Annotated in this window: 53 protein-coding genes (1 of these 53 only partly in view); 33 read left to right on the forward strand and 20 right to left on the reverse strand. The window is 62.4% G+C overall.

Features of this window, described 5'->3' with window-relative positions; all coding sequences use genetic code 11:
- Positions 1-941: the 5' portion of an NAD(P)-dependent alcohol dehydrogenase gene (locus AB4Y31_RS23380; RefSeq protein WP_368676046.1), read on the reverse strand. 70 nt of this gene lie to the left of the window's left edge; the window shows 941 of its 1011 coding nt (coding positions 1-941); the start codon lies at positions 939-941; the stop codon falls past the left edge of the window.
- Between the two features lie 136 nt (positions 942-1077).
- Here AB4Y31_RS23380 and AB4Y31_RS23385 point away from each other — a divergent pair, with 136 nt between their 5' ends.
- The 15 genes from AB4Y31_RS23385 to AB4Y31_RS23455 all read left to right on the forward strand — a co-directional run bounded on the left by AB4Y31_RS23385 (position 1078) and on the right by AB4Y31_RS23455 (position 16537).
- Positions 1078-1827 carry an electron transfer flavoprotein subunit beta/FixA family protein gene (locus AB4Y31_RS23385; RefSeq protein WP_368676047.1) on the forward strand — a complete coding sequence of 250 codons (750 nt, stop codon included), beginning with the start codon at positions 1078-1080 and terminating at the stop codon, positions 1825-1827.
- Positions 1828-1829: 2 nt separating this feature from the next.
- Positions 1830-2762 carry an electron transfer flavoprotein subunit alpha/FixB family protein gene (locus AB4Y31_RS23390; RefSeq protein ID WP_368676048.1) on the forward strand — a complete coding sequence of 311 codons (933 nt, stop codon included), beginning with the start codon at positions 1830-1832 and terminating at the stop codon, positions 2760-2762.
- 156 nt (positions 2763-2918) lie between these two features.
- On the forward strand, positions 2919-4277 hold the full coding sequence (locus tag AB4Y31_RS23395; protein ID WP_102606967.1) for an SRPBCC family protein: 1359 nt from the start codon (positions 2919-2921) through the stop codon (positions 4275-4277).
- Positions 4277-5986 carry an FAD-dependent oxidoreductase gene (locus AB4Y31_RS23400; protein WP_368676049.1) on the forward strand — a complete coding sequence of 570 codons (1710 nt, stop codon included), beginning with the start codon at positions 4277-4279 and terminating at the stop codon, positions 5984-5986. Before AB4Y31_RS23395 ends, AB4Y31_RS23400 begins: the two co-directional genes overlap by 1 nt.
- 16 nt (positions 5987-6002) lie before the next feature.
- The gene (locus tag AB4Y31_RS23405; protein ID WP_368676050.1) at positions 6003-6989 is read left to right on the forward strand and encodes a thiamine pyrophosphate-dependent dehydrogenase E1 component subunit alpha; all 987 of its coding nucleotides are present in this window, start codon (positions 6003-6005) and stop codon (positions 6987-6989) included.
- Positions 6986-7978, forward strand: coding sequence for an alpha-ketoacid dehydrogenase subunit beta (locus tag AB4Y31_RS23410; protein ID WP_368676051.1), 993 nt, complete (start codon positions 6986-6988; stop codon positions 7976-7978). The genes AB4Y31_RS23405 and AB4Y31_RS23410 overlap by 4 nt, the downstream gene beginning before the upstream one ends.
- Before the next feature lie 44 nt (positions 7979-8022).
- Entirely contained in the window at positions 8023-8253 is a 231-nt protein-coding gene (locus AB4Y31_RS23415; protein WP_102606963.1) for a biotin/lipoyl-containing protein, read from the forward strand.
- Positions 8254-8304: 51 nt separating this feature from the next.
- Positions 8305-9120, forward strand: a complete 816-nt coding sequence (locus AB4Y31_RS23420) for a 2-oxo acid dehydrogenase subunit E2 (RefSeq protein WP_368676052.1) — start codon at positions 8305-8307, stop codon at positions 9118-9120.
- 293 nt (positions 9121-9413) lie between these two features.
- Complete coding sequence (locus AB4Y31_RS23425; protein ID WP_368676053.1) at positions 9414-10949, forward strand: class I adenylate-forming enzyme family protein; 1536 nt, start codon at positions 9414-9416, stop codon at positions 10947-10949.
- A gap of 44 nt (positions 10950-10993) precedes the next feature.
- On the forward strand, positions 10994-11887 hold the full coding sequence (locus AB4Y31_RS23430; protein ID WP_368676054.1) for a crotonase/enoyl-CoA hydratase family protein: 894 nt from the start codon (positions 10994-10996) through the stop codon (positions 11885-11887).
- A 48-nt stretch (positions 11888-11935) separates the two neighbouring features.
- On the forward strand, positions 11936-12715 hold the full coding sequence (locus AB4Y31_RS23435; RefSeq protein WP_368676055.1) for an enoyl-CoA hydratase/isomerase family protein: 780 nt from the start codon (positions 11936-11938) through the stop codon (positions 12713-12715).
- A 43-nt stretch (positions 12716-12758) separates the two neighbouring features.
- Positions 12759-13964, forward strand: coding sequence for an acyl-CoA dehydrogenase family protein (locus tag AB4Y31_RS23440; protein ID WP_368676056.1), 1206 nt, complete (start codon positions 12759-12761; stop codon positions 13962-13964).
- Positions 13965-13966: 2 nt separating this feature from the next.
- Positions 13967-15100, forward strand: coding sequence for an acyl-CoA dehydrogenase family protein (locus tag AB4Y31_RS23445; RefSeq protein WP_368676057.1), 1134 nt, complete (start codon positions 13967-13969; stop codon positions 15098-15100).
- Positions 15101-15125: 25 nt separating this feature from the next.
- A complete protein-coding gene (locus AB4Y31_RS23450; protein WP_368676058.1) occupies positions 15126-15962 on the forward strand; it encodes an SDR family oxidoreductase in 837 nt (278 codons plus the stop codon).
- The gene (locus tag AB4Y31_RS23455) at positions 15959-16537 is read left to right on the forward strand and encodes a nuclear transport factor 2 family protein (RefSeq protein WP_368676059.1); all 579 of its coding nucleotides are present in this window, start codon (positions 15959-15961) and stop codon (positions 16535-16537) included. Before AB4Y31_RS23450 ends, AB4Y31_RS23455 begins: the two co-directional genes overlap by 4 nt.
- A gap of 107 nt (positions 16538-16644) precedes the next feature.
- Here AB4Y31_RS23455 and AB4Y31_RS23460 read toward each other — a convergent pair whose 3' ends face one another.
- From AB4Y31_RS23460 to AB4Y31_RS23470, 3 genes are all read right to left on the reverse strand, one after another.
- Positions 16645-16965, reverse strand: coding sequence for a 2Fe-2S iron-sulfur cluster-binding protein (locus AB4Y31_RS23460; protein ID WP_368676060.1), 321 nt, complete (start codon positions 16963-16965; stop codon positions 16645-16647).
- Positions 16966-16985: 20 nt separating this feature from the next.
- Positions 16986-18248, reverse strand: a complete 1263-nt coding sequence (locus AB4Y31_RS23465; protein ID WP_368676061.1) for an NAD(P)/FAD-dependent oxidoreductase — start codon at positions 18246-18248, stop codon at positions 16986-16988.
- Positions 18249-18355: 107 nt separating this feature from the next.
- Complete coding sequence (locus AB4Y31_RS23470; RefSeq protein ID WP_368676062.1) at positions 18356-19009, reverse strand: TetR/AcrR family transcriptional regulator; 654 nt, start codon at positions 19007-19009, stop codon at positions 18356-18358.
- A 242-nt stretch (positions 19010-19251) separates the two neighbouring features.
- Here AB4Y31_RS23470 and AB4Y31_RS23475 point away from each other — a divergent pair, with 242 nt between their 5' ends.
- Genes AB4Y31_RS23475 through AB4Y31_RS23495 form a run of 5 tightly spaced genes read left to right on the forward strand, consistent with a single transcriptional unit; the run spans position 19252 to position 25052 of the window.
- Positions 19252-20496 carry a cytochrome P450 gene (locus AB4Y31_RS23475; protein ID WP_368676579.1) on the forward strand — a complete coding sequence of 415 codons (1245 nt, stop codon included), beginning with the start codon at positions 19252-19254 and terminating at the stop codon, positions 20494-20496.
- Between the two features lie 58 nt (positions 20497-20554).
- Complete coding sequence (locus tag AB4Y31_RS23480) at positions 20555-22156, forward strand: GMC family oxidoreductase (protein WP_368676063.1); 1602 nt, start codon at positions 20555-20557, stop codon at positions 22154-22156.
- Between the two features lie 20 nt (positions 22157-22176).
- Positions 22177-23343 carry a serine hydrolase domain-containing protein gene (locus AB4Y31_RS23485; RefSeq protein ID WP_368676064.1) on the forward strand — a complete coding sequence of 389 codons (1167 nt, stop codon included), beginning with the start codon at positions 22177-22179 and terminating at the stop codon, positions 23341-23343.
- A gap of 14 nt (positions 23344-23357) precedes the next feature.
- Entirely contained in the window at positions 23358-24209 is an 852-nt protein-coding gene (locus AB4Y31_RS23490; RefSeq protein ID WP_368676065.1) for a MaoC family dehydratase N-terminal domain-containing protein, read from the forward strand.
- Between the two features lie 21 nt (positions 24210-24230).
- Positions 24231-25052: a CoA ester lyase gene (locus AB4Y31_RS23495; RefSeq protein WP_368676066.1), complete on the forward strand. Its 822-nt coding sequence runs from the start codon at positions 24231-24233 to the stop codon at positions 25050-25052.
- Between the two features lie 110 nt (positions 25053-25162).
- On the opposite strand, the gene AB4Y31_RS23500 is transcribed toward AB4Y31_RS23495, so the two are convergent.
- Complete coding sequence (locus tag AB4Y31_RS23500) at positions 25163-26068, reverse strand: SDR family NAD(P)-dependent oxidoreductase (RefSeq protein WP_368676067.1); 906 nt, start codon at positions 26066-26068, stop codon at positions 25163-25165.
- A gap of 191 nt (positions 26069-26259) precedes the next feature.
- On the opposite strand from AB4Y31_RS23500, the gene AB4Y31_RS23505 reads away from it, so the two are divergent.
- On the forward strand, positions 26260-27462 hold the full coding sequence (locus AB4Y31_RS23505) for a cytochrome P450 (RefSeq protein ID WP_368676068.1): 1203 nt from the start codon (positions 26260-26262) through the stop codon (positions 27460-27462).
- A gap of 33 nt (positions 27463-27495) precedes the next feature.
- Positions 27496-27666 carry a rubredoxin gene (locus AB4Y31_RS23510; RefSeq protein WP_107152470.1) on the forward strand — a complete coding sequence of 57 codons (171 nt, stop codon included), beginning with the start codon at positions 27496-27498 and terminating at the stop codon, positions 27664-27666.
- A 74-nt stretch (positions 27667-27740) separates the two neighbouring features.
- Here AB4Y31_RS23510 and AB4Y31_RS23515 read toward each other — a convergent pair whose 3' ends face one another.
- The 5 genes from AB4Y31_RS23515 to AB4Y31_RS23535 are packed head-to-tail and all read right to left on the reverse strand — an operon-like array spanning position 27741 to position 33241.
- On the reverse strand, positions 27741-28937 hold the full coding sequence (locus AB4Y31_RS23515) for an acetyl-CoA C-acetyltransferase (RefSeq protein WP_368676069.1): 1197 nt from the start codon (positions 28935-28937) through the stop codon (positions 27741-27743).
- Positions 28938-28968: 31 nt separating this feature from the next.
- A complete protein-coding gene (locus AB4Y31_RS23520) occupies positions 28969-30237 on the reverse strand; it encodes an acetyl-CoA hydrolase/transferase family protein (protein ID WP_368676070.1) in 1269 nt (422 codons plus the stop codon).
- Between the two features lie 13 nt (positions 30238-30250).
- Positions 30251-31438, reverse strand: a complete 1188-nt coding sequence (locus AB4Y31_RS23525; RefSeq protein WP_368676071.1) for a CaiB/BaiF CoA transferase family protein — start codon at positions 31436-31438, stop codon at positions 30251-30253.
- Complete coding sequence (locus AB4Y31_RS23530) at positions 31435-32421, reverse strand: NAD(P)H-dependent flavin oxidoreductase (RefSeq protein WP_368676072.1); 987 nt, start codon at positions 32419-32421, stop codon at positions 31435-31437. The genes AB4Y31_RS23525 and AB4Y31_RS23530 overlap by 4 nt, the downstream gene beginning before the upstream one ends.
- A 43-nt stretch (positions 32422-32464) precedes the next feature.
- The gene (locus AB4Y31_RS23535; RefSeq protein WP_368676073.1) at positions 32465-33241 is read right to left on the reverse strand and encodes an enoyl-CoA hydratase; all 777 of its coding nucleotides are present in this window, start codon (positions 33239-33241) and stop codon (positions 32465-32467) included.
- A 217-nt stretch (positions 33242-33458) separates the two neighbouring features.
- Here AB4Y31_RS23535 and AB4Y31_RS23540 point away from each other — a divergent pair, with 217 nt between their 5' ends.
- The 3 genes from AB4Y31_RS23540 (at position 33459) to AB4Y31_RS23550 (ending at position 35817) form a co-directional block, all read left to right on the forward strand.
- Positions 33459-34253, forward strand: a complete 795-nt coding sequence (locus AB4Y31_RS23540; RefSeq protein WP_368676074.1) for a crotonase/enoyl-CoA hydratase family protein — start codon at positions 33459-33461, stop codon at positions 34251-34253.
- A gap of 46 nt (positions 34254-34299) precedes the next feature.
- Positions 34300-35541 (forward strand): CaiB/BaiF CoA transferase family protein, encoded by a 1242-nt coding sequence (locus AB4Y31_RS23545; RefSeq protein WP_368676075.1) that lies wholly within the window; start codon positions 34300-34302, stop codon positions 35539-35541.
- Positions 35542-35616: 75 nt separating this feature from the next.
- On the forward strand, positions 35617-35817 hold the full coding sequence (locus AB4Y31_RS23550) for a hypothetical protein (RefSeq protein ID WP_368676076.1): 201 nt from the start codon (positions 35617-35619) through the stop codon (positions 35815-35817).
- Positions 35818-35989: 172 nt separating this feature from the next.
- Here AB4Y31_RS23550 and AB4Y31_RS23555 read toward each other — a convergent pair whose 3' ends face one another.
- Positions 35990-36754, reverse strand: a complete 765-nt coding sequence (locus tag AB4Y31_RS23555; protein ID WP_368676077.1) for an SDR family NAD(P)-dependent oxidoreductase — start codon at positions 36752-36754, stop codon at positions 35990-35992.
- A 247-nt stretch (positions 36755-37001) separates the two neighbouring features.
- Between AB4Y31_RS23555 and AB4Y31_RS23560 the strand changes: the two genes are divergently transcribed.
- On the forward strand, positions 37002-37796 hold the full coding sequence (locus AB4Y31_RS23560) for an IclR family transcriptional regulator (RefSeq protein ID WP_102607102.1): 795 nt from the start codon (positions 37002-37004) through the stop codon (positions 37794-37796).
- Positions 37797-37907: 111 nt separating this feature from the next.
- Here AB4Y31_RS23560 and AB4Y31_RS23565 read toward each other — a convergent pair whose 3' ends face one another.
- On the reverse strand, positions 37908-39329 hold the full coding sequence (locus tag AB4Y31_RS23565; protein ID WP_368676078.1) for an MFS transporter: 1422 nt from the start codon (positions 39327-39329) through the stop codon (positions 37908-37910).
- Between the two features lie 237 nt (positions 39330-39566).
- Between AB4Y31_RS23565 and AB4Y31_RS23570 the strand changes: the two genes are divergently transcribed.
- From AB4Y31_RS23570 to AB4Y31_RS23580, 3 genes are read left to right on the forward strand one after another with little or no spacing between them, the layout of a single operon-like run.
- On the forward strand, positions 39567-40763 hold the full coding sequence (locus AB4Y31_RS23570) for an amidohydrolase family protein (RefSeq protein WP_368676079.1): 1197 nt from the start codon (positions 39567-39569) through the stop codon (positions 40761-40763).
- 5 nt (positions 40764-40768) lie between these two features.
- Complete coding sequence (locus AB4Y31_RS23575) at positions 40769-41563, forward strand: enoyl-CoA hydratase/isomerase family protein (protein ID WP_368676080.1); 795 nt, start codon at positions 40769-40771, stop codon at positions 41561-41563.
- Positions 41564-41620: 57 nt separating this feature from the next.
- Positions 41621-42316 (forward strand): SDR family NAD(P)-dependent oxidoreductase, encoded by a 696-nt coding sequence (locus tag AB4Y31_RS23580; RefSeq protein ID WP_368676081.1) that lies wholly within the window; start codon positions 41621-41623, stop codon positions 42314-42316.
- Between the two features lie 67 nt (positions 42317-42383).
- Here the strand turns inward: AB4Y31_RS23580 and AB4Y31_RS23585 are convergent, their stop codons facing one another.
- On the reverse strand, positions 42384-43535 hold the full coding sequence (locus tag AB4Y31_RS23585; protein WP_368676082.1) for an NADH:flavin oxidoreductase: 1152 nt from the start codon (positions 43533-43535) through the stop codon (positions 42384-42386).
- 113 nt (positions 43536-43648) lie between these two features.
- Between AB4Y31_RS23585 and AB4Y31_RS23590 the strand changes: the two genes are divergently transcribed.
- The gene (locus AB4Y31_RS23590; RefSeq protein WP_368676083.1) at positions 43649-44113 is read left to right on the forward strand and encodes a PaaI family thioesterase; all 465 of its coding nucleotides are present in this window, start codon (positions 43649-43651) and stop codon (positions 44111-44113) included.
- A 36-nt stretch (positions 44114-44149) separates the two neighbouring features.
- Here AB4Y31_RS23590 and AB4Y31_RS23595 read toward each other — a convergent pair whose 3' ends face one another.
- The 6 genes from AB4Y31_RS23595 to AB4Y31_RS23620 all read right to left on the reverse strand — a co-directional run bounded on the left by AB4Y31_RS23595 (position 44150) and on the right by AB4Y31_RS23620 (position 50693).
- Entirely contained in the window at positions 44150-44851 is a 702-nt protein-coding gene (locus AB4Y31_RS23595) for a TetR/AcrR family transcriptional regulator (RefSeq protein ID WP_368676084.1), read from the reverse strand.
- 129 nt (positions 44852-44980) lie between these two features.
- The gene (locus AB4Y31_RS23600; protein WP_368676085.1) at positions 44981-46345 is read right to left on the reverse strand and encodes a hypothetical protein; all 1365 of its coding nucleotides are present in this window, start codon (positions 46343-46345) and stop codon (positions 44981-44983) included.
- 37 nt (positions 46346-46382) lie between these two features.
- Positions 46383-47243 (reverse strand): oxidoreductase, encoded by an 861-nt coding sequence (locus AB4Y31_RS23605; RefSeq protein WP_368676086.1) that lies wholly within the window; start codon positions 47241-47243, stop codon positions 46383-46385.
- A gap of 28 nt (positions 47244-47271) precedes the next feature.
- Positions 47272-48660: a hypothetical protein gene (locus AB4Y31_RS23610; protein ID WP_368676087.1), complete on the reverse strand. Its 1389-nt coding sequence runs from the start codon at positions 48658-48660 to the stop codon at positions 47272-47274.
- Positions 48657-50117, reverse strand: coding sequence for an acyl-CoA reductase (locus tag AB4Y31_RS23615; protein ID WP_368676088.1), 1461 nt, complete (start codon positions 50115-50117; stop codon positions 48657-48659). The genes AB4Y31_RS23610 and AB4Y31_RS23615 overlap by 4 nt, the downstream gene beginning before the upstream one ends.
- A 78-nt stretch (positions 50118-50195) precedes the next feature.
- Positions 50196-50693, reverse strand: coding sequence for a MarR family winged helix-turn-helix transcriptional regulator (locus AB4Y31_RS23620; protein ID WP_368676089.1), 498 nt, complete (start codon positions 50691-50693; stop codon positions 50196-50198).
- Between the two features lie 271 nt (positions 50694-50964).
- Here AB4Y31_RS23620 and AB4Y31_RS23625 point away from each other — a divergent pair, with 271 nt between their 5' ends.
- Both AB4Y31_RS23625 and AB4Y31_RS23630 read left to right on the forward strand, forming a co-directional pair.
- Positions 50965-51783: an SDR family NAD(P)-dependent oxidoreductase gene (locus tag AB4Y31_RS23625; RefSeq protein ID WP_368676090.1), complete on the forward strand. Its 819-nt coding sequence runs from the start codon at positions 50965-50967 to the stop codon at positions 51781-51783.
- Between the two features lie 244 nt (positions 51784-52027).
- Positions 52028-53698, forward strand: a complete 1671-nt coding sequence (locus AB4Y31_RS23630; protein WP_368676091.1) for an electron transfer flavoprotein-ubiquinone oxidoreductase — start codon at positions 52028-52030, stop codon at positions 53696-53698.
- Between the two features lie 121 nt (positions 53699-53819).
- On the opposite strand, the gene AB4Y31_RS23635 is transcribed toward AB4Y31_RS23630, so the two are convergent.
- The gene (locus AB4Y31_RS23635; RefSeq protein WP_368676092.1) at positions 53820-55214 is read right to left on the reverse strand and encodes a dihydrolipoyl dehydrogenase; all 1395 of its coding nucleotides are present in this window, start codon (positions 55212-55214) and stop codon (positions 53820-53822) included.
- A gap of 394 nt (positions 55215-55608) precedes the next feature.
- On the opposite strand from AB4Y31_RS23635, the gene AB4Y31_RS23640 reads away from it, so the two are divergent.
- Entirely contained in the window at positions 55609-56304 is a 696-nt protein-coding gene (locus AB4Y31_RS23640; RefSeq protein ID WP_368676093.1) for a glutathione S-transferase N-terminal domain-containing protein, read from the forward strand.
- Positions 56305-56386: the final 82 nt, after the last annotated feature.

Consider the following 56386-nt stretch of genomic DNA (forward strand, 5'->3'; position numbering starts at 1 on the left):
TCGGCAAAGCCGTAGACGGAGTCGATGACTGGCCTGAGTTTGTGCAGGCCGATGGCGCGGTTCATGATCTCGAAGTCCTGGCGCGAGCCAACGCGAATTGTTGCAATGGACAATCCGCGCATGAAGAATCCGTCGCCGGGCGAGGGGGCGCCGCTCAGCATGCCCACCACGCTGATCCGCCCGCTGTCCCGCGCTGCAGCGACGGATTGCGCAAACGTCGCGGCGCCGCCCACCTCCACGACGAGGTCAACCCCCTGGCCTGCGGTGAGCGCGAGCACGGCTTCGTCCCATCGCGGCGTCTCGCGATAGTTGATCGTGGCGTCGGCGCCGAGTTCGACGAGGCGCTTCAACTTGGCATCACTCGACGATATGGCGATTACGCGCGCGCCAAAGAGACGCGCGAGTTGCAACGCGAAGATCGATACGCCACCCGTACCTTGTACGAGCACGGTCTGGCCGGGCAGCAACGGCGCATGCTGGCAAAGCGCATTCCACGCGGTGAGCGCCGCGCAAGGCAGGGTAGCGGCCTCCTCGTCGGAGAGATGGTCCGGCACGGCGACCAGTTCTTCCTCGCTCAGCACGACCTTCTCTCGAAGCATGCCTTCGACGATGGCGCCGCGGCCCAATGTGTCTGCATGCCGCGGACGCGCGCCGCCGTGCCAGTTCTCGGCAAAGTTGGCCATGACGCGGTCCCCTGGCCGGAAGCGCCGCACGTGTTCGCCAATGGCAAGCACGACGCCCGCGCCATCTGATGCCGGGATGAAGTTCGGCGCCATCCAGTCGCGGAACGCGCCGTTCATCAGCAGCAGCTCGCGGAAATTCAGCGAACTGGCATTCACCTGAACCAGCACCTGATGACCGCCGGGCGGCGGGGGATCGGGCTCCTCGCATAACGCGAGACCCGCAATGCCTGCGAACCGCTCGCATCGATAAAGCTTCACTGTTGCCTCCTTGGTGTTGACCGAGGGCGTCGAATCCTCTGGCGCGCGACACCTTCCTCTTTCTTGTCGTTGACAGCGGCAAAAAGATGAGTTCAGAATATCGAACATTGTTCAGTAAATCGTTCGGAGCGTCAAATTGAAGATACTGGTCGCGGTGAAGCGCGTCATTGACTACAACGTGAAACCTCGGGTGAAGTCCGACGGTTCGGGCGTCGATCTGGCCAACGTCAAAATGGCCATGAATCCCTTCGACGAGATTGCCGTGGAAGAGGCGGTGCGCTTGAAGGAAGCGGGGATGGCGAGTGAGGTCGTCGTGGTCTCCGCGGGAACGGCGCAATCGCAGGAAGTCTTGCGCACGGCACTCGCCATGGGGGCGGATCGCGCCGTGCTGGTGCAAAGCGAGGCAGAACTACAGCCGCTCGCCGTCGCCAAGCTGCTGGCCGCCGTGGCCGCGCGCGAAAACCCCCAACTGGTGCTGCTCGGCAAGCAGGCCATCGACAACGATGCCGGCCAGACCGGCCAGAAACTCGCCGCGCTGCTCGGCTGGCCCCAAGCGACATTTGCGTTCAAGGTGGCAGTGGACGGTCAGCAACTGGCCGTCACGCGTGAAATCGACGGCGGACTCGAGCGCGTCGCACTCGATCTGCCGGCCGTTGTCACGACGGATCTGCGCCTGAACAGTCCGCGCTATGTGACGCTGCCCAACATCATGAAAGCAAAGAAAAAGCCGATGGAGACGCTGAGCCCCGAGGCACTGGCTGTCGACGTCGCGCCTCGTCTGAAGGTTCTGGAAGTGACCGAACCGCCGGCGCGCAAGGGCGGCATGATGGTTCCGGACGTTGCAGCACTGATTGAAAAGCTTCGAAACGAAGCGAAGGTGATCTGATCATGACTATTCTCGTTATCGCGGAACACGACCAGGCAAGCCTCAGCCGCGCCACGTTGAGCGCGATTACGGCCGCGGACGCAGTGGGCGGCGACATTCACGTGCTGATAGCCGGCCACGGCGTATCGGCGGTGGTGGCGCAAGCCGCGAACATCGCCGGCGTCGCAGAGGTGCTCGTCGCGGATGCGCCCCACTATGCGCACGCGCTCCCGGAAAACCTGGCCTCGCTCGTCGTTTCGCTGGCCAGCGGCTATACGCACGTCATCGCCGCGTCCACGGCTGTGGGCAAGAACTTCATGCCGCGTGTGGCGGCGCTGCTCGATAGCGCGCAGATCTCCGATGTCGTCGCGATCAAAGCGGCCGATGTCTTCGTGCGGCCCATCTACGCCGGCAACGCGCTCGCGACGGTTCAATCCGCCGACGTAATCAAGGTCGTCACGATTCGCCCGACCGCTTTCGAGGCGGCGGCCACGGGCGCCGCGGCTGCGCCGTCACGGGCGGTTGCGCCCGCGCCGGCCTTCGATAGGGCCCGCTTCATCGGCCAGGAACTGACGAAGTCGAGCCGTCCGGAACTCTCGGCAGCCAGCATCGTGGTTTCGGGCGGCCGGGGAATGGGCAACGGCGAGAACTTCAAGCTGCTCGACGCGCTCGCGGACAAGCTCGGCGCTGCGGTCGGCGCGTCACGCGCGGCGGTGGACGCCGGCTTCGTGCCGAACGATTATCAGGTGGGTCAAACCGGCAAGATCGTCGCGCCGCAGTTGTATATCGCGGTGGGCATCTCCGGGGCCATTCAGCACCTCGCCGGCATGAAGGATTCGAAGGTCATTGTCGCGATCAACAAGGACAGCGAGGCGCCGATCTTTCAGGTAGCCGACTACGGACTCGCGGCCGACCTTTTCGAAGCCGTGCCGGCGCTGACCGCGGCGCTCGATTGACGTTCGCACGGATTGACATCGCTCCGAGGGGAAGCCTAGCATCTGAACGCCGTTCATGCAAATTGGACCGATAGTTGCATATTGGCCTCGATCGCGGTCAGCACATTACAAGTCGGAACTGGCGCCTACGCCGGCCATATCACGAAGGAGATATCAATGGGTAACAGAAGTCCCAACCCGGGGGAACATACGGTCCGCGTCGATTTTGTGCCGAAGGACAGTTACCTGTCGAAGTCTTTCCTCGAGCGGGAGAACGCGCGCCTGTGGCCGCGTGTGTGGCAAGTCGCCTGCCGTCTCGAGGAAATTCCGAACAACGGAGACTACGTCACCTTCGATGTGGCCGGCGAGTCGATCATCGTGGTACGCACGGCGGCGGATGAAATCAAGGCTTATTTCAACGTCTGCCAACATCGCGGTCGCCGTTTGACGAACGGCTGCGGCAAGGCCGCAAAGTTCCACTGCGCCTATCACGGCTGGCAGTGGAATCTCGACGGCAGCGTGGCGCGCGTGCTCGACCGCGACGACTGGGCCGGTTGCCCCGAGATGACCGATGGCGACTTGCGTCTCACGCCCGTCCTTGTGGACACATGGGGTGGCTTCGTGTTCATCAATATGGACCCCGGCGCCGAGCCGCTCGCGAAGTTTCTCGACCCGGTGCCCGAAATCACGAACTGCTTCGAGTTCGAGAAGATGCGTTACCGCTGGTACAAGTCGATTCGCCTGCCCTGCAACTGGAAGGTCGCGCTCGAAGCGTTCAATGAGGGCTATCACGTCGCGGCAACGCATCCGCAACTGCTCGACGTGGCGGGCGACGACGTGACGCGAAGCTTCGCCTATGGCCGCCATGGGATGTTCGGCTATTCGACGGCCACGCGCATGATCGGCGCGCCGTCGCCCCGGACGGGCAAGCCCATGCCGGAAGATGTGCGCCAGGGGCTCGTCAATTTTTTCCGGGTCATGGAGGAGACGCTGAAGGCCATCAACACTGCGCGTGACTACGAAGCGGCGAAGCGGTTGATGCACGAGATGTCGCCGTCGGGCAACCAGTTCGAAGTGCTGGCGAAAGCAATGGAATTCCAGCGTGAAGCGGCCATCGCCGAGGGCGCGGGCTGGCCCGAGATCTCTTTCGAGCAACTGGGCCGCGCGGGCGCGGACTGGCACGTCTTCCCGAACCTTGTCTTTCTCCCATACCCGGACGGTGCGCTCTTTTATCGCGCGCGGCCGGATGGCGACAATCCCGATTCATGCATCTACGACATATGGTCGCTGCAGCGCTTCGCGCCGGGCGCGGAGCCCCCGCTCGCGCGTGAGTTCTACTACGGCGTGGACGACTGGAAACAAAACGCGCTCGAAAACTTCGGGCTGATTCTGTGGCAGGACTTCCAGAACATGACGAACGTGCAGCAGGGTATGAAGTCGCGCGGCTTCAAGGGATCGCGCACGAATCCGCTGCAGGAAACGTCGGTGTCGAACTTCCATCGCGCGCTGCGCGAATTCATCGCGCAGGAGGAGTGATGTCGGCGACCTGGGACGCAACCTACGATTTCGTGGTGGTCGGCAGCGGCGGCGGTTCGATGTGTGCGGCGCTCGCCTGCAAGTCGGCCGGAAAAGAAGCGCTCATCATCGAGAAGCAGGCAAAGGTGGGCGGCTCGACCGGTTATTCCGGGGGTGTCTGGTGGCTGCCGAACAATCACGTAATGAAGCGGCACGGCGTGAGCGATTCGTATGAGCGCGCGCGTCAGTACTTCGATGCCGCGGTGACGTATCGAGGTCCGGGCACCTCCGAAGCGCGGCGTGAAGCATATTTGCGCACCGGCCCAATCATGGCCGAGTTTCTCGAACAGCACGGCATGCAGTTCGAATACGCCGATGGCTGGTCGGACTACTACGACACGCTGCCGGGCGGCGAACCGCGTGGCCGTTCTTTGCTGGCGAAGCTCTTCGACCTGAAAGAGCTGGGCGAGTGGGGGCCGCGCCTGTCGCGCTACAAAGGCCCGGCAATGCCGGCCAACTCGAACGAGTACCCGCAGCTCTTTCTCATGAAGCGCACCTGGGGGGGCAAGCGCAAGGCGATGCAACTGGGCGGGCGCATGCTCTATCAGAAGCTCACCGGCAAGGAGCTCGTCTCGAACGGCGCCGCGATTCAGGGGCGCATGCTGCAGATGGCGCTGCGCGCGAACGTGCCGATCTGGACAGACACGCCCGTACGCGAGCTCATCGTCGAGAACGGGCGAGTGACCGGCGTCATTGCCGTCCGCAGCGGCCGCGAATTGCGTGTGCGCGCGCGTGAGGGCGTGCTCCTCAACACGGGCGGCTTTTCGCGCAACGCAGAAATGCGGCGTAAATATCAGCCGCAACCGTCGTCGGCGGACTGGACGAATGCGAATCCCGGCGACACCGGCGAAATCCTGGAAGCCGCGATCGCTCTTGGCGGGGCGGTGGATTGCATGGAGGAAGCGTGGTGGGTCGTGACGTCGCTCGGATCCAACGAGGAGCTGCCGGAAGGCGCACGCGCGCCCGATGGCTCTCCGCTGCCGTTCATGCATCACCTCGATCTCTCGCTGCCGTTTTCGATCATGGTCGACCAAGACGGCAAGCGCTTTTGCGACGAAGCGGGCGCCTATATGGAAATCGGTCAACGCATGTACCAGCGCCACAAGGAGACGGGCAAGGCGGTGCCGGCGTGGGTCGTCATGGACAGCCGCCAGCGCAAGTACTACCCGTGGGGCACGGCGATGCCGGGCCAGGTTCCGCAGCAATGGCTCGACAGCGGCTACATGATCAAGGCCGACACCCTCGATGAACTCGCGGCGAAATGCAATATCGATCGTGCCGGTCTGCTTCAAACGGTCGATCGCTTCAACGGTTTCTGCAAGACCGGCGTTGATGAAGACTACGGCCGCGGCTCGCGAGCCTTCGACCGCTGTCATGGCGATCCGACGATCAAGCCGAACCCTAACCTCGGGCCGATCGAGGAGGGCCCCTTCTACGCCGTACGCATGTACCCCGGCGACGTCGGGACGGCAGGCGGCCTTGTGACCGACGAATTCGCGCGCGTGCTGAAAGAGGATGGTTCGCACATTCCGGGGTTGTACGCCACCGGTAACTGCACGGCGTCCGTGGTCGGACGGTGCTACCCCGGTGCCGGCAGCAGCATCGGCGCGTCGTTCGTGTTCGGTTACATCGCGGCGCTCCATGCGAGCGGCGCGCCCAAGATCTGGTGACACAGGAGAGTGACGAATGAATGCCTATCAGCCGCCCAGCAGCGAAGTCCTGGTCGACATTTACCGGCGGATGGCACTCATCAAGCAGAACGATGAGCGCTTTCGTGCCGTCATCAAGTCCGGCAAGCTCGTGATGCCGTATTACTCGCCGCGGGGTCAGGAAGTGATCCCTTCGGCGATGTCCGTGTGCCTCACCGACGACGACTACATTTGCACGATTTACCGCGGTGTTCACGACATGATCGCCAAAGGTGTGCCGCTCAAGCAACTCTGGGCCGAGCTCGGAGGGCGCGTGACGGGCACCTGCAAGGGCAAGGGCGGACCGATGCACGTGACCCATCCCGCCTCCGGCGTGATGGTTACCACCGGCATCGTGGGCAGTTCGATGCCGATTGCGAACGGTCTTGCGCTCGCGGCGCAAATTCGCGGCGAGCCGCGCGTGGCCGTGGCCTATTTCGGCGACGGTGCGTCGAATATCGGCGCCTTCCACGAATCGCTGAACATGGCCTCGATCTGGAAGCTGCCGGTGATTTTCGTGTGCCAGAACAACGGCTATGCCGAGCACACCAAATACGCCTACGGCACCGCCGTCTCCAATATCGGGCAGCGCGCCGTCGCATACCAGATGCCCGGCGTGACGGTGAACGGCAACGATCCGATCGCGATGCACAAGGCGGCGCGCGATGCAGTCGAGCGCGCGCGCAACGGTGGCGGTCCGACGCTCATCGAAGCGAACACGTTCCGCTTTCACGGCCACGTGTTCGGCGATGCAGACGCGTATATGGATAAGCACGAGAAGGCGGCCTGGATTGCCAAGGATCCCGTGCCGCTTTTCCGGCAGTGGCTCATTGACGCAGAGCACGCGACCGAAGCGCAACTGGCGGCGATCGAAGCGGATCACGAAGCGCAGATCGACGCCGCAGTCGAATTCACGCTGTCGAGCGAATATCCCGATGTTGCGGAGCTTCGGCGCGATATCTTCAAGGACGAGGTGCTCGCATGACCCAGATGCCCACCAACATCAACACCATCCAGGCCGTCAACTACGCGCTCGACGACGCCATGGCCGCGGACGCCAACGTCATCGTGCTCGGTGAAGACATCGCCGATGGCCAGGAAGGCGGCATCGTCGGCGTGACGAAGGGACTGTCGACAAAGTATGGGACGTCGCGCGTGCGTTCGACACCGATCTCGGAGCAGGCCATTATCGGTGCGGCGATCGGCGCGTCGATGGTCGGCATGCGTCCCGTGGCCGAAATCATGTTGATGAATTTTACGACCGTCGCGATGGACATGATCGTGAATCATGCCGCGAAACTGCGCTTCATGTCGGGCGGCCAGACGAACGTACCCATCGTCATTCGCACGATGACGGGCGCAGGTTTCGGCACTGGGGGGCAGCACGCGGATTACCTCGAGGCCTGGTTCGCGCATGTCGCCGGCATCAAGGTTGTCGCGCCGTCGAACCCGGCCGACGCCTATGGCCTGATGCTGTCGTGCATCCGGGACGACGATCCGTGTCTCTTCATCGAGAACATGCCGACCTACTGGAACCCGGGCAATGCGCCGGAGCGCGGCGTCGCGATTCCGCTCGGCAAGGCTAACGTGGTGCGCGCGGGCACGGACGTGACGGTGATCAGCTACAGCCGCCGCGTGCAGGAAGTCATGGCGACCGCCGAGGCGCTTGCGAACGAAGGCATCGCCTGCGAAGTGATCGATTTGCGCACCATCGCTCCTTTGGACACCGAAACGATCCTGACGTCGGTCGCGAAGACAGGGCGCGCCGTTGTCGTGCACGAGGCAGTCAAGCCGTTCGGTGTCGGTGCGGAAATCGCCTCGCGCATCTACGAAGCCCTTTTCCGCGAACTGAAGGCCCCCGTGCAGCGCGTGGGCGCACAGTTCTGCCCGGTGCCGTTCTCCAAGCCGCTCGAAGACGCCTTCGTTCCGGCCGTGGCGGACATCGAGGCGGCCGTGCGCGCCACGCTGAAATGAGCGCGGCATGCAGCCAACGTTTTCATCCTCAATAGGGCAAAGTCATGACCACACAAGTTCTGCTTCCGAAACTAGGCTTTTCGATGAACGAAGGAACGCTGGCTGAATGGCTGGCCGAAGACGGCGCAACCGTCAGCGAAGGGCAGATTCTCTATGCGCTCGAAAGCGATAAATCGATTCAGGAAGTCGAATCGCCGGCGTCGGGCACCCTGCGCATCGTTGCTCAGGTTGGCGAAGTGTATCCCGTCGGAACGCTGCTGGCGGAAATCGTCTGATTGGCCACGGGCCGTCATGCTAGTCAACCGTTGTTCGAAGGGACATCCGCGATGAGTGTCGATTCCATTGCCAACCGCCAGCAGGCCGATGCGAATGCCGGACCCGGTGAACCCGCACCTCCTGCAATCGGCGCGAATTTGCCCCCATGGCCGCAGGTCGATTTCGCCGAATATGGCGAGATCGAGGTCAAGCCAGTGTCGCGCATTCAAAAGCTGACCGGGGCTTTCCTGTCGCGCAACTGGCTGACGATTCCGCATGTCACCCACCACGACGACGCGGATATCACGGCGCTCGAAAGCTATCGCAAAGCGCGCAACGAGGCGAACGCGGCCGTGAAGCTTACGCCGCTCGTTTTCCTCATCAAGGCCGTCGTGCGCGCGTTGCGGGAGTTTCCGCAATTCAACGCGTCGCTCGACGGCAACGGCAAAAACCTCGTGCTGAAGAAGTACTTTCATATCGGCGTGGCGGTGGATACGCGCTTTGGATTGCTCGTGCCGGTCCTGCGCGATTGCGACAAGAAGCGTGTCGAAGAACTCGCGGCCGAACTCGCGGCGATTTCGCTGAAGGCGCGCGAAAAGGGGCTGTCGATGGCGGAAATGTCGGGCGGCTGCTTTTCGATCAGTTCGCTGGGGGGCTTCGGCGGTACCGGCTTTACGCCTATCGTCAATGCGCCGGAAGTGGCGATTCTCGGTGTGACCAAGACGCGGCTCGCGGCCGCGCCGGCGGAAGACGGCGGCGTCAGTTGGCGCAAGATGCTTCCTCTTTCGCTCAGCTATGACCATCGGGTCATCAACGGCGCGGACGCGGCGCGTTTCACCGCATTCATTGGAACCGCGCTGGCGGACCCGCAAGCGCTCGCAGGCTGAGGCGGTCCAACGCGCGGTGTGAAAAACACAACCACGAGATTGAGATGAAACGACCCCCACGCTCACTTTGTTCGCTGCCCCCCGAGGGGGCGCTCAGCCTCCTTGGGGCGGCGCGGCGGAGGCTGAGATGAAACGACCCCCACGCTCACTTTGTTCGCTGCCCCCCGAGGGGGCGCTCAGCCTCCTTGGGGCGGCCCGGCGGAGGCTGAGATGAAACGACCCCCACGCTCACTTTGTTCGCTGCCCCCCGAGGGGGCGCTCAGCCTCCTTGGGGCGGCCCGGCGGAGGCTGAGATGAGAACCCTTGGCGAGATGATCGAGCGAAACGCTCGCTTGCATACCGATCATACGGCGCTCGTGTACGGCGAGCGCCGTTTGACTCACGGTCAGCTGGCGGAACGGGCGCGCCGTTTTTCGGGGGCGCTCTACGGGCGTGGTCTGCGGCGCCAGGACCGGGTCGCGATCCTCGCGATGAATTGCGCGGAGTATTACGAGGCTTATCGCGCCTGCGAGTGGGCCGGCTTCATTCTTGCAACCGTCAATTTTCGGCTCGCGCCGGCGGAGATTCTTTACATCCTGAAGGATGCGGCGCCTAAAGCGATCGTCTTCGAGGCACAGTATGTCGATGTCGTGGACGGGCTGCGTTCGCAGCTTCCCGATATCGAGCAGTACATCTGCATCGGCGATGCCCCCCCGGATTGGGCCGTGGCGTTCGAGGCGGTGATGCAAGACGGCCCGGCGGAAGGGCCACCGATCCGCTCGAATCCGGAAGACTACGCATACCTCATGTACACGAGCGGGACCACTGGGCGTCCCAAGGGCGTCGTTCGTACGCACCATGCCATGTGCGTCACCGCGGAAAGCTGCGCGCTCGTAACCGAGTTCTCGGGCAAATCCCGCGTGCTGCAAACGACGCCCGCATTCCATGTTGGGGGCATCGGATTCGTCAACGCGGTGGCATGGATGGGCGGCACCACGGTCGTACATCGAGGCTTCGAGCCGAAGCAGATGCTCGAAACCATCGCGCAAGAGCGCATTACGTTCACTTTCATGGTCGCCGCCATGCTGCAGGCGGTGCTCGACGTGCCGGAGCTGTCGAGCTACGACGTATCGAGCGTCGAGAACATCGTGACGGCGGCGGCGCCCGTGCCGCCGCCGCTGCTTGCGCGCGGCATCGAGGTGCTCGGCCCCGTGTTTTCCGTGCAGTACGGCATGACCGAAAGCAACGCGTGCTGGCTGCCCGCACACGAGGTCAAGCCGCACGGCTCTCCGGACGAGGTGCGCCGCCTCGCTTCGGTGGGTCGGCCTTGTCCCGGCATCGAACTGCGCATCGTCGACGACCATGGCAACGATCTGCCGCAAGGCCAGACCGGCGAAGTCTGGCTGCGCTCGCAAACGCAGTTGAGCGGCTACTGGAACAACAGTGTCGCCACGGTGGAAGCGCTGCGCGACGGCTGGTACCGCTCGGGTGACATGGGCTACCAGGACAAAGACGGTTATATCTTCCTCGTCGACCGCAAGAAGGACATGATCATTTCCGGTGGCGAGAACATTTACAGCCGTGAAGTCGAGGATGCGCTGGGGCAGCACCCCGCGGTCGTCGACGTGGCCGTGATCGGCGTGCCGCACGAAAAGTGGGGCGAGTGCGTCAAGGCGGTCGTGGTGCTGCGCCGCGGCGAGCATGCGACTGAAGGCGAGCTGATCGAGTTCTGCCGCGAGCGCATTGCCAGCTACAAATGCCCGAAAACCATCGCTTTCGTCGATGAACTGCCGAGGCTGCCGACCGGCAAGATCAGCAAGGTGATGCTGCGCAAGCAGTTTGCCCAGTGAAGCGGCAATGCAATTGCCCTGGCGTTATTGAGAGAGAATCGATCATGGCCAAATGGCTCAAGAGTGCGGAGTGTGTGCAGTTCGAAGTGGCGGAGCGTATCGCGCGCATCACGCTGAATCGCCCCGACAAGCGCAACGCAATCAACAATCCGCTTCTGCAGGAACTCAAGGCGGCATTGCTCGAAGCCGACGATCTGAAGTCGGTCAACGTGATCGTGCTGTCGGGAGCGGGGCGAGACTTCTGCGCGGGCTACGATCTCGTGACGACGTATACGGATCGGGCGGCGGAAGCCGTCGATCCGGGTGACTATCGCGGCACGAGTCGCAGCTTCGACGACGACTGCTGGTCAATGGAGCGCCAAGCCGAAACGGTCAATCTGATGGCCGAAATTCACAAGCCGATCATCGCGCAGGTCCATGGCAATTGTCTTGCCGGCGGCACCGATCTCGCGCTCGCGTGCGATATGGTGATCGCCGCCGACGACGCGAGAATCGGCTTTCCCGCCACGCGCGCGAACGGGTCGCCGCCCGCGCAGATGTGGTTCTATCACGTCGGTCCGCAATGGGCGAAGCGTCTGCTGCTATCCGGTGACTCGCTCACGGGCCGCGATGCGGCGAAGATCGGTCTCGTCATGGACGCCGTGCCCGCCGAGCAACTGGAAGCGGAAGTGGGCGAGCTGGCGCGCCGGCTATCGTTTGTCGATGCCGACCTGCTGGCGGCGAACAAGCGCATCGTCAACCTCGGGCTCGAGCTGGCCGGTTCGCGCACGCTTCAGCGGCTTGCCGTGGAGAACGACGCGCGGGCGCACCAAAGTCAGGGGCCGCGCCGCGCGCAGTTCAAGGCCGATATGGAAGCGATGGGCCTCAAGGAAGCGCTCAAGCGCCGCGACGAGCCGTTCGGCGATGGCATGATCCGCCTGCACGCTCGCGGCAGCTGACCCGTCCGTCGATGCGACGAATCAAACCCCAATGTAGATCGGAACATCATGGACGTTGAACTCACGTTGAACGGCGCGGTCGCGACGCTGTGCCTGAACCGGCCCGAGAAGCTCAATGCACTGACGCCGGAGATGCTCGAGCTGATTCTCGGCCACCTTGATCGCATCGACCGTGATCCCGAGATTCGCGCGGTGATTCTCACCGGTGCGGGCCGCGCTTTTTGCGCCGGCGCCGACATCAAAGGCAGCGGGGCCGCGCCGCCGCCGATGAGCGTGACGCATGCGCGCGCTTCGATGGCCGTGTATCAGAAGATCGCGCTTCGGCTTTATAACCTCGACAAGCCGATGGTTGCGGCAGTGCGCGGCGTTGCTGTGGGAATCGCATGGAGCTTCGCGCTGTGCGCGGACCAGCTGATCGTTTCCGATACGGCGCAGTTCATTCCCGCATTCCTGATGCGCGCCACGTTGCCCGAAGGGGGCATGGTGCATCTGCTCGCGCGTCATTGCGGCGAATTCCGCGCCAAGGAAATCATGTATCTGAATCGCAAGCTGACCGGAAAGGAAGCGCTCGATATGGGCCTCGCAAGCCACCTTGTCGAAGACGAAAACCTCGATGTCGCTGCGCGAAAGCTGGCCGGCGAGCTCGCGGCGGGGCCGACCTTTTCGCTTGGCTTGACGAAGCAGCTGTTTCGGTTGAACACCGGCAATATGGAAAATTTTCTCGCACAAGAGCTGAACGCAGTCGCACTCGCCGTGAATTCGGAGGACGCGGCGGAAGGCAGGCTGGCTGCGAGAGAGAAGCGCGCACCGGCTTTCAAAGGTCGATGATAAGGCGGGTGCACCCGCGTGAAAAAGCTTCAGGAGCCAAGCCGTGCATTTTGAATTCAGTCAGGAAGACGAAGCGTTCCGTCAGGAAGTCAGACAGTTCTTCAAGGAACATGCGCCTGCCGACATTTCCCACCGGTGGCGTGTCGGCGTGCATCCCCCGGCGCGTGAGGATATCCGTCGGTGGCAACGCATTCTGTACGAACACGGCTGGGGCGCGCCGCATTGGCCGCTCGAGCATGGCGGCACCGGCTGGAGCGCGCTTCGCAAGCACATTTTCATGGAAGAGCTGTATAACGCCGACGCCATGGATTACGGCTGGCAGTCGACGCAGATGGTCGCGCCCGTCATCATCGCGTTTGGCTCGGATTGGCAGAAGCAGCGTTTTCTGCAGCCGATTTTGCGCGGCGACGAGTTCTGGTGCCAGGGCTTTTCCGAGCCGAACGCAGGCTCGGATCTGGCCGGCTTGAGGACCACGGCCGTCCTCGACGAAGAGGAGTACGTCGTCAACGGTCAGAAGATCTGGACCAGCGACGCCACGATCGCCGATTGGGGCTTCTTTCTCGTCAAGACCGATACGACAGTCAAGCCGCAGCGGGGCATTTCGTTTCTCCTCGTCAAGATGGACACGCCCGGCATCACCGTGCGCCCGATCGTCTCGATCGAGGGGGGCCGGGGCTTGAACGAGGTGTTCCTCGAGAACGTGCGTGTGCCGAAGTCCCATCTCGTCGGCGAGGCCGGCATGGGCTGGACGTATGCGAAGTACCTGCTCGAAAAGGAGCGCACGACCAGCGCATTCCTGTACTTCAACAAGCGCGAGCTGCAGCGCGCGAAGGATATCGCGGCCCAGGAAACGGTGGACGGTGTCCCGCTCATCGATACGCCTGAATTCGCGCGCAAGATCGCAGAGGTCGAGGCCGACCTGATGGCGCTCGAATGGTCCGTGCTACGTATCCTCGCCGAGGAAAAGAGCGAGCGCAATCTCGATGCCGTCGTCTCCGCGCTGAAGGTTTGCGGTTCCGAGATGCAACAGCGGGTGACGCAACTGCAAATCGACGCGCTCGGGCCGCGCGCCATGCGCTTTGACGATCACGGTGACGACGACGGCGGAGGCTTGCCTGTCGATCCCAACTGGCCGGACTACGTGGGCGGCCGAGCGTCGGGTTACCTCATCGCGCGCGCGTCCACGGTCTATGGCGGTACGCGCGAAGTGCAGAAGAACATCATTGCGAAGCTGGCATTCGGACTCTAGCCATGGACTTCAATTTCTCCGAAGAACAATCGATGCTGAAGGATGGCGTGGGTCGCTACCTCCAGCAGGAGTATGGATTCGAAGCGCGACGGCGGATCGCTGCGAGCGAAGAAGGTTTCAGCCGCGAGCGTTGGCGCGACTATGCCGAGCTTGGCTGGCTCGGGCTCACCTTGCCGGAAGACGTCGGCGGCCTCGGCTGCTCGTTTGTGGAAATGGCGATCCTGATGGAGGCGTTCGGGCGCGCGATGGTGCTCGAGCCGGTCGCGCAAACGGCACTGCTATGCGCCACGATTCTCGAGCGCGGCGATGCGAAGGAAAAGCGGGAGGCGCTGCTACCCGCGGTGATCAAAGGAAAATCGCTGCTTTCTCTCGCGGATAGTGAAGCGGGCAGCCGTTACAAGGTGGGCTGCCATGCGCAGACGCACGCACGCAAGACGGGCTCCGGTTATCTGATCAACGGGGCGAAGACGCTGGTTGTCGCCGGCGCCTCGGCCGACTATCTGCTCGTTACCGCGCAAATCGAAGGCATGCCACAAGGCGCGGGGGTCTTCCTCATCGAGCGTCGCGCCGCGGGGGTGACGTGCCGGCCGTACCGTCTGCTCGACGGATCGCGCGCGGCCGATATCGACCTGCGCAATGTCGAACTGGGCGACGATGCGCTGATCGTCGGCCCCGAGCGCGCGCTCGATGTGCTCACGCAGGCGACGCAGTTAGCCATCCTCGCGAGCGTTGCCGAGAGCCTCGGCATGATGGAAGCCGTAATGGCCATCACGTCCGACTACATCAAGGGGCGTTCGCAGTTTGGACAACCGATCGGCAAGTTTCAGGCATTGCAGCACCGCATGGCGGAGATGTTCGTGGCGACGCAGGAAGCGCGCTCGATGCTCTATTGCGGCATTGCTCATCTCGACCGGCCGGCGGATGAACGCGGCCGTGTCGTCTCCGCGGCCAAGGCGGTTGCCGGACGCGCGAACCGTTTCGTCTGCGCGCAAGGAATCCAGTTGCACGGCGGCATGGGGCTCACCGAGGAATATCCCGTTGGCCACTATTTCCGCAAGATGACGATGATGGAAAAGATGTTCGGTGACATCGACTTCCATCTGGGCCGGTTGGCGGCAAGCAGCCGGACTCGATAACGATCTGATACGGAGCAAAACGGACGTGGAGCGTGTCAAGGACAAAATAGCGATCGTGACCGGGGCCGCGTCCGGCATCGGCGCCGCATGTGCCGCGATGCTTGCGGACGAGGGCGCACTGCTGGTGGTCGCCGATCTCAATCTGGAAGGCGCGCAGGCACAGGCCGGCCGCATCAGGGACGCGGGGGGAAAAGCGGTGGCCGCGCAAGTCGACATCGGCGACGAAAACTCGATCGAGGCACTGTTCGATCTCACGCTGAGGACCTGGGGCGGGCTCGACATCCTGCACAACAATGCCGCCGCTACGTCGCTCTCCACTACCGTCGATGCGGCGGTCGAAGCTGTGGACGTCGGGGTGTGGGACGACACGATGCGGATCAACCTGCGCGGCACGATGCTCGCGGCGCGCCATGCGTTGCCGCTCATGCGCGCTCGCGGCGGCGGATCGATCATCAACACGTCGTCAGGCGCGGCCCAAGCTGGCGCGCTCGGATACAGCGCCTACGGCGTCTGCAAGGCCGGCATCGAGGCGCTGACGCGCTACATCGCCACGCAACACGGCAAGGAGGGCATACGCTGCAACGCGATCGCGCCGGGCCTGATCGTGACGCCGGTCACCCGTGCGTACTTTGCGGGGGAAACCGGCGAGATGATGCTGAGCCACCATCTCACGCCGCGCCTGGGACAGCCCGAAGACATCGCCCATGCGGTGGTCTATCTCGCGTCGGACGAGGCGGCATTCGTCACGGGCCAAGTGTTCAACGTCGATGGCGGACTGCTTTCGCACCAGCCCTACTATGCGGACGAAATCCGTGCGCGTTCAGCCGCGGCCGCCGTTAGCAACACGGAGGGGCGCACATGACGACCGATCCCGGACTGATTGCCCGGATCGAGCGCATCGAGGCGCAGCTCGCGATTCAACAACTGCCGATGCGATACGCGCTCGCCGTCGATTCGCGGGACGTCGACAGCCTCGTGCAGTTGTTTACCGAGGACGTCAATTGCGGCCGATGGGGCGTCGGACGCGCGGCGCTTAAGGCCTTCTATAGTTCCGAACACATCCTGCGCAGCTTCTATCGCAGCATCCATCAGATCTGCGGTCATGCGATCGACTTCATCGATGCCGACCGCGCCACCGGCAGCGTCTATTGCCGGGCGGAGCATGAGGACAACGGCGCCTGGGTGGTGATGGCGATCTGCTACTTCGATCACTATGTGCGCCGCGATGGGCAGTGGTACTTCGAGCGGCGCGACGAGCAGCACTGGTATTCGACCGACTGGCTGGCTCGTCCCGGCGCGCCGCGCTTCCAAAACTGGCCGGGCAAGTATGAGGGCGAGCGCTACCAGCCGCGTCTTCCGCACCGCTTTCCGACGTGGACGACCTTCTGGAGCGCGAGCGAGCAGCGCGCGATCGATGCATTGACGAGCACGCCGTAGCGGGTTTATTCGCTCGTCAACGACGCTGTCCGATCCGCCTTCGATCGGCAACGGCGTTGACAGCCCAGCCGCGCTGAAGCCTTCGGAACGGCGCGCGCCGCCCGCCGCTATGCGGTCGAACCGGGAAGACGCACCACTAGCCCATCCAGTTCCGGCGTCACGAAGACCTGGCACGTCAGGCGGCTATTCTCACGCACGTCCATCGCGCAAGTGAGCATATCGACCTCATAGGGTTCGGCCGCCGGCATATGACCGGCCCACGCCTCGTCGACATAGGCGTGACAGGTCGCGCAACTGCAACTGCCGCCGCAATCGCCGAGAATGCCGGGGATCTGGTTATTCACGGCGGTTTGCATGACTGAATCGCCGACGTTGGCGGTCACGCTGGCTTCGTTCCCGTCCGGCTGTATGAATCGAATGAGCGGCATGGCTTGTGACTCTTTGGAAGTTAGTTGGACTGGGGCAGCAGACTCTTCAACGGAATCGATTCGTCGGCGAGATCGGCCGCGCGGACCGGAATTTTCTCGGCGACGAACCGCTTGGCCAGCATGAATTCCGGCGCGCGGCTCACGGTATCGGCGGCCAGCATCACGCCGTCCTTGAGATAAAACGCCGAGAAAGAGCGGGTTTCGGGACTGCCGCGCAAGACGAATTCGTCATAGCCCTGGGACAAGCCGACCATCTTGAGCTTGAGATCGTATTGATCGGACCAGAACCACGGCACGGTGTTGTAAACACGCTCCTTGCCGCACAACGCCGCCGCCGCGGTGCGTGCCTGCTCCAGCGCATTGGGCACCGATTCGAGACGCAAACGGCGGCCGAGCGACGGGTTGGGGTGATTCGTGCAGTCTCCGACGGCGAAGATATCCGGATCGGAGGTGCGCGTGTGTTCGTCGATCACAATGCCGTTGTCGACGGCGAGACCCGCTTGCTGCGCGAGCTCGGTGGCGGGTTCCAGTCCCACGCCGACGATCACGAGATCCGCGGCGACGCGCGTGCCGTCCGCGCAGCGCACCGCGGCCACCGCGTCGCCGGACGCGTCGAGTTCGAATCCGCTCACGATCGCATTCGTGCGGATGTCGACACCCGCCTCGCGGTGCACCTTCTCGTAGAAAGCGGAAAGCTCGGGCGCCGTCACGCGCGCGAGCACGCGCGGCAATGCTTCGAGCACGGTGACCTGAAGGCCGCGCTTCACGGCGACGGCGGCCACTTCCAGGCCGATGTATCCGCCGCCGATGATCACCAGGCGTGAGCCGGCATGGAACTGGGTCCGAATGCGGGAGACGTGATCGAGCGTACGAAGGTAGTGAAAGTTTTGCAGCTTCTCGATGGCTTCGATATCCGGCAAGGCCAGCCGCCGTGCCCGGCCGCCCGTCGCGAGCACGAGCTTCGTGTAGCCGATTTCGCTGCCGTTGGAGAGCGTCACCCGCTTGGCGACACGGTCTATGCACTGCGCGCGCGTGTTAGGGATGAACTCGACCCGCGCCTTGTCGTAAGTCGCCTGCGGTTTCAAATAAAGCTGCTCGACGGTCGACTCGCCCGACAAGAATGCCTTGGACAGCGGCGGGCGCTGATATGGCAAATGCGGTTCTTCTCCCACCATGACGATGCGGCCCGCCCATCCTTGCTCGCGGATTGCGGTCGCGCATTCGCCGGCCGCGTGCCCCGCGCCAATGATCAGCGCGGTGTTTTCTGCGTCTTCATCTGTCATGAAGCGGAACTCCGTCTCGCACGACCATGGGCACGACACACCATGGTTCTCAGTTGTTATGAATGATGTTCTATATATTGAACGACCGTCGCCGCCACTGTCAATGCTCACGAACCCGGTCGAGCTGATCCGGAGCCGACCATCGCCTCGATGCCGCCAACCGCGAAGCGGATCAAGTAGGTGCGCATGCGCTCGATATCCGACGCCGCGAGTGCGCGCGTTCCGGAACGTGCTTCCTGCGCGTACAGCTCGTTGAGCACCAGATGGAACACAGATTCGACGAAATGCTGCACCAATTCGATCGTTTCCCGCGTCGCGCCGGGAAGCGCCTTGGCGAAGGCGTCACGGTAGCGCGCGGCGGCTGGCGCGTACTGGTCGTAGAACGGTGCAGTGAGATCGGGGCGTTCCAGAAGGCAGCCAATCTGGGTCAGCAGACGCAGGTAATTTCGCCACCCGGTATCGCCGCTTTTCAGGTGCGCGAAGGCCGGCGTACAAAGCGCGATCACAATGGCCTCGACATGGGGCCGCTCGCCATGCGACGCCGCGAGCGCGGCGTCGAGCGATTCGATCACCTGCTGGCTGATCACGGCCGCGCGGCGGCCGATCGCCCGCTGGAACAGGGCGTCCTTGCTCCCAAAGTGGTACCGCGCGAGGCTCAGCTCAATGCCGCAGGTCTGCATGATGTCGCGAATCGACGTGCCGAAGTAGCCGTGCATCGCGAAGAGCCTCTCGGCTGTGTCGAGAATGCGCTCGGGCGTCATGCTCCGCGTCGAAGCGCGCGGCTCCTCGATGGCGGTCGCCGGGCGACGAGCGGCGCGCGTGTTCGTGGACGGCATGGTTTCCTTTTCATGGGGGGCGCGAACAGGAAAGGACGCGGCTTACGTTCAAGCACATGATAAAACCTTCTTGCACAAACGTGCAAATTCGAACATAGTTCAATTATTGGCACTGCCGAGCGAAGTCGGGGGTGCTTGCTAACGAACGACTGATGGAGACACGAACCATGGCTCTCGCGCTGCGACTCGAGGACTTCGACGATCCCACGTTCAACCCGTTTTTCGAAGATTCGCTCGCGTATGGCGCCGATGCGGACCCGTATCCGCGCATTGCCGAGCTGCGCGAGAAGGCCACGGTGCAGCAAGGCGACTATCGTGTGCTGATGGGCGGGGCGGCGGACCTGACGATGTCCGATGTCGCGCACTACTCGGTATTCGGGTACGACGAAGTCGCACAGGTACTGGGCGACCCTGCCACGTTCTCGAACAAATCTTACGAGCGCAATTTAGGCATCAGTTTCGGACGCAGCATTTCGACGATGGACGCGCCTGAGCACCCGCGTTACCGCCGCATTTTCCAGAAGGCCTTTTTGCCGCACACCGTCGCGGCGTGGGGCGATACGCTGGTCGATCCAGTCGTGAGCGAGCTGATGTCGAAGTTCGTCGATCGCGGACAGGCGGATCTCGTCAACGAGTTCACACTCCACTATCCGTTCAACATCATCTACCGGCAGCTGGCGTTGCCGCCGGAAGACGTGAAGGTCTTTCACAAGCTGGCAATCGCACAGACGCTCGTGTCGATCGACGTCGAGCACGGCGTGGAGGCGTCGACTAAGCTGGGCGCTTATTTCGCGCGGCTCGTCGAGGAGCGCCGCAGCCATCCGGGCGACGATCTCGTGAGTTCGCTGGCTACCGCGGAAGCGGAGGGCGAGCGGCTGCCCGATGAAGTCGTCATTTCATTCCTTCGCCAACTGGTGAATGCGGGCGGCGATACCACTTACCGCGCGACCAGTGTGCTGCTCCTTGCCCTGTTGCGCGAGCCCGCGCAGCTCGAAGCGGTCCGCCAGGATCGCTCGCTCGTCGCACCGGCGATCGAAGAAGCGCTGCGCTGGGATGGCCCCGTGCTGATGCAGTCGCGCATGGCCACGCGTGACGTCACGCTGGGCGGAGTGGATATTCCGGCGGGGGCATTTCTCGACGTCGTGGCGGGCAGCGCCAACCGCGACCCTGGCCGCTTTCCCGATCCGGACAAGTTCGATATCTACCGCAAGCCCGCCCACCGCCATTTTGCGTTTGCCTATGGGCCGCACGTGTGCATCGGGCAGCATCTCGCGCGGGTTGAGATGACGCGTGCGCTCAATGCCATTCTCGACCGCTTGCCCAATCTTCGTCTCGATCCGGCCGCGCCGGCGCCGCAGATCAGCGGCATCATGATGCGTGTTCCACACGCGATTCCTGTCGTCTTCGGCTGATGAGAACGGTGCCGATTTCGAGCGAGATCGGCCAACAAGGACGGTGGAGACCGCATTGATGACCGAATTCGACTATATCGTCGTGGGCGCGGGCGCGGCGGGTTGCGTGCTCGCCAATCGTCTTTCGGAGGGTGGGCGCCATACGGTGCTGCTCGTCGAAGCAGGGCCCGAGGACCGCCATCCGCTGATCAGGATGCCCAAAGGCTTCGGCAAGCTGCTGGGCGACCCGGCCCACGCCTGGTTCATTCCCGTGCAGCCCGACTATGGCAACGGACACCGCAACGAAATCTGGCTGCGCGGCAAGATGCTCGGCGGCTCGAGCAGCATCAACGGCATGGTGTATATGCGCGGACATCCCGAGGACTACGACGGATGGGCCGCACTCGGCGTCGAAGGCTGGGGCTGGCAGGACCTGGCGCCATGCTTTCGGCGGATCGAAGATCATGCGCTCGGCGCCGATGACTTGCGGGGCGCGGGCGGCCCGCTCAAGGTGTCGCCGCACGCGCAGCGCAACCGTATCGGCGACGCCGTCCTCGAGGCGTGCCGGTCGCTCGGCGTACGACGGGTCGAGGATATCAACCGGCTCGATCACGAGGGCGTGGCTTACCTGATCTACACGATCCGCAACGGCAAGCGGCAAAGCTCGTCCGAAGCGTTTCTTAAACCCGCTCGGGCACGCAAGAACCTGACGGTGACCACGGGGGCCGAAGTCACGCGCATTACGTTCGCGGGTACCCGTGCAGTCGGCGTGCAATGCAATAGCGCTGGACAGCAGGTCGCTTACCGGGCGCGCCGCGAGGTCGTGCTCTCGGCCGGCGCAATCGAGTCGCCGCGCCTTTTGCAACTGTCGGGTATCGGCAACGCCGACCATCTGCAGTCGCTTGGCGTTCCAGTCGTCGCGGCCAGCCCTGGCGTCGGGTTGAACCTGCGCGAGCACTATCTGTACATGCTTCAGGCGCGCCTGAAGCATTGGCGCGATTCGCAGAACCGGCAGTTCGGCGGCATGCGTCTATGGCGCAATGCGATGCAATACGCGCTGTTCCGCCGCGGCGTGATGTCGCTTGGCTCCTATCCGGTAGGCGGGTTCATCAAGACGGCGCCGGATGCGACCCGGCCCGACGTCCAACTGATGATGGCGCCGTTCTCCATGGATTTCGGCGCGGCAGGTTACGCCTTTGAAGCGTTTCCGGGCATGCAGCTCTTCAGCTATCCGCTGCGTCCGCGTAGCGAGGGGTACGTGAAGATCCGATCGGCGGACCGGCAGGTGCCGCCCGAGGTCGTCGCGAACTACCTTGCGGATCCGTATGACCGGCAACTGTCCGTCAATTCGTTCAGGCTCATGCGCGATGTGCTGGCCGCAGAGCCGCTCGCGAGCCGGGTGGCCGGCGAAACGCGCCCGGGCGCCGCGGTCCAGACCGATGACGAAATACTCGATCTCTTTCGGCGCGAAGGTCAATCCGGTTTTCACGCTTGCGGCACCTGCAAGATGGGCTCGGACCGGCTGGCGGTGCTGGACTCGCGGCTGCGGGTGCGGGGCGTCGAAGGACTGCGCGTGATGGATCTTTCCGTCACGCCGACGATGATTTCCGGCAACACCAATGGTCCTATGATGGCAATGGCTTGGCGCGCCGCCGATCTGATCCTGGAGGACGCGCGGTGAACCGTTTTGGAGACACAGATATGAACCTGGCAGTCCAAGCTTCCACCGAGCAAAATGCGATCGTTCAAGAGGCGCTTGACCGGGCCACGCAGGAAGGCGGCGAAATCGGCGTGCAGGTGGCGGCCTATCTGAACGGCAAGCTCGTGATCGACGCATGGAGCGGCGTGGCCGATCCGGTCACCGGCCGCCTTGTCGATGGCGACACGCTTTTTAACGTCTATTCGGTGACGAAAGCCGTTGCGGCCACAGCGCTGCACATCCTGGCGGATCGTGGGCTCATCGAATACGGCGCGCCAGTGACGCGCTACTGGCCCGAATACGGCGCGCACGGCAAGGAGAAAACCACGGTGCGCGACGTGCTGACTCACCGAGCGTGCGTGCCGCAGATGCCCGATGGCGTGACGCCTGAGCTGATGTGCGATTGGCACTGGATGACACGTGCCATCGCGAACCTCGAGCCGCTTGCCGAGCCCGGTACGAAGACGCTTTACCTTTCGATGACTTTCGGCTGGATCGTCGGCGAACTGGTTCGACGCGCCGATCCCAATAAGCGCTCGCTGGGCCGCTTCGTTCGGGAGGAGATCGCGAAGCCGCTCGGCATCGAGGATCTCTGGATCGGCATTCCCGATGAAGTCGAATCGCGCATCGCGCGCCTCACCGATGCGATGGTGCCGGTTCCACCGGAATACCTGCCGCCGCTGTTCTTGCGTTCGATGCCGAACGAGGTTGCGTTGACCCCTCGAGTCTTCGAGCGCCCGGACGTGCGTCGCGCGGAGGTGGCTGGCGTTGGCGGGATCTTCAATGCACGAAGCGAGGCGCGCTTCTGGGCGATGCTTGCATGCGGCGGCGAACTGGACGGCGTGCGGATACTATCGAAAGAACTCGTCGCGACACTGAATACGCCTCGAGCCAACAGTGAAGAGCCCGACCCGGTGATGTTCGGCTTTCCGATTCCGATCACGATCGGGGGCTTTTGGTTTGGCGGCAACCATCCGCCGGTGACGGCTGTGCGTTCGCCGCGCGCGTTGTGCCATCCGGGGCAGGGCAATTCGATCGGTTGGGCTGATCCGGATACCGGGCTTGCCGTCGCGATCTGCCATAACAAGCTGTTTAACCCCACCACGCCGGAAGAGGATCCGCTGCTGCCGATCGCGGTGGCGATTCGCAAGGCACTGGACCTCGAGTGATGGGAGCAAGGGACATGGACATCGCATATTTGCAGGAATGGACCGGTCGCACGGAGACAGCGCGAGACGAGATCACCCTCACGCCGATGGCGGCGCTCGCCGCCACGCTCGACCGCGACGATCCGCCTCCTGCCCTGGGCGATGAATTGCCTCCGTTGTGGCATTGGCTTTATTTTCTGCCCGTTCATCGCCAGTCGATGGTGGGTCCGGACGGCCATCCGAAGCGTGGGGGCTTCTTGCCTCCGGTCGATTTGCCTCGTCGCATGTGGGCAGGCAGTCAGGTCGAGTTTCTTCGTCCACTGCGAGCGGGTAGTGCCATTACGCGTCTTTCCTTGATCGAAAGCGTGACGCACAAGCAGGGGCGGACCGGCGATCTCGTGTTCGTCAAGGTCAAGCACGAAATCGGCGATGCTGCCGGCGTCGCGATCGTCGAACGCCAGGATATCGTCTATCGCGATCATCCGGCTGCCGGCGATCGGCCGCCGGCGGCCCAGGCCGCGCCTGCCGGTGCGCAATGGGCACGCGAGATCGCTCCCGATCCCGTGCTGTTGTTCCGCTATTCGGCGCTGACCTTGAATGGCCATCGAATTCACTACGATCGCCCCTATGCGACCAACGAGGAAGGCTATGAAGGGCTCGTCGTGCATGGCCCCCTTCTGGCGACGCTTCTGATGGACTCCGTGAGATCGGAATTGCCCAATGCACGCGTGCGATCGTTTTCGTTCCGCGCGGTCAAGCCGGTGGTGGACACGGCTCCGTTCTACGTGTGCGGCAAGCGAGAGGAGTCGGACCCAAGCACGGTCAGCTTATGGATTGCCGGCAGTGACGGATCGTTGCGCATGGAAGCATCGGCCATCCTCGCGTAGTCGTGCTGACATTGGAGTTTTATGCGTTCCTTTTTATTTGTGCCGGCAAGCAAGCCTGAGCGATTCGGCAAGGCGCTCGATGCAGCCGCCGACGCGGTGATCGTTGACCTGGAGGATGCCGTTGCGCAGGCAGACAAAGCGTCGGCGCGTGCGCATGTCGCTCGAGCCGCGGGGACCTTTGCGGCATCGCCGGTGCGCGTACTGCTACGCGTCAATGCCGCACGCACGGACTGGTTCGAGCGCGACCTCGAGCTTATGGCGTTGGACGGCATCGATGGCGTTGTATTGCCGAAGTCCGACAATGCCGCTGCATTGACCGCTGTTGCGGCGGCAACGACGAAACCGATTTTGCCGATCATCGAATCCGCCGAGGGCGTCTGGAATGCGTTGGACGTGGCGCGGATGCCGGGCGTCGAGCGGCTTATCTTCGGCTCTGTCGACTTCGAGCTGGATCTCGATTGTGACGGCTCATGGGATGCGTTGCTGCACGCGCGCTCGCGCATCGTGCTGGCCTCGCGTGTCGCCGGTATTCAGTCGCCGGTGGATGGCGTAACCGTTGCGCTTGACGATGCGCGGCAACTCGCGGAGGACGCATCGAAAGCGCGATCGTTGGGCTTCGGCGGCAAGCTCTGCATTCATCCGCGGCAAGTCGGAGCGGTCAATGCTGCGTTCAGCCCCAGCGCGGATGAAATTGCCATGGCGCGTCGAATAGTCGAGGCGTATGAGCGCGCAGACGGTGGTGCGGTATCCGTGGACGGGCGGATGGTGGATTTGCCGGTGTTGCTCAAGGCGAGACGCATCGTCGGTCTGTCCGATAGCGTGCGCGGCGCCGTAGAGCGGTAACGGGCTGAAGCGGCTTGCGTGGTGAACCGAGCGGGGTTTATAAGTTATCGCTTGCATCACTCCCGCGCCAAAAGCGAATGCCGTGTGGCGCGGGCGTGGTCCGGATTTGTTTAGACGGGATCCCAAGGCGTGAGTGTCATGGACGGCACGTTCGGGAAGAAGCTCGATTCGAACGCCGGCATGACCTGCTCGGCAATCGCTTCGGGCGTCCAGCCGCCGTCGCGGTGCAGCGAGCGGATCATGCGGATCTGATTGAAGAAGTAGATCTCGTTGGCGCGCACGCCAAAAATCTGGCCCGACACTTTGGCGGCCTGATCCGAGGCGAGATAGACAGCGAGCGGCGCAACCTTGCGCGACTCCATCCGCTTGAGAATCTCGACGCGTGCCTTTTGCTCGGGGGTCTCGGAAGGGATCGACGCCGTCATCGCGGTCCATGCCCAAGGTGCGATGCAGTTCGAGCGTACGTTGAATTTCGCCATGTCGAGGGCAATCGACTTCGACAGACCGACGATACCCATCTTGGCTGCCGAGTAGTTGGCCTGCCCGATGTTCCCGATCAGCCCCGACGTGGAGGTCATATGAACGAAGCTGCCGCCGTTTTGTGCCTTGAAATGGGGAGCGGCCGCACGGGCAACGAAGAAGGAGCCGTTCAGATGAACATCGACCACCGCCTTCCACTCTTCCAGACTCATGTTGAAGAACATGCGGTCGCGCACGATGCCGGCGTTGTTCACGACGCAGTCGATGCGGCCGAAGGTATCCAGCGCGGCCTGCACGATCTTCTGCGCGCTATCCCATTCGGCGACGCTATCGGTGGAGGCGACGGCCTGCCCACCGGCTTCTTTGATCTCCGCGACGACCTTCGCGGCGGCGAATTCGCCGGTCTCGGCATTGCGGCCGAGATCGTTGACAACGACCTTGGCGCCGTTCGCCGCGAATTGCAGCGCGAAATCGCGCCCGATACCGGCTCCCGCGCCCGTTACCACTACCACCTTGTCCTTGACGAAATCGCTCACGCTTGTCTCCATTCGATGCAGGCGTTGATGTAGAAAATCTTGCCTCGGTATAATAGCAAAACTGAACGGCGTTGCATAATATGAACGACGCGCCGGGCTCGAAACGGGGGCTGCAAGTCCAGGCTTGAAGCGCTGGCCGAGTCTTGATCAATTCATCCGACGGAAGACGGCGGAACAACAGGAGACGCTAGGTGAACGATATGAAAGGCTGGACCGTGCCGGACCATGTTCCGCGCGAACTCGTGGTGGACTTCGACTACATGAACCCGCCCGGCGCGCAAGAAGACGTCCACCTGGCGTGGAAGACCCTGCATGCGGGGCCCGACATCGTCTGGTCGCCGTATTACGGCGGACACTGGATCGCCACGCGAGGCGAAGACATCGAGGCCATGCAGAAGGATCACACCCGCTTCTCGCATCGCAGTGTCAACATTCCGCCGCTCAACGAGACACAGCTCGTGCCGCTGGAACTCGACCCGCCTGAGCACACCGCGTACCGCAACCTGATCACGCCCGCTTTCCTGCCGCAGGCGATCGCCTCGCTCGAAAACGACGTGCGCGCTCTCGCTACCGAGCTCATCGAGAAGCTCGCTCCGCGAGGCGAATGCGAGTTCGTTTCTGAGTTCGCCAAGATTCTACCGATCGTGATTTTCCTGCGTCTCGCGGATCTTCCGACGACCGATCGCGAACAGTTGCTCGAATGGGCCGAATGGGCGGTGCGCGGCAACCTCGAACAGCGTAACGAATCGCAGCACCGGCTCATCGGTTATATCTCTACATGGGTGGAGAAACGCAAGGCGGAGGCGGGCGGCGACCTCGTGAGCCTCATCGCCAACGCGCAGATCGACGGCAAGCCGATCAGCCCCGAGCGCATGTTCGGAATGTTTATCGTCGTGCTGTTCGGCGGCCTCGACACGGTCGCCTCGATGATGGGTTTCATCGCGCGCTTCCTTGCGGAGAATCCAATTCAGCGGCGTCAGCTCATCGAGCATCCCGATCTGATGATTTCATCCGTCGACGAGCTGATACGGCGCTTTGGCGTAGCGAATACCGCGCGGCTCATCACAGAGGATATGGAGTACAAGGGCATCCCGTTTAAAAAGGGTGACCAGATCCAACTGCCCAACGCTCTTTTCGGTCTCGACGATCGCAAGTTCAGCAATCCGCTTGCAGTCGACCTCACGCGTAAGCCCGTGATCCATGCGGCGTTCGGCAATGGGCCGCATCGCTGCCCAGGTTCTTTCCTCGCGCGCACGGAGATCAAGGTCTTTCTGCAGGAGTGGCTCAAGCGCATTCCCGAGTTCCGCATTCGTGAGGGCGACAAGCCGCGCTGCGGCTCGGGCTCTGTCAACGGGATGCTTTATCTGCCGCTCGCCTGGGACGTTGCGCCCTGATTCAACCCAACCATCAACGAATCATCGACGATCATGAAGAAATGGCAATGCATTTTTTGCGGGTTTTACTACGATGAGGAAGCGGGACTTCCGGCAGAGGGTATTGCGCCGGGCACTCGCTGGGAAGACGTTCCCGACGACTGGGCGTGTCCCGAGTGCGGCGCGACCAAGGCCGATTTCGTGATGATCGAAGTCGAGGCCTGATTGTCGGACTGGCACGACTGTCTGAGTGCTCGGACAGGCGCACGGTGCAAAGCCGTGCGCCTCGTCGCCGGAGATCAGGCGCGCTCGAAGATGGCGGCGATACCCTGACCGCCGCCGATGCACATGGTCTCGAGCGCGTAGCGTCCCTTTCGGCGCGCAAGTTCGTGCAGGAGCGTTGTCATGATCCGTACGCCCGTCGCACCGATGGGGTGGCCGAGCGATATGCCCGAGCCGTTGACGTTGAGTCGGTCGATATCATTCCAGTTCCAGGCTTTGAGGACCGCCAATACCTGGCAGGCAAACGCTTCATTCACCTCGACGAGATCCATCCGATCGAGTGTGAGACCCGTGTGCGCCATGAGCTTGCGAACCGCGGGCACGGGGCCGATGCCCATACGTGACGGTTCACACCCGGCCGCGGCCCAGCCGGTGAGCCAAGCCATCGGTTCGAGGCCCAGCGCTTCAAGGCGGTCTTCGGCGACTACAAGGCATGCGGCGGCTGCGTCGTTTTGCTGGCTCGAGTTGCCCGCTGTGACCGTGCCGCCGGATGTCAGTGCGCGGAGCTTGCCTAAGCTTTCCATGCTGGCATCAGCACGGAATCCTTCATCCTTCGCGAAAAGAAGCGGCTCGCCCTTTTTCTGGGGAATGCTGACTGAAACGACTTCTTCCGCCATCTTGCCCGATTCCCACGCCGCCGCCGCGCGTTGATGGCTGCGCAACGCATACTCGTCGGCGGCCTCGCGGCTGATGTCATAGTCGGTCGCGAGGTTTTCCGCTGTCTCGATCATGCCGGAGATATAGCCGAAGCGCGATTCCGGTTGCGAGCGCTCACGGCCGCGCGCGAGCCGATCATGGAACTGAACGGAGCCGGAGCGGGCGCCCCAGCGCATGTCCGTGCTGTAGTACTCGATGTTGCTCATGCTTTCCACGCCGCCTGCGAGCACCACGTCGGCGGCGCCGGTCTGTATCATCATCGCGGCTGTGACGAGCGCCTGCAGGCCGCCGCCGCAGCGGCGGTCCAGCTGCATGCCCGGCACTTCGACAGGCAGCCCGGCCTGCAGTGCGATCCAGCGGCCCACGCAAGGCGTTTCGCTATTCGCGTACGATTGCGCGAAGACGACGTCGTCAATGCGGGCGGGATCGACGCCTGAGCGGCGTATCGTTTCATTCGCAACGAGCGCGCCGAGCGCTTCGACGGACACGCCCCGCAGGCTACCGCCAAAGGTGCCCACAGGCGTTCGTACCGGGGAGACAATTGCTGCGCGTTTCATTGGATATTCCCTGCAGAGTGGCTGAGGCCTTTCATACGTTGCGCGTGGCGGCGCCCGTGTCTTCTTCGAGAGCGCGGCGGTAATCGGGGTGTGCGATGGCGAGCATGCGTTCGCGCCGTTGCCGCAGCGTCAGTCCGCGCAGATCGGCAACGCCGTATTCGGTCACGATGACGCCGGCGTCGCTGCGCGGCGTGCTGACGGGGCCGCTCAGCGAGGAGACGATTCGGCTCGCGCCTTTGCCCGCTGTCGACGGCAGTGCGATGATAGGAAGGCCACCGTGAGAGCGCCGAGCGCCGCGAAGGAAATCCAGTGCCCCGCCCACCGCGCCCACATACATGCCGCCCGCGATTTCCGCATTGATCTGCCCGCTAAGGTCGACCTCCACCGCCGAGTTGATGGCGACGAAGCGATCGATGCTCGCGAGCACATTCGCGTCGTGCGTGTAGCGCGTCGAGCGAAATTGGATGGCGTCGTTGCGGTGCGCGAAGTCGTGAATGCGACGGCTGCCCATCATGACGCCGGCAACCGTTTTGCCCGTATCGACGGTTTTGCGCGCATTGTTGATGACGCCGCTTTCCATGAGATCGGCGACTTTATCGCCGATCGTCCCCGAATGAATGCCCAGGTCCCGGCGATCGGTGAGGCAAGCCAGAATCGCCTCTGGAATGGCGCCGAGTCCGAGCTGGAGGGTGGCGCCGTCTTCAATGAGGCTGGCCACGTGACGCGCGATGGCTAAATCCGTTTCGCCGGCTGCGCTGGGCGGACTGTCGGTCAGAGCTCGCGACGTGGGCAGTATGAAGTCGATATCTTCGTCGCGAAGATATCGCTCGCCATAGGTCCATGGCGCTTGCTCGTTGACTTCCGCAACGATGACGCGCGCGTGCTCGATCGCCGGAATCAGATACTCGTGCGCGATCGACAGGCTATAGCGGCCTTGCGCATCGGGCGGTGCGAGTTGAAGCAGCAGGACGTCGACGGGGAACTGGCCCGAATCCATCATCTGCGGAAACTGCGAGTAATGGCACGGGAGGATATCGAGCGCGCCTGCCTTGGCTAGCGCGCGATTCGCGCCGGTGCCGCAGTACGAAACGAAATCAATGCAGTCGGCGTGTTCGGGGCGGCAGGTATCGTGAGTGGCGGCGCCTAGGAAGACTCGGATCGGCCCGATGTCGTGGCGCTGCTCGAGCAGCTTTCGCGTAAGCGGAAGCGGCTCGGCGTTCCATTGACCCCATGCAACGGTATCGCCCGGACGAATGACCGATGCAAAGTCGATGGCATCCGCTTCTAGCACTAAGGGCATGATGTGGGCGGGCTCAAGTGGCGCGTGCCGCAACGGGGTCGGCTTTGTTGAGTTGTCCATGCACGACGCCTGATGAGAAGAGCGCTGCGATTCGTTCCTCGCTGTACCCGATGCCTCGCAGCACGACGTCCGTATGCTCGCCCAGTCGCGGAACCGAGAGCGGCGTCGACGCGGGCTCCCTGCGGAAATGAATTGAGTTCGCCACATGAGCGCGTCCTGATGGATCGGTCTGAATCATCTGGCGTTCGTGGGCGTGGGGATGAGCGAGCGCTTCGGCGAGCGAGAGTACCGGCGCGACGCTGATGTGACGGCCATCGAACCAGGTAAGCCATTCGTCGAGCGTGCGAGTCAAAAACGTTTCGGTCAGGAACGCACGCACGCGCAATTGACCTTCACCAGCCGGGTCGACGGCGTCGTCAATGAGATCCGCACGGCCAAGCGGCGTAAGCAGGTTCGTGGCGAAAGCCCGTTCCCGACCGCCGAGGCAGAGCCATTTCGAATCGGCGGTCTCGTACGCGCCGAGCAACGCGAGACCGCTGTCGCCCGCGCTCTCCTCCTGCGATTGACCGCCCGATGCGTTGAGCAAGCGACCGCTAAGATGGGGCTGGGCAGTGAGCGCTGCATCGAAAAGCGAGACGTCGATATAGTCGCCGCGTCCCGTTTCCCTTGCGCGCAGCAGCGCCATCAATACCGCCGACAGCGCCGTCAGCGAACCGGCCAGCGCGGCGAGCGACGGCCCGGTGGTAATGGGCGTTCCTCGGCTATCGCGCGGCAGCGTTCCTGCCAGCGATTGAACCACCGGATCGTGTGCAGGCAGCGAGGCAAGCGGCCCCGTTTGTCCGAATGCCGTCATCGCGCAATAGACGAGCCGCGGGTTGGTCCGGCTCACCGTCTCATAATCGATTCCGAGGCGGGCAGCCACGCCCGGCCTCGACGATTCGATGACGACGTCGGCCTCGTTCATCAGCTTCAACGCGATTCCACGCCCTTCCGGATGCTTCAGGTCCAGTGCAATGCTGTGCTTGCCCCGGTTGATCGCCGCGAAGAACGCGCCATCCGAGCCTGGGGCGCCGCGCGTCGGGTCGCCCGTGAGCGGCTCGATCTTGATCACTTGCGCCCCGTGTTCCGCGAGATGGGCGGCGAGGAACGGACCTGGCATGAACTGCGACAGGTCGACGACGCGAAGACCTGTCAGTTTCACGAGAGAGAAGCGCTGAAGCCGAGCGGCCGTTGCGCGATGGCGACGGCGTCGTTCACGATGCGGCCGATCAATTCCGCGCAGCTCGGCAGATCGTGAATGAGGCCGGTCACGATACCCGCAGGGAAGGCGCCGCCTTCGGTTGCTCCGCTGGCGAACGCGTCCATCCAGCGGCGTGCTCCAGTCAGCGCGTAGAGGTCCGCGGGCGTGGCATTGCCACCGCGTTCCAGTTCGAGTGCGGCGAGGCTGACGCTGTTTTTGACGACACGGCTCGAATCGCCGATCGACCGGCCAACCAGAACCGTATCGCGCTCGGTTGCTTCAAGAAGACGCTGCTTGATCGCGGGATGAACCGGGGATTCCTGGGTGAGCATGAAGCGCGTGCCCATGTTGATGCCTTCGGCGCCGAGCGCGAGGGCCGCCATGAGTCCTCGCCCGTCGGCGAAACCGCCGGAAGCAAGGATGGGCACTTTCAGCTTGTCGGCCGCGGCCGGGATCAGGATCAAACCCGGGATATCGTCTTCGCCCGGGTGGCCGGCGCATTCGAAGCCGTCGATGCTGACGGCATCCGCGCCCAGCGATTCGGCCTTTACCGCGTGGCGCACGGTGACGCACTTGTGGACGACCTTGATATCGTGGGCCTTGAACTCGGCGATATATTTCGCGGGGTTGCTGCCCGCGGTCTCCACGACCTGAACACCCTGGGACACGATCGTACGAACATAGCCGTCATAGTCGAGGCCGGCGTTGGCGCCGAGCACGGTCAGATTGACGCCGAAAGGCTTGTCCGTGAGTGAGCGAACCTTGTCGATTTCACGCGCCAGCGCATCGGCGGTCGCATGAGTGTGGGCGGAGATGAAACCCAGACCGCCTGCATTGCCAACCGCAGCCGCCAGTTCGGCCCGCGCCACCCAGCGCATGCCGCCTTGAATGATGGGATATTGAATGCCGAGCAGTTCGGTAATGCGATTGGCATGAGATTTCATCGCGCTTCTAATCCAGGTAAAGAGTCGAGTGCCAGAAGAACCTTCAGCAATCGCGAAACTGCGGTTTGCGTTTTTCGGCGAAGGCCGCCATGCCTTCCTTGCGGTCCTCGGTCGCGAACGTCGAGTACGCCATGCGCCGCTCGAACAGGATGCCCTCGGCGAGGCTCGACTCGTACGCGCGGTTCACACACTCTTTCGCCATGGCGACGACCGGTTGCGAGAATCGCGCGATCTCGTCGGCAGACTTGAGCGCTTCTTCGACGAGGGCATCGACGGGCACGACGCGGCTCACTAGCCCGCATCGTTCCGCTTCGACAGCATCCATCTTGCGGCCGGTGAGGATCATCTCCATCGCTTTCGACTTGCCGAGCGCGCGCGTGAGACGCTGCGTCCCGCCCGCGCCCGGAATGGTCGCGAGCGTGATTTCCGGCAGGGCGAAGCGGGCGTTATCGGCAGCGAGAATGAAGTCGCACATCATGGCGAGTTCGCAGCCCCCGCCGAGCGCAAGCCCCGCGACAGCCGCGATGACCGGCTTGCGGCAACGCGACGTGCGTTCCCAGTTCGATGTGATGAACTGATTCTTGAAGACGTCCATGTACGTCCATTCGTTCATCATCTTGATGTCGGCGCCGGCGGCAAACGCTTTTTCGCTGCCGGTCAGCACGATCGCGCCAATGGCAGGATCGGATTCGAGGCTGTCGAGCGCGGCCGTCAGCTCGTCCATCAGCTGATTGTTCAACGCGTTGTAGGCTTGCGGACGATTCAGCTTGATCAAGCCGGTCTTGCCGTGAATTTCGACGATGATCGTCTCATACGCCATGGTCTTTCCTCGCGGATCAGGGTGAGCACTCGAGCCGGCATCCGGGGCGGCATCGCACGCAACCGATGCCGCTGCGGTGCACCGTTCATGCTGCGAACGCATGGTGCAAGTTGCCAATTAACTGAACGACGTTTATCATTCTGAATGGATGGTCCGGCTTTGTCAAATCCAGCCCGAAGTCGGATTGCTAACGGAAAACACCGCGAGGAGACAGTGCATGACGACTCGTCACGAAGACGGACAGATTCGCGTTGAACAGCGCGGGAACCTACTGCTGATTGGAATCGACCGGCCGGAAAAACGCAACGGTTTCACCCCGAAGATGTTCGGTGAACTGGCAAGGGCGTACACGCAGCTCGAGAAGAGTCCGGATCTTTTCTGCGGTCTCGTCTACGCAGAGGGCGATCATTTCACGGCAGGACTGGATATGCCCAAGATTGCCCCGTTGCGCCGCGAGGGGAAACCCTTGCTTCCGGAGGGCGAGGTCGATCCGTTCAACCTGCGTGCGCCGCTGCGCACCAAGCCAGTCGTTATCGCACTCAAAGGAATCTGCTTTACCGTCGCCGTGGAATTGATGCTCGCTTCGGAGGTGGCCGTGGCGGCGGACAACTGCCGTTTCTCCCAGCTTGAAGTGAAGCGGGGGATCATGGCAGGTTGTGGTGCGACATTCCGCATGGTCCAGCGTGCCGGGTGGGGCAACGCAATGAAGGTCCTGCTTACCGGGGACGAATTTACGGCGGAAGAAGCACGGCACATGAACTTCGTGCAAGACGTCGTGCCTGCCGGTCAAGAGTTCGAGCGAGCGCTCGCTATCGCGGAGCGAATCGCGGCGCAGGCGCCTCTGGCCGTGCAGGCTACGATGAACAACGCACGCATTTCGCTGGGACAGGGCTGGCAGGAGGCCTATGCAAAGATTCAGTCGACCCAGCAGTTTCTCTACAACACGGAAGATGCGAAGGAAGGCGTTCAGTCTTTCATCGAAAAGCGTACGGCGAAGTTCGTCGGGCGCTAAAGCGTGGCGGCCAGCGCGGCCGGTTTCAATTCAAGGGTGATTCGATATGACAAAAGGCGCGTTGGCGGGGGTTCGCGTACTCGACTTGAGCCGTATTCTCGCGGGGCCTTGGGGCGCGCAGATGCTTGCCGATCTTGGCGCGGAGGTCATCAAGGTCGAGCGGCCGGGCAAAGGAGACGATTCCCGACAATTCGGGCCCCCGTTTCTCATGGATCGAGAGGGAAGCGTCACGCGTGAGTCGACGTTTTTCATCAGCGCGAACCGCGGCAAGAAATCGATCACGTGCGATATCTCCACGTCCGATGGTCAAGCCCTGATCCGCTCGCTGGTCGCGCACTGCGATGTGCTGCTCGAAAACTACAAGGTCGGTGATTTGAAGCGCTATGGTCTCGATTACGAGAGCCTCAAGCTTGTCAATCCGCGCCTGATTTACTGCTCGATTACGGGATTCGGGCAGACCGGACCCTACAGCCCCCGGCCGGGCTATGACTCGATTTTCCAGGCGATGGGCGGCCTGATGAGCATCACCGGCAACAGCGACGACGTGCCGGGGGGCGGCCCCATGAAAACGGGGCCTAGCCTTGCAGACATCTTGTGCGGTCAGTATGCGGCGTCGGCCATCATCGCTGCGCTTTATCATCGCGACGCGGCGCAAGGCGGTAGTGGAGAGGGGCAGTACATCGACCTGGCGTTGCTCGATTCGATGATCGCCGCCACCTCGCACTATGCGAGTCAGTATCTTGTGTCGGGCGAAATTCCAATCCGGCGCGGCACGGAGGGCAACGGTGGCATGCCGTCTCGCATGTTCCGCTGCGCCGATCGCGACATCATGATCGTTGCCGGCAACAATGAGCAATACGCTCGGATGTGCAATGTCCTCGGGCATCCCGAGCTTGCAAGCGATCCGCGATTCAGCGAGATAGCGCTGCGCGTGAAAAATCGTCGCGCGCTCGGCGAGGTGTTCGAGCCGCTGATCGTGAAATGGCGGAGCGGTGAACTGCTCCGGGCGCTCGACGCCGCGGGCGTCCCGGCTGGCCCGATCAACGACCTGCAACAGGTGTTTGCCGATCCGCATGTGCAGGCGCGCGCCATGTGCGTCGAAGTGGCGCATCCGCTCACCGACGAGCCCGTTCGCATGGTTGCCAATCCGGTCAAGATGTCGGGCACGCCGATCGATTCCTATGCGCCGCCGCCGATGCTGGGACAGCATACGAACGACGTGCTGCGCGACCTGTTAGGTATGTCCGAATCTGACATCGATAGCCTGCGCGAGAAAAAGGTTCTGTAGTTGAGGAAATCCAACGCGGCGGATTCGTTGCGGATCCGCCCGTTTATCTGCCGTGACTCTACGTAAGGAATGCCAATGGATAAGCAGGAGCCGGAGAACATCACTGTGAGTGACGACCATGAAGTTGCACCCGTGAATTCACATTGGCAAAACGCGCACGAAGGTCTGGGTTCCCGCGCCCCCACGAAAGTTCCTCCGGTGAACTGGGCGTGGGCCGCGAACAATTCAAGCTTCGATTGGATGGACTGGCATTTGCCGGAGTTCGAGCCGATCTGACCGGAGTCCGGGGCGCCAGCCTCAATAGGGCGCCGCGCGACTCGCAAAACCCGACACGTCGGCTCCTACTCGCATTAATGCAACTATTAGTTCGATTTAATGCTTTGCGGCGCACATTCTTAAAAATGCAACTAGTCGTTTGATATGTCGCACCGCGTTCAAAAAACGAGCGCTAAAGCATTGACTGTCCGCCGTCGACGCTGATAGTCTGCCCCGTGATGAAATTAGCGTCGTCACTACACAAGAATGCAACAGCTCGACCAATATCGCGCTGCGGATCGCCAAATCGGCCAAGCGCAATTTCGGACAGATAGCGGGTCCGCTCTTGCGGATTGGCTTCCAGGTAGGCATCGGCGGCAGGTGTGAGGGCTGCCGGGCAAATGACATTGACGGTAATGCCATGAGCGCCCCATTCGCGAGCGGCGACACGCGAGAGGCCTCGAATGCCCTCCTTCGCCGCGGCGTACGCGCCAAAGCCCTTCAAACCTTCGATACCGGTGCGCGAAGCGAAGTTGATAATGGCGCCGCGGCCTTGCAACTTCATCTGGGGCAATACGGCTTGCATGAAATAGAGCGTGCCGTAGAGGCCGGATTCGAGCGTGGTGCGCCAGTCTTCGTCGGTGACGGATTCGAGCGGTACACCGGGACTGCTGCTTTGCGCATTGTTGACGAGCGCGTCGATCCGGTCGAACCGCTCGACGGTAAGCTCGACTGTCCGAACGGCGTCCGCACGATTGCGTGTATCGCCTGGTACGACGAGCACTTGGGCACCGAGGTCGCGCAGTTCGTCAGCCGCCCGAGCGAGCTTGGCCTCCGTGCGGCCGGTCAAAACGAGATTCGCGCCTTCGTCTGCCAGTGCTCTGGCGACGCCGAGGCCGACGCCTTGCCCGCCTCCGGTCACGATGACGACCTTTTCCGCCAGCTTTTTCGTATGCATGAATGGTCCCAGGTGGAAGGGTTGATGACGCTATGGGATGCGTCAGCGCAGCGCGCGGACGGTTGCGGAAGGCGTGCTCCCGCATTCCATAAAATGAACGTTGTTCAACTATAGCTCAACCGAGGTCGAGCGCGCCCCTAGCGTATTCCCGAATCCGGAGGGCGCGGCGATGTGCCAGCATATGATCGTTGTAAAACTATGTGAATAGTTCCCGTATAATCGATACCATCAATTCATGGGGAAAATCATGTTGAAAGAGATCTCAGCGCCGGCGGACCGGGATGTCAGCGGGCCGCGCTCGCTGACGCGACTCCTCGGAATTTTCGATGTGCTGGCGAAGTCTCCCGACGGCATGTCGCTGGCAGAACTGAATGTCGCCCTCGAGTCGCCGAAGAGCAGTCTGCTCAACCTGCTGAGGCCACTCGTGGCGGAAGGGTATTTGATACACGACTCAGGCCGCTATCGCCTCGGGCCATCCATCTTCCGGCTCTCGGCGGGCGTCATGGCGGCATGGAACTTCTCGAAGCTGCTGCGCCCGTACCTGGTGGATCTCTCGAAGAGCACCAATGAAACGGTGTATATCGGTGTCCTCGACGTCGAGCACAAAGAGATCACCTACGTCGACGTGATCGAAAGCGAGCAATCCGTTCGTTATTCGATGCACGTGGGCTTGCGCCGTCCGCTCTATTGCACGGCCGCGGGGCGCGTGCTGCTGGCCCATGCGCCGGAAGCTTTCGTCTCGGACTACATGAGGACGGTCAAGCTCGAGCGCCGCACGCCGCAAACGGTCGCGACGAAGAAGGCGTTGCGCGACGAGCTCGATCACATCCGCGAAACCGGCCTGTCGGTAAGCCGAGGCGAGTTGCTGCCGGATTCGGCAGGCGTGTCGTCGCCGGTTTTCGGGCCGAACGGGAATGTGATCGCGGCGATGGCCATCGGCGCACCGCTCGAGCGCTTCGATCGCGAACGCACGCAACTCGAGGAACAAATGATCCGGGTGGCCAAGCGGGCATCCGCGCAGGGCGAAGCCGACGAGGAGTGATCAGGTGCCAAGATCCCCTGCGGAGTGAAGAGAGGCGCGTTGCTGTAGGGGAGGCCCTGCGTCCCAGCTGAAAATGCACGACGCCCGCGTGCAACGGATCGGTCGCAATGCTTATGGCTGGGCGCGGCGTTTCGGCAGCGTGTAAGCAATCAGCAGTCCGGCAATCGAGCTGCACGCAATATAGGCAAACACTGAAACATAACCACTATCGGCGGCAAACCATCCACCGTCGTATTTTGCCGACGCGCTTCGCAGCAGCGAAAAGACAGCTTGAGCGCCCACGGCGAAGAAGCACGAGAAGAACACGTAGAGCATGCCCGTTGCCTCGCCGGTCTGATGGGCAGGCGCCGCCTCGACGATCTGGTTGTACAGCGCCGTGCTGGCGAAAGCGAGACCGAACGAGCACAGCGCCGCGCCCGGAACGAAAAGGGGCAAGCTCCGATGAAGCACGATCAGCGAGGCCCAGGCAACGACCAGGATGGCCATGCCGATCAAGGCGGCGCGGCGGGCCTTGTACCGGGCGGCTACGCGGCCGCTCCAAGGGCTCGCGACGAGCGAGACAATGTTGACGCTGAACATCAGCAAGCCGGCGGCCGTTGCGCTCAGTCCGAATCCGGCGTGCGTTCCCGCCGGTTGCTGAGCGAGCAGGGAGAAAACCTGCCCCAATTGCATGCCCCCCGCGGCGACGAATGCCATGCATGCATTGGCCAATACGATCTGACGCGCCTTGAGCAGGCGCACATTGATAAGCGGATGCGCCGCCTCGTGTTGGTGCCGTGCCCACATGACGAGCACGACGATCCCCACACCGATCAAGCCCCATAGACGCACATCGGCCAGCCCCCATACACGGCTCTGCTGCACGGCGAACAGGATGGCGCAGAGCGCAGGCGCAAAGGCGAGGCCGCGCAGGTAGTCGATCCGTGCGCTGGGGCGCTTCGGCGAAGGCGGAGTCCACAGGCGCACGGCACCAACCGCCACCAGGCAAAGCGCTACTTTGAACCAGAAGCCGCCTTGCCACGAATAGCGATCCACGACGACGCCGGCGCAGATGTAGATCAGCCCCGCCGATACCATTCCTGCCGCACTGATCACGCCCACGGCGGCCGGCACCCTGCCGGGCGGCAGGTTCTCGCGCACGAGTCCGATGGAAAGCGGCGTGATCCCCGCCGCGACCGATTGCATCGCACAGCCCGCGATAAGCATGGCGACATCGGTTGCGCACGCGGCGACGACGGCGCCCGCTGACGCAATCGTCATCACCAGGAGGAGGATGCGCCGATAGCCGAGCAGGTCGCCCAAGCGGCCGCTCACCGCGGCAAAGCCGGCTGAGCCGAGCCAGTACGCTGTGACGGTCCAGCTCACGGAATCCGACGCGGGGAAAGCCTTGTAAAGCGTCACCAGCACGGTGTAGATGACGGTGATGCCCGACGAGGCCGCCACCGCGGCCAGCAGTATCGCTATCATGAAACCGCGCGGCGGCACGGCCAGCCGTTGCGGTCTATGTGCTTGTGACAGTGCTTCGGCTTGCATACACGTCTCCGGTTGCATGTATCGCTTCAGCTATGCTTATATACGAACGACGTTCGCATTGTCTACCGGTGTCACCCATACTGGCACGCTAAGGTTAGACACGATGCGCGGATCGATATCGAATCGATATCGCCACTTTTGACTTCGATATGAGAGTTTTTCGGTCGAGACCTTGCGCCGATACTTCTCTCAAGGGCGCACGTTTGGCAGCGCTCCCCCACAACCAGGAGACGCTTCATGCAACCGTATCAAGGGAAGATCTACGATGCCGACACGCACTTCTACGAAGTGGAGGACGCGTTCAGCCGCTACTTGCCCGAGCAGTTCAAGAAAGACTGGTCCTTTACCAGCCGCACCACGGCAGACGGCAACCGCTGCATGTATGTCGGCGAGCGCAAGGTGGAAATCAGCGAGGGCTATACGTCGGCAGAGGGGCATGTGCCGCCGCCCGGCAAGCTGCACGAATGGCTGCGCGCGATGAAGGACGGCAAGGATAACGTCGATATGCGCGTTCCCCCCACGCCGGACATGTTCAATCGCGACGCGCGCCTCACGAAGATGGACGAATTCGGCGTCGAGGCTTGCACGATGTACATCGGTGAGATGGTCGCCTGCATTTCGTACTTGAATGAGCCCGTTGCTGCGAATGCAGTCCTCCATGCGTACAACCGCTGGATGCTGGAAGACTGGGGCTTCAACTACAAGGACCGCATCTACACGACGCCGGTCGTCACGCTCGACGATCTCGATGCGGCCGTTGCGGAAGCCAAGTGGCTCGTCGCGAACGGCGTACGCGTGGTCCTGATGCCGATGGGCCCCTTCAATGGCCGTGCGCCTGCGGATCCTTACTTCGATCCGTTCTGGTCGATCCTCAACGAAGCGGGTGTGCGTGTCACCTTCCATGTGTCGGAAGCGATCTACATGAAGGACCATATGGCGGTTTGGGGCGAGCCGGTGCAGCAGTCGCGCCAGCGTCAGACGGCATTCGTCTGGATGCACGGTTACGGCGAGCGTCCGGTGATCGAAACACTGTCGTCGTTCATCTTCTACAACTTCTTCGAGCGTTTTCCCCGCGTCAAGCTGTGCAGTGCGGAAAACGGCGCCGAATGGGTCCCTTCGATGCTCGTGAAAATGGACAAGTGCCGGGGGATGGCGAAGAATGGCTACTGGCCGTGCGGACAGCTGAAGATGCGTCCCAGCCAGATCTTCAAGGAGAATGTTTTCGTGGTCGCCTATCCGGAGGACGACATCGCCCAGATCATCGCTCAGACGGGTTCGTCGGACTTTCTGTTGATGGGCTCCGACTATCCGCACGCGGAAGGGGTGCCGGAACCGAAGGATTTCGCGTCGGAGGCATGTGGCTCGCTATCCGAAGAAGACACGCGCAAGATCATGTACGACAACGGTCGCCGATTCATTCCGCTGCACGCGTAACCGATATGGATATTTCCGACTATAAGGCGTTATTGCTTAAACGCGACGGCGGCATCCTGACCGTCACGCTCAACCGCCCCGAAACGCTGAACGCGTTCGACGAGCAGATGGACATCGAGATGTCGCGGCTTTTCCTCGATGTGGCCGAGGATGCCGAGACTCGTGTCGTCGTGTTGACGGGTGCCGGCCGCGCCTTCAGCGCGGGCGGCGACATCGAGCATATGCAGCATGTCATCGACAATCCGGCGCTGTTTCTCGAAGGCATGCAGCGTGCCAAAAAAATCGTCTTCTCGATGCTCGATTGCCCCAAGCCGGTCATCGCGAAGATCAACGGACATGCGATCGGCCTCGGCGCCACGATCGCGTTGTTCTCGGATTTGAGCTATGCCGCCGATCACGCGAAGATCGGCGATCCGCACGTAAAGGTCGGCTTCGTGGCGGGCGATGGCGGTGCGGTGATCTGGCCGCAGCTCGTGGGTTACGCCAAAGCCAAGGAGTACCTCTTGACCGGCGATCTGCTCAGCGCGGGCGAAGCGGCGCGATTGGGACTGATCAATCATGCAGTGCCGGCCGATGAGCTCGATGCGGTCGTCGATGCGATGGCCAAGCGTCTGGCGAACGGTGCCGCCCGTGCTATTCAATGGACAAAGGCGTCGATCAACATCGGGCTGAAGCAGCTGGCACATTCCATTCTCGATGCTTCGATTGCCTACGAGGCGCTCTCGAATTTGACCGAAGACCATCAAGAGGCGGTCAACGCGTTTCGCGAGAAACGAGAGCCGGTGTTCAAGGGACGTTGACGTTCTTTATGCTCTACGCAGGCAGGGCGGCGGCGCAGGGCAAGGGAGGGATTGCACATGCAACGGGTAGTGGTGGTGACCGGTGGATTCGGCACATTGGGACGCGCAGTGGGTCGCGTGTTTGCCGACAATGGCTGGAAGGTCGCGCTGATCGACAAGGCTCCCGCGCCAGAAAACGCGAGCGCGGCGCAGCTGCAAGCCGCGTGGTGGAGTGGCGGCGTCGAGCTGACCGATCTCGAGGCGGCGCGATCCGCGATATCGGCGGCGGTCGATCAGATCGGCAAGCTGGATGCGATCGTCAATGTGGCGGGGGGCTTTCGCTGGGAAACGCTGGCGGACGGCAGCCTCGACACCTGGGATCTGATGTACCAGATGAACGTGCGCACGGCGGCGACGGCATCGAAAGCTGCGCTCGATTATTTTGCCGGTAGCGCGGAGGGTGGGCGCATCATCAATATCGGCGCTGGCGCCGCGGTCAAAGCAGGCGCAGGCATGGGCGCCTATGCGGCCTCGAAATCCGGCGTCATGCGTTTGACAGAGGCACTGGCCGAAGAGCTGAAGGGCCGTTCCATCACAGTCAACGCGATTCTGCCGGGCATCATCGATACGCCCCAAAACCGCAAGGACATGCCCGACGCCGATTTTTCGCGCTGGGTGCGGCCCGAAGAAATCGCCAATATGATTCTCTTTCTCGCGTCTGGCGCCGCATCGGGCGTGACCGGTGCGCTGATTCCGGTGACGGGGCGCACGTAGGGAAACGTGCATAGCCGGCCGCGGTTGACGCCGGCTACGAGCGCGCCAATCGCGAAACGAAACATCATCAGGTGAGTCGAGCAAGCGAATCCGTGCTGAATCCGAGAAAAGGCTCGCCAAGGCGCGCACGCCGCGCCCAGTTCGGATCGTGCAGGAGCGAGCGCCCGACGCCGACGAGATCGAATTCATTGCGCGCGAAGCGCTCGACGAGAGGCGTCAGATCGGCTTGCGCAACCGTATCCGCGCCGGCCATCGAATCGTAGTACCCCTTGTTGATGCCGATTCCTCCCACGGCCATCGAAAACTTGCCCGTGACCTTTTTCACCCAGCCGGCGAGGTTCATCTCCGAGCCCGGGAATTCCGCGCGATTGAAATAACGCGTGCTCGCCTCGAAGATATCGACACCCGCGTCCGCGAGCGGTGTGAGGATCTGCTCGAGCTCCTGCGGATCGTTGGCGAGACGCGCGCGGAAGTCCTGCTGTTTCCACTGCGAAAAGCGGAAGGTGACCGGCATAGTGTCGCCGATGCTCGTTCGGATTTCACGGACGACTTCGGCGGCGAAGCGGCTGCGCGCCGCAAGGTCCTTACCCCACTCGTCCGCACGCTGATTGGTTTCGGCCCACAAGAAGGCATCGATCAAATAGCCGTGGCCTCCATGAATAGCGATGCCATCGAATCCGGCGGCGCGCGCATAGCGCGCGCTTCGCCCATAAGCGGCGATGACGTCGGCGATTTCCGCGTCGGTCATCGGACGCGTTGGCGGCATGACCCGCTCCAAGTAGCCTGCGTCCAGCGATGTCGCGCGTCCGGCCGGTCCCCATACGCCCGAGGGACGCAGCGGTAGAGCCTCGGGAACGGGGCCCGTATTCGCCTCTTTCATCGGCCCCATATGCCACAACTGCGGAAAGATGACGCCGCCGCTCGCATGTACCGCGTCTGTCACGCGTCGCCAGGCCGCCACCGACGCCTCGCAGGCCAACACCGGAATCGAATTCTCGCCGAGACCGGCTTCTCCAAGCGCAGCCGGATGATCGATGCCGACACCTTCCGTGATGATGAGCCCCGTCTCGCCCTGCGCCCGCCGCTGGTAGTAAGCGGCCACGTCATCGCCGGGCAGTCCGTTGGGCGAGAAGCCGCGGGTCATGGGCGACATGACGATACGGTTGGCGAGCGTGACGCCTCGAACCGTGAGCGGGGCAAAAAGCGGACTGGCATCCATTTCTATCGGTTCATATAATTGACTAGTGTGCGAATAATGATACGCTATGTTCTATCAACGAAAAAGGAGTTTTGGCGCTGTGTGACTTGCGGCGCCGAAGAGGAGGATTGCAATTGGAGCAGACAGATGCACTGGCGGCGGCGGGCGCCGAGCAGGACGACGAAAGGGCGATTCCGCACGGCTTCACGCTGATGCCGGCGTTTGGGCCGTATCACCAGATGTTCGGCCCTACGTACTTTCGCAAGACCGAGCGCGGGTACGCCGTCGGCATGCACGTGCGGGAAGCACATCGTAACCTCGGCCAGATGATGCACGGCGGGGCGATTTGCATGCTGGCGGACACGGCCATTACTTGGGCGAGCAAGTACTCACGCCAGCCGGCGGTGAAGGTGCTGACGACGGGCTTGACGGTCAACTTTATGGGGAACGCGGAGCCGGGTGACTGGATAGAGGCCCATATCGACGTCCTCCGTTCGGGAAAACGCGTCGTCTTTTCGGACTGCCGGATCTGGGCGAACGCCAAGTGCATCGCCCAGGCATCAGGACAATTTCAGGTCATGGGCGAGGTTGAAGGCTAGTCGGTCGACGGGGTGCGAGCGAAGCGGCAGTGGGTGTTATGGCGCCGGCTTGCCCCGAGCCTTGGACTGCTGCGTGGCACGATACTTCCACGCGTTCAACAAAAGCCGGTGGATCCGCTCAGCCCGGCGTTTGCGCTCGGCACGGGTGCTCTGTATCGCCAGGTGCACTTCAGGGGCACCGGTGACGAGCGTCAGCAAATCGCTCGCCGCGTTCGCCGGGTTGTCGATGTCGATCGTTCCCCTGGCGGCTGCAGCCTCCAGCACGCTCGTTAGCGGCTCGAGCATCGTGTTCACGAACTGCAGGAACTGCTTCGCGATGTCCGGAAAGCGAATGGCTTCGCCTATGACCAGCCGGGACGTGTGCACGCTGTCCGGTATCGCCATGTGCTCGACCAGCGCATCGATCAGGGATGCCAAGTTCGCCGAAAAATCGCCGCCGGGTTCCAGTTCGAGAGCGATCTTGCCGCGCAGATCGGCCATCCCCCGCCAGACAATGGAGCGAAAGAGCTCTTCTTTCGTGCCGAACTGCCGATAAACGGTCGTCTTGCTGACGCCGGCCAGCGATGCGATTTCCTCGACCCGCGCGGCCCCGAAGCCTTCCCTCATGAAAACGGCTTTGGCTGCGTCGAGCACGTGCTCTCGCAGTTCCACGGCGTCGTCGTGCGCCGGCCGGCCGGCCGTTCGTGGTTTGCCCGCCGCAGCGAGCCTCGAGACTCCGGCGGGAGCCTGAACTGCCATTGGTTTGGACATCGGTGAGCGTTGGATAACGGAATTAGGGCACCAGTATACTCACGAGCGCGAAGCGGGCGCCAGCAACGGCTCGCCTCGTGCCCGCGCACCTTGAAGCAGCGGCACGCGAGGCGGGCTTCAGACGTTGATCATTCCGCGGACATACGACTCCATCGTGCCGGCACATGAGAGCTTGTCTTCGCCTTCTTCGAGGTCGGCATAACGGCCGACCTGTCGAACGAGCGGCCCTTGCAGCCCGTCGGTGTCCCCCGCCGGTGAAAAATCAATTGTGACTTTGTCGCCGGTGATGAACCCGCCCCAGTACCCTTCGGCCAACAGATCGAAGAACGCGAAGCGCCCCTCGACGACGCCCTTGCCGTCCGAAGGATTCAGCAGTTGCTCTCCGCTCTTGTCGAGGACGAACGGTACGATCCAAGGGCAGATTGCGTAGCCTTGCGCAACGTCCGACCATGGGCCGGTCCCGATCATCTCGGACATGCCATAGCTGTTCTGGACGTTTTCCGCACGAATTCCATAGAAGCGGATGATCTGCTCCCGATAGTCAGCGGGCGCCGAGGTGCCCTTCAACCCGCCACCGGTCGTGATCACGGTATCGGGGTGGCAGATACCATCGGCTATGCCGCGTTGGCGCGCGCGGTCCACGAGCGTCCAGTGCAGCGACCAATTGCCCTGCACGAGAACGGGAACATCGCGCCGCACGGCGAGCTTGTCGAGAAACCGGTCGATCATTGCGCCGGTGTGGCGCTGGCGCGCCACCGCATGTTCCTGGAATGCGGCGACTTCGCTCGGTTTGGCGGACCCATCGGCGATTGCGCGGCGCATGCGGCCCATCGAAATCGTTGCGGAAGCAAGCACCGGTTCGTCGAACATCAGGGTGCTTTCAGCACCGAGCCGTTTCGCCGCATTCAGTATGGGCTCGATATGGCGATGGGCGCCGGCCGGCGGCATCATCAGAAATACCGGGCGCTTGCCGAAGTCTCGTTGGATCAATGCGTTGCCGTAGACGCCGAGCTTCACGCAGGACTCGGTGACGTTCTCGAGATCGCTTCGCGTCTGGCTGATGAAGCTGCATTTTCCGGACGTGCCGCTCGAGCTGAACACGTAGTGTCCCGCTTCGCGCAAACGGTCCATCCATGCGTCGACGTTGTCCACGCCGTTCAGGTCGACCTCGCCCACCGGTTTGCTGGAGAGCGTTTGCAGCCATGCCGCCAGGTGCTGCCAGCGACCATTGTCGATCAATGACTCAGGGTAACTCTTGTAGATCTGATGCGCGAACAGCAGAGGCACCATGTCCGCGTCACGGTTGACGTCGTGCACGCCGACATCGTCCGCTCTGCGACGCAAGAGCCTGATTTGCTCGCGGCGCTCGGCGAAGCGCTCTCGCATTGCCGCGAGTTGAAGTTCACGAAGGTTTTCGGGGTGATGACGGAAAGGATCGCCGTCACGGCGAAGCATTGCGTAGAACGGGTCCAGAGCAGACATGTCGTCTCCAGAGCAACGAGTTGCGTTAGCGTGAGTGTTAGTGATCGAAGTCGGTGGAGCTCGACACGTCGAGCCACGTTTCGAGGTTCTCGTGCACGGCCGCTAGCTTCTTGCGGACGACGTCGACGGCGTCCGGCCCGAGCGGCAGACGAAGCGGCGGTGTGTCGGCGGACACCGCACGCACAATGGCGTCGGCGGCTTTCGCGGGATCGCCTGTCTGCGTGCCGTGGTAGCTGCTCATGAACCGGCGCATGTTGCCCACGGTTTCTGCGTAGTCGGGTGATTCGACCTGGCTCCACTTCATCGAGCCCCCCGCGAAATTCGTGCGGAAGCCACCCGGCTCGACGATGGTCACATGGATACCGAACGGTTTCAGTTCCCGCGCGAGCGATTCCGAAAGCCCTTCGACGGCGTGCTTCGACGCGCAATAGAAGCTGCAGCCGGTGATGCCGATCACGCCGGCCACCGACGAAAAGTTCACGATATGGCCGCGCTTTCGCGCACGAAAATGAGGCAGCACGGCGCGAATGACGTTGACTGTGCCGAACACATTCGTATCGAATAGCTGACGTGCTTCCGCGTCGGAGACCTCTTCGAGCGCGCCGAATAGACCGTAACCGGCATTGTTGACGAGCACATCGATCGTGCCGGCTCGGCTCAGAGCCTGCTCCACGGCCCGAGGCACCGCTGCGGCGTCGGTCACGTCCAGCAGGACGCCGTGGGCGCGACCGGGCGCGAGATCTTCGAACTCCGCGATCTGCGCGTCCTTGCGCAGCGTGCCGACGACCTGGTCGCCGCGGGCGAGGACCGCTTGCGCCAGGGAACGGCCGAAGCCGGAAGAGACGCCGGTAATGAACCACACGGCTGGCTTTGTCGATTCTTCATTTGTCGTTGTCATGGCTTTTCCAATATCGAGGACGATTGATTTAGTTAGCGCTGCGGGCTTCGGTCATGTCTGCGATTTCTCCGCGCACATAGGCGTCGATCGTTCCGGCGCATGACAGCTTGTCGTCGCCGCCCGGCACGTCCTTGTAGCGCACCACGTCGCGGATGATGGGCGTGCGCACGCCGTCTATGCCATGACCGAACTCCACGATGACCTTGTCCCCACTGATCACGCCAGCCCAGCGGCCGTCGGCAATCAGGTCGATCATCGCTAGCCGACCTTCGACAATGCCTTTCCCGTCGGGCGGATTCAGCAGTCGTTCGCCGGTCGAGTCGAGCACGAGCGGGACGAGCCACGGCGGCACCGCCCATGCCTTCGCTTCGTGAAACCATGGGCAAAATCCCGACACTTCGCCCATGCCGTAGCCGTCGTTGAAGTTCGACGCATTGAAGTTGAAGAAGCGTTCGCACTGTTGCTGGAAATCCTCCGGCAAATTCGCCCCCTTCTTGCCGCCGCCGATGCTTATGATCGTATCGGGGTGAAAATCACCGTCCGGAATGCCCCGTTCGCGTGCCGTGGCGACGATTTGGTAAAGCATGCCCATCATGCCCATGATGAACATAGGTTCACGACGCCGCTCGAGTAGCTGATCGATGAAGCGCCGGAAATCCGCTTGCACGCGTTCGCTGCGTTCACGGTTCTCCTTTTGGAAAGCTTCGATTTCACTGGGCAGCGCGGTGCCGTCGGAGATCGCCCGTCGCATGCGTGCCATGCGCGTAGTGTGGGCAGCGCTTTGCGGAACGTCCGACATGTAGTGAATGTCGCCGGGCTGCGCGATCGACTCGCCGAACTTCGCCATGCGCTCGGTGCCGGTGTAGGAGCCGGAAGAGGGAGTCAAGAGGAACACCGGGTAGCGGCGTGACGGGTCGCGCATGCCGATTGCCGCCCAGCGAATGCCCTGGGCAAGCAGACGCCAGCCAAGTTCACGGTCCGCTTCGCTCTGGTAGATGAACGACTGCTTGCCCGACGTGCCGCTCGAGCTCATCACGTAGTGGCCATTGCGACGCAATTCGTTGATCCAGTCGTCGAGATCGGCGATTTTCTCGTAGTCGAGTCCATCGATCTTGTGCGTCGCGAGGGTTTGAAGCCATGCGGTGAGATGGCGCCATTTGCCCTGCTCGATGAACGAATCGGGATAGCTCTTGAAGACTGCGTCGGCAAATAGCAACGGCACCGCGTCGCTCAGGGTCTTCAGTTCGGTGACGCCCGCTTCGTTGGCTCGTTTATCGAGAATGCGAATCTGTTGGCGGCGTTGCGCGAACCGCTCGCGCACCGCCTGCAGTTGCGCGGCAGCGAGGTTCTCAGGCGCGTTGCGGAAGGGATCCGAAACCTCGGTGAGTTGCAATAGGGCGGAAAGGGCTTCCATCATTGCGTCTCGTCCTGGTTCGGGCCCGATTCCTCCGAGACCCATTTCATGAATCGATGGATTGGGAACATGCCGTCATGCGGATAGCCGCCGACTCCATCCGAAATCGATTCTCCCAATGCCACGATGCGCTGCACGCCCGCGCAGGCGAGCGCGTCGCGCACCTCGGTCACGCGGTGAGGCGGGTAGATGCCGACTGTCTGTGTGGCGACGGTCGCGTAGCGGGCCCCGTCTCGCAGGGTGGCTACGGGAACGACATTCACGGTCTTGCAAATGGGATGAAAGTCGACCATTTCATCCGAGCGAATGACGAGCCCCTTGCCGTCGTAGCCGCCGAACACGCGGTAGAGCGGTTCCATCTCGCGCAGCACATCCACGGCTTCGCGAATGTCGCTCGGCACGAGCGGGCCCTGCCCGTCGCCATACCGGTAGTCTTCGCCGAGGGCGAGCGCAAGTCGCTCGCAATATCGATCGGCGTCTTCTTCGTCCCCTTCGATGAACTGATAGCGGCTTGCGTTGCACGCATCCTGGTTGAACGAAAGGACATCGGCGGCGCCCGCACGCGCGACTTCGCGCAGGACTTCGTCGGAGCTGAATGCTTCGCGGCCGATCAGCGAGATGGAGACCTTGGGATCGAACGCAACTAGTTCGAGGCCGGGGCCCGCGTACCGCATCGCATGGCGCACCGCGCTTTCGCCGCCCCACACGACGATCTTGTCGAAGTATTGCGGGCGATAAAGGATGGACTCGACGTTCTCGTCGCCGCCTCTCCAATAAGCAGCCGAAAAGGATTGCGTGACCGGATGGTGCGGGTCGATCTCGGCCATCGTGCGCAAGATGGCAGTGGCCGTGAAGAGATCGTTGGACGGCAGCTTGAGCAAATGTACGCCCTTCGTCAGCGCTGCTCGCATGATGCTCATGGCGGCAACCATCGGCGAGTTGCCCGCCAGGATATGCACCAGACGCGGAGGAAATGCCCGCAGACGACTCGGCCGGCCGCGCAGCGTGCGCGCAACCCAGCCGTCGACGAGGCTCGCGTCGCCGAGACTCACGCGCAGCTCGTCTTCTATCACTCCGCGAGCGAAAAGATTGGGAATATCCCGATAGCAGTTTTCCAGAATCCGGCGCCCCAGCGGGCTCACCTGAATCATCGATTCGAGAGCGGCCTGCATGAGCGGATTAACGTCGAGATGAAGACGTGGGCCAAGCTCGATGAGGAAGTCGATGATCCGCGCAATGGGGACGTCGAATGCCGGACCCGCCTCGGCGCGCGGCCAGACGAGATCATCCAGCTCGACTTTAGGCGTGCAGAAACCCTGACCCAGGTCGCGCGATACGTGCTTGACCGTGTTTCCGGTTACCGTGCGACCGCGGTAGACATGGGGAACCGTCAGCGGGGCGGGACTTGATGCCTGTGTCGGCGTCTCGCTTTGCGCTGCGAGGGTTTCAGTGTGCTCCATGGACTGCTCCTTTTTTAATAGGGGTACGCGTTGAGCTTCAGCGGACTCGCCGCTCAGTTCCGGCATGGCCGTCGCCGATCAGCTCAGGTTGACGATCATTCGGTCGAGAAGATGCTTGACGGTGGCGACTTCATCGGCTGTGAAGCCGCGAAGCTGGCGGTTCCTTGTTTCGACAATGTGCGGCAAGGTTTCGCGCAGCAATTGACGACCGGTTGCTGTCAATGCGAGTTCGACGCTGCGTCGATCGGACGTGCTGCGAATTCGTTCGATCAAGCGGCGCGCTTCGAGGGAGTCGAGCTTGCGAGTCATGGCGCCGCTGTCCGCAAGCAGGATGCGGCATAGGGCGGTCGGTGTGCGGGCACGTCCGTCGTAGAGCGCTTTCAGAATTCCCCACTGGATAGCCGACAGCCCGCTGGCGGCGAGCTTGCGGTCGATTTCGGCACCCAGCAGAAGATGAACCTGGTTCATCTTGAACGCGACGCTCTCTTCCGTCCGGTATTCGTCCGGAGTCAGCAATCGCGCGGGCGGAGCGCCGTCGAGCGCCTGCTCCAGCGTGGGGGTGTCCACGGGATTCATCGTCTTTCCTGCTCAATAGGTATCTGCATCTGCAGACAACTATATGCACGGCATTCAAAATATGCAACGAACGATAAGGCGTGGTTTTCCCCATGTCGCGACGGAATGCGTTGTCGCCGATAATGCAACCACCTGTTGCAATTTGTGCGACCGAGGGCTAAGCTGGTCCGTCTGGAAGCGTCCCCGGCCGCGGTGTTGGCGCGCGTGAGCGAACGCTTGCCTGCGTCAGTGCCCCGCGCGTGACGATCGATTTACGCCAATCGACTACAGCATGCCTTCTCCAAAAGTTTTTCATGAACGCCTAAGCGGCCAGGTCGCGATCGTGACCGGGGCCGGGTCGCTCGGCCACGGGTTCGGCACGGGCAAGGCAATTGCCTGCCTCTTTGCGGCGGAGGGCGCGTCGGTCTGCCTCGTCGATCAGCAACACGAGAGGGCCGCCGAGACACTGACGTTGATTGCGGAGGCAGGTGGCCAAGCCTTCATTTCGACTGGCGACATCACCGATGACGCCGTATGTGCGCGCATCGTCGATGAAACCGTTGAGCGATATGGCGGCCTCGACATTCTCGTGAACAACGTTGGCATATCGGGTGCGCCCGGGCGGTTGCAGGATATCGACGAAGCATCGTGGGATCGCGTAATCGATGTGAATTTGAAAAGCGCGTTCCTGATGAGCCGCAGCGCCGTGCCGAAGATGGTGGCGCGCGGAGGCGGAGCTATCGTCAACATTAGCTCCGTTGCCAGCATCCGCGGTCATGGCTCCGCCGCGTATGGCTCGTCGAAGGCCGGTTTGGTCGCTTTTACGCGCGAACTGGCGGTGATGTACGGCCGCGATTTCGTTCGCGCGAATGCCATCGCGCCGGGGCACATCTTCACTCCGATGGTGGAAAGCATGCTCAACGAAAAGGCGCGCGAGCGCCGGCGCAAGATCGCACCGCTTCCATTGGAAGGAGACGCGTGGGACGTTGCGGCCGCCGCGCTGTTTCTAGCCTGCGATGAATCGCGATTCATTACAGGCACGTGCTTGCCCGTAGATGGCGGCGTAACGGAGATAGCCGCACTGGCTGCTTACGATCTGGTTCAGTCATAGTTGCGGCGTCGACGCGGCGAACCGATGGTTGGTGCTGGGCACGCGATGGGTCTGTCTTGAGACGTCCAGACACATCGGCGTCGTTCATGCGTTCATATTGTGACACGCCATTCATTTATATATACTTCCTCCTCGTCGTCGACTATGGGAAATGCCAAATGCAAATCCCCTGTTGACGGCGCCCTCGACGGGCGCAGTCCAACGAGCATGGCGACGACGTCAAGAGACCAAGGAGTGAGTGGGGATGGCGGAAGCAAATCAGCAAGGGTACGGCCCACGTGAGTCGATGGAATACGACGTGGTGATCGTCGGCGGCGGCCCCGCAGGTCTGTCCGCGGCAATCCGCCTGAAACAGCTCGCAGCAGAAAATGGTGTTGAGATCGGTGTATGCGTGCTGGAAAAAGGCTCGGAGATCGGGGCGCATACCCTGTCAGGCGCGGTGATGGATCCTCGTGCGCTTGATGAACTCATTCCTGACTGGAAGGACAAAGGCGCGCCGCTGACCGTGCCCGTCACCGAAGACCGGTTCCTCTTCCTCTCCGAGAAAGGCGCCTTCAAGACGCCGAACTGGGCGCTGCCCGACAACTTCAAGAACCACGGCAACTACGTGATCAGCCTCGGCAACGTGACGCGCTGGCTGGGGCAGCAGGCCGAGGCGCTCGGCGTGGAGATCTTCCCGGGTTTTGCGGCCGCCGAGGTGCTCTACAACGAAGACGGCTCGGTTAAAGGCGTCGCGACGGGCAATATGGGCATCGGCAAAGACGGCGAGCCGACCGAGAACTTCCAGCTCGGAATGGAGCTGCACGCGAAGTACACGCTCTTTTGCGAAGGCGCGCGCGGACACCTCGGCCGGCAGCTGAACGACCAATTCAAGCTCGACCGCGATGCCGATCCGCAGGTCTACGGCATCGGCATCAAGGAACTCTGGGAGATCGATCCCGCGAAGCACCAGCCCGGGCTCGTCATCCACACGGCAGGCTGGCCGCTCGATACACAGACGTACGGCGGCTCGTTCCTTTATCACGCGGACAACAACCAGGTGGTCGTGGGCTTCGTCGTTGGTCTCGGTTATTCGAACCCCTACCTCTCGCCGTTCGAGGAGTTCCAGCGCTACAAGACGCATCCGGAGATCCGCAAGGTGCTCGAAGGCGGCAAGCGCATTTCGTATGGCGCGCGTGCAATTACCGCGGGCGGACTCATGTCGCTGCCGAAGCTCGTGTTCCCGGGTGGCGCGCTGGCAGGCGACGATGCGGGCTTTCTGAACGCCTCGCGCATCAAGGGCAGCCACGCGGCGATCAAGACCGGCATGCTCGCCGCTGTTGCCGCATTTGAAGCCGTGCAAGGCGGCCGTCAGCATGACGAACTCACGGCGTATCCCGAAGCGTTCAAGCAGTCCTGGCTGTATGACGAACTCTATAGGGCGCGCAATTTCAAGCAATGGATGAGCAAGGGCCTGTATCTCGGCACGCTGATGGTTGGCCTCGAACAAAAGCTGCTTGGCGGCAAGGTGCCCTGGACACTGCATCATCACCATCGCGATCACGAGATGCTCGAGCCCGCGTCGAACAGCAAGCCGATCGAGTATCCGAAGCCTGACGGGAAGCTCACTTTCGATCGTCTTTCTTCTGTGTTCCTCTCCAATACGAATCACGAGGAAAATCAGCCGGCCCACCTGACACTCAAGGACGTGAGGGTGCCCGTCGACGTGAACCTGCGGACCTATGCGGGCCCGGAAACGCGCTTCTGTCCAGCGGGAGTGTACGAATTCGTGAAGAACGATGACGGCGGCGACCGCCTGCAGGTCAACGCGCAGAACTGCGTGCACTGCAAGACTTGCGATATCAAGGACCCGACGCAGAACATCATCTGGGTCACGCCCGAGGGCGGCGGCGGTCCGAACTATCCGAATATGTGACTTCGATTGACGCCGGGCAGTGGCCAAAAGGCTGGCAGTGGGTAGCTTCGGCGGTCGCAGCCGTTGTCTCCGACTTATAGCTGCTGTCGGAAATGCATGCCAAAGGCCATGGCGCGGGGCCTTACCGCGGCGCGGCGAGTTTTGCTGCGGCATCCCGAAGCGCCGTGCGCAGCCCCTCCTCAACCACGGGGTGATAGAACGGCATGGCCAGCATTGCGTCGACGGTCAGCTCCATCTGCATGCTCCATGCGAGCAGGTGACCGATATGCTCGGCTGAGGGACCCAAGATCTCGGCGCCGACGAATCGCCGCGTTGCGCGATCTACGTAGATGTGCGCACGCCCCTGGTTTTTCAGCATCACACGACTGCGCCCCTGGTCCTCGAAGCTCACTTCGCCGGTCACGAAACTGTCCGCGGGCAACTCGCGATGACGTGCGCCAACGAGCGCAATCTGAGGATCGGAGAACACGATCGCGAGCGGCGCCCGCCGTTCGATTTTCGTCACGTCGGGATATCGCGCCGCATTGCGGCCGGCCGCGCGGCCTTCGTCGGCCGCTTCGTGCAGCAGCGGCAGGATGCCGTTCGCATCGCCCGCGATGAACACCGGGTGTCCGTCGATTTGCAGGGTATGCCGATCGAACCGAGGTACGCCGCGCTCACCGAGCTCGATCGATGTGTTCCCGAGTCCGAGATTCCCGACATCGGGGTGCCTGCCGGTCGCCGCGAGCACGTATTCGTACGTATCTTCAGTAGTCGTTCCATCTGCGCGGCGATAGCGCAGCCTCACGCCGTCGTCGACGCGCGTTGCACTCAGCATCGCGCCGCGCGGTTCGAAATGGAATGCTTCGCCGAAGATCACGCGGGCGGTTTCCACGAGTTTCGGGTCGGTCAACGGTCCAATGCTGCCGCGCGCGCCGTACACGCTTACACGTACACCGAGCCGCGCAAGCGCCTGCCCGAGCTCCAGGCCGATCACACCAGGGCCCATCACTGCGACGCTGCGTGGCAGGGTCGTCCATTCGAACACGTCATCGTTCACCACCACACGATCGCCAAGCCCGTTCAGCACCTCCGGTACGATCGGCTTCGAGCCCGTTGCAATCACTACGCTCGCGGCACGCACCCGGGTGTGGTCACCCACCTGCAGCAGGCCGTCATCGACGAAACGCGCGTACCCCACCAGTCGATCCTCTCGCGGTAGCGCTTCCACGCCATCGACCACGAAGCCGACAAAACGGTCGCGTTCGCGCCGGACACGCGCCATCACCGCTTCGCCATCGACCCGGACGCTACCCACGCCGATGCCGAAAGGTGCGGCATGGTTTGCTGCGTGCGCCGCCTCGGCGGCCGCGATCAGGAGCTTCGACGGCATACAGCCTACGCGTGCGCAAGTCGTGCCGTACTGGCCTCCTTCGATGATTACGGCGGTGGCGCCCTCTGCGCGAGCCGCGCGATAGGCACTCAGCCCCGCAGTGCCCGCGCCTATGATCGCGACGTTCGTGTTGATGGTGCGCATCCCGGACTCCTCATCGACTGGAAGAATGTGACGGATCGTGTCGTGCGTTCCCGCAGCAAGTCATCCGTTACGGCTCGGACTCAGTGTAGGTAAGGCGCATCCGCTCGTGAATGCTTCGACGACTCAATATGCTGCTCAATCGTCTCGTCGGCGAGCCCCTGATCCTCGATCTCGATCCCGATGCGACGGCTTGTGCCGGACGACCCGACAGTCGTGGGCAATGGGCCGCATTGGCGTTTGATCCTTTCAGGCATTGTGTTGAGCAAAATTAGTCTCGAAATCAGTATCAGGTAACCCTAAAGTGGGGGCTCCTAACGAACTGATGAACGAGTCACGCCATGAGCCGCCAGCGTCCGGACCTGGCGTTTGAACCGGCAAATCCAGGAAGAAGCAAGTGATAGTCAATCATCCAATTTTCACGCGCTGGCCGGCGCGATACCCCGATCGGCTCCAGCTCTTTTCTTTGCCGACGCCCAACGGCGTGAAGGTCGGCATCATGCTGGAAGAGACAGGCCTCGCATATGAGCCGCACCGTATCGACATCACGGCAAACGAGCACCGCGATCCGGCCTTCGTCGCGCTCAACCCCAATGGCAAGATTCCGGCGATCTACGATCCCGACGGGCCGAGCGGCCGGCCGCTCGCGTTGTTCGAATCCGGAGCGATTCTGATTTATCTCGCTGACAAGACCGGGCAGTTCCTCTCGACCGAGCCCAACACGCGCTACGAAACGCTCCAGTGGTTGATGTGGCAGATGGGCGGCGTCGGGCCGATGTTCGGCCAGGTCGGCTTCTTCAACAAATTCGCCGGCAAAGCCTATGAAGACAAGCGCCCGCTAAACCGCTACGCAGCGGAATCGGCGCGCCTGCTCGATGTCCTCGACGAACGCCTCAGGGGTCGCGACTGGGTGATGGGCGCCGACTACAGCATCGCCGATATTTCGTTGCTGGGTTGGGTGCGCAACCTGATCGGCTTTTACGAAGCGCGCGAGCTGGTTGGCTTCGACCGCTTTCTTCACGTGAAGGCCTGGCTCGAACGCGGCCTCGCGCGACCGGCGGTGCAGCGCGGTCTGCTAGTGGCGGCGGTCTGATAGAACGATTGAGATGGCGCATGTCGTTGACGTTGAGTCCCTCGAAGGTCCCATCAGCGCCCGTCGAATTCACGATCAAGAA

Origin of the sequence: Trinickia sp. EG282A, from assembly GCF_040965455.1 — a bacterium.
GTDB lineage: Bacteria > Pseudomonadota > Gammaproteobacteria > Burkholderiales > Burkholderiaceae > Trinickia > Trinickia symbiotica.

Coding starts and splice junctions, on each gene's coding strand:
- AB4Y31_RS23530 (WP_368676072.1), bottom strand. CDS start 32,421: ATGAAATCTCATGCCAATCGCATTACCGAACTGCTCGGCATTCAATAT.
- AB4Y31_RS23515 (WP_368676069.1), bottom strand. CDS start 28,937: ATGAAACGCGCAGCAATTGTCTCCCCGGTACGAACGCCTGTGGGCACC.
- AB4Y31_RS23560 (WP_102607102.1), top strand. CDS start 37,002: ATGTTGAAAGAGATCTCAGCGCCGGCGGACCGGGATGTCAGCGGGCCG.
- AB4Y31_RS23635 (WP_368676092.1), bottom strand. CDS start 55,214: ATGCGCACCATCAACACGAACGTCGCGATCATAGGCGCGGGCACTGCG.
- AB4Y31_RS23545 (WP_368676075.1), top strand. CDS start 34,300: ATGACAAAAGGCGCGTTGGCGGGGGTTCGCGTACTCGACTTGAGCCGT.
- AB4Y31_RS23490 (WP_368676065.1), top strand. CDS start 23,358: ATGGACATCGCATATTTGCAGGAATGGACCGGTCGCACGGAGACAGCG.
- AB4Y31_RS23625 (WP_368676090.1), top strand. CDS start 50,965: ATGCCTTCTCCAAAAGTTTTTCATGAACGCCTAAGCGGCCAGGTCGCG.
- AB4Y31_RS23415 (WP_102606963.1), top strand. CDS start 8,023: ATGACCACACAAGTTCTGCTTCCGAAACTAGGCTTTTCGATGAACGAA.
- AB4Y31_RS23400 (WP_368676049.1), top strand. CDS start 4,277: ATGTCGGCGACCTGGGACGCAACCTACGATTTCGTGGTGGTCGGCAGC.
- AB4Y31_RS23485 (WP_368676064.1), top strand. CDS start 22,177: ATGAACCTGGCAGTCCAAGCTTCCACCGAGCAAAATGCGATCGTTCAA.
- AB4Y31_RS23620 (WP_368676089.1), bottom strand. CDS start 50,693: ATGAATCCCGTGGACACCCCCACGCTGGAGCAGGCGCTCGACGGCGCT.
- AB4Y31_RS23610 (WP_368676087.1), bottom strand. CDS start 48,660: ATGATGGAAGCCCTTTCCGCCCTATTGCAACTCACCGAGGTTTCGGAT.
- AB4Y31_RS23390 (WP_368676048.1), top strand. CDS start 1,830: ATGACTATTCTCGTTATCGCGGAACACGACCAGGCAAGCCTCAGCCGC.
- AB4Y31_RS23475 (WP_368676579.1), top strand. CDS start 19,252: ATGGCTCTCGCGCTGCGACTCGAGGACTTCGACGATCCCACGTTCAAC.
- AB4Y31_RS23460 (WP_368676060.1), bottom strand. CDS start 16,965: ATGCCGCTCATTCGATTCATACAGCCGGACGGGAACGAAGCCAGCGTG.
- AB4Y31_RS23600 (WP_368676085.1), bottom strand. CDS start 46,345: ATGTCTGCTCTGGACCCGTTCTACGCAATGCTTCGCCGTGACGGCGAT.
- AB4Y31_RS23420 (WP_368676052.1), top strand. CDS start 8,305: ATGAGTGTCGATTCCATTGCCAACCGCCAGCAGGCCGATGCGAATGCC.
- AB4Y31_RS23630 (WP_368676091.1), top strand. CDS start 52,028: ATGGCGGAAGCAAATCAGCAAGGGTACGGCCCACGTGAGTCGATGGAA.
- AB4Y31_RS23575 (WP_368676080.1), top strand. CDS start 40,769: ATGGATATTTCCGACTATAAGGCGTTATTGCTTAAACGCGACGGCGGC.
- AB4Y31_RS23430 (WP_368676054.1), top strand. CDS start 10,994: ATGGCCAAATGGCTCAAGAGTGCGGAGTGTGTGCAGTTCGAAGTGGCG.
- AB4Y31_RS23510 (WP_107152470.1), top strand. CDS start 27,496: ATGAAGAAATGGCAATGCATTTTTTGCGGGTTTTACTACGATGAGGAA.
- AB4Y31_RS23495 (WP_368676066.1), top strand. CDS start 24,231: ATGCGTTCCTTTTTATTTGTGCCGGCAAGCAAGCCTGAGCGATTCGGC.
- AB4Y31_RS23555 (WP_368676077.1), bottom strand. CDS start 36,754: ATGCATACGAAAAAGCTGGCGGAAAAGGTCGTCATCGTGACCGGAGGC.
- AB4Y31_RS23550 (WP_368676076.1), top strand. CDS start 35,617: ATGGATAAGCAGGAGCCGGAGAACATCACTGTGAGTGACGACCATGAA.
- AB4Y31_RS23425 (WP_368676053.1), top strand. CDS start 9,414: ATGAGAACCCTTGGCGAGATGATCGAGCGAAACGCTCGCTTGCATACC.
- AB4Y31_RS23410 (WP_368676051.1), top strand. CDS start 6,986: ATGACCCAGATGCCCACCAACATCAACACCATCCAGGCCGTCAACTAC.
- AB4Y31_RS23470 (WP_368676062.1), bottom strand. CDS start 19,009: ATGACGCCCGAGCGCATTCTCGACACAGCCGAGAGGCTCTTCGCGATG.
- AB4Y31_RS23405 (WP_368676050.1), top strand. CDS start 6,003: ATGAATGCCTATCAGCCGCCCAGCAGCGAAGTCCTGGTCGACATTTAC.
- AB4Y31_RS23520 (WP_368676070.1), bottom strand. CDS start 30,237: ATGCCCTTAGTGCTAGAAGCGGATGCCATCGACTTTGCATCGGTCATT.
- AB4Y31_RS23605 (WP_368676086.1), bottom strand. CDS start 47,243: ATGACAACGACAAATGAAGAATCGACAAAGCCAGCCGTGTGGTTCATT.
- AB4Y31_RS23615 (WP_368676088.1), bottom strand. CDS start 50,117: ATGGAGCACACTGAAACCCTCGCAGCGCAAAGCGAGACGCCGACACAG.
- AB4Y31_RS23585 (WP_368676082.1), bottom strand. CDS start 43,535: ATGGATGCCAGTCCGCTTTTTGCCCCGCTCACGGTTCGAGGCGTCACG.
- AB4Y31_RS23595 (WP_368676084.1), bottom strand. CDS start 44,851: ATGGCAGTTCAGGCTCCCGCCGGAGTCTCGAGGCTCGCTGCGGCGGGC.
- AB4Y31_RS23445 (WP_368676057.1), top strand. CDS start 13,967: ATGGACTTCAATTTCTCCGAAGAACAATCGATGCTGAAGGATGGCGTG.
- AB4Y31_RS23570 (WP_368676079.1), top strand. CDS start 39,567: ATGCAACCGTATCAAGGGAAGATCTACGATGCCGACACGCACTTCTAC.
- AB4Y31_RS23455 (WP_368676059.1), top strand. CDS start 15,959: ATGACGACCGATCCCGGACTGATTGCCCGGATCGAGCGCATCGAGGCG.
- AB4Y31_RS23565 (WP_368676078.1), bottom strand. CDS start 39,329: ATGCAAGCCGAAGCACTGTCACAAGCACATAGACCGCAACGGCTGGCC.
- AB4Y31_RS23435 (WP_368676055.1), top strand. CDS start 11,936: ATGGACGTTGAACTCACGTTGAACGGCGCGGTCGCGACGCTGTGCCTG.
- AB4Y31_RS23465 (WP_368676061.1), bottom strand. CDS start 18,248: ATGACAGATGAAGACGCAGAAAACACCGCGCTGATCATTGGCGCGGGG.
- AB4Y31_RS23480 (WP_368676063.1), top strand. CDS start 20,555: ATGACCGAATTCGACTATATCGTCGTGGGCGCGGGCGCGGCGGGTTGC.
- AB4Y31_RS23580 (WP_368676081.1), top strand. CDS start 41,621: ATGCAACGGGTAGTGGTGGTGACCGGTGGATTCGGCACATTGGGACGC.
- AB4Y31_RS23540 (WP_368676074.1), top strand. CDS start 33,459: ATGACGACTCGTCACGAAGACGGACAGATTCGCGTTGAACAGCGCGGG.
- AB4Y31_RS23395 (WP_102606967.1), top strand. CDS start 2,919: ATGGGTAACAGAAGTCCCAACCCGGGGGAACATACGGTCCGCGTCGAT.
- AB4Y31_RS23535 (WP_368676073.1), bottom strand. CDS start 33,241: ATGGCGTATGAGACGATCATCGTCGAAATTCACGGCAAGACCGGCTTG.